Below are 56,809 nucleotides of genomic sequence, written 5' to 3'. Positions count from 1 at the left end.
ATCGCGGCGGAGCCGGTGGCTCCGGAGACGCGCGCGCGGCTGCTGCGACGGGAGGTCGCGCAGGTGGCGCTCGCGCAGGTGAAGGCTTTCGACGCCGCGTGGCAGCCGGCGCAGCGCGACTGCGCGGGCCTCATCCGCTACGCGTACCGCACGGCGTACCGGCGCGTGGCCTCCGAGCGCCTCGCCTCTCCGCTGTGGCGGGACACGCGCGGCGGTCCCTCCGACTTCGCGGACGCGGAGACGTTGATCAGCCGCAACTTCGCTCCGCTGGGCCGGGGCGAGGACGCGCGCGAGCAGCTCCGCACCGGAGACGTGGTGGCCTTCCGCCAGGAGCACGACGCAGGCCCCGTCTTCCACCTGATGCTCGTGGTGCGCCCGGAGGACCGGGCCCACGCACCCGCGCGCGTCGTCTACCACCCCGGTGAGGCTGGAGCGCGCGTGCGCACCGGCGTCCTGGACGCTCTCGCCACCGAGGCGCCGCTGGAGTGGCGCCCCGTGCCGGCCAACGCTTCCTTCCTCGGCTTCTTCCGCTTCAAGGAGTGGATGTCATGACGTCTCCCGTGAGCCCGCCGCCCCCCGCTGGAGGCGGAGGCAAGGGCCCCTCGTCCGCCGTGCGCATCGCGCTCATCGGCGCCATCGTCGTGGGTGTGGGCGTGGGGGCCTTCGTCATCGGCCGCAAGAGCAGCGGCGGCGGCGGCTCCGGCCCCGCCTTCTCCTCGGGTGGGCCCAAGGGCCCGCCGACCGCGGGCGCCACCGTGGAGGGCATGCCGGAGGTGTCCTCCGAGCCCACGAAGATGGAGGTGCCCGGCGCCGCGGCGCTGCCCGCCATCTGGGTGGACGTGCACTCGCCCGCGAAGGTGCGTGACGCGCTGGCGCGCAACGCGTGGCTGAAGTCGCAGTGGGAGAAGCCGCTGGGCCAGGGCTTCGCGAGCGGCTGGGCCGCGTTCCTGGGCTCCACCGGCACCGACCTCAAGGCGTCCTTCAAGGGCGCGGTGCTGGACGTCATCGTCGGGCAGGTGCTCGACACGCCGTTCCGCACGGTGTGGTTCAGTGGCGACGCGCGCGTGGGCACGCCCGCCATCCTCGTCCCCAAGGCGAACAAGACCGCGCGGGCGGCGTGGGACTCGCTGGACGCAGTGGCGAAGCGCGGGGAGATGGTCGCGGACAGCTGCCCCTCCGGCATGGAGAAGGCGCCCGACGGCGGCTTCCACCTGTCGCGCTGGCTCGTCGCCGAGCAGACGGTGTGGGCCGCGCGCTCGGAGGACCGGCTGGTGCTGTCGCGCCACCCGGTGGTGGTGCTCCAGGCGCTGTGCACGGCGCTGCCGGAGCTGGAGGGGGACAGCGGCGTGGACGTGGAGGTGGGCTTCGACGCGAACGCCTACGGCCGCGAGGCGCAGCTCTTCACCCACGTGCTGGGCCTGGGCGAGGACACGCGGCTCCAACTGGGCGTGGAGGGCGACCGGCTGGTGGCCAAGGGCATCGCCGGGAAGGTCAGCGGGACGTCGGTGTCCACCGGCAAGCCCCTCTCCGACGACCTGCTCAAGCTGGTGCCCGAGGACACGCCGGTGCTGTTCGCGTTCCGGCTCACGCTGCCGGAGTCGCTGGAGCCCGCGCAGCTCAAGGCCTTCTGGAAGGGCGAGAGCCGAGCCCCGATGCGCGAGCGCCAGGTGGCCCTGGCGTGGACGCCGCGCGGCAGCACGTCCATGGAGCCGGAGCTGGCCCTGCTGTGGGGCGATGAGAAGGACGCGGAGGGGCTGTCCGGGCTGTTCTCCGGCGGCGCGCGGACGCTGGTGAGCACCCCGCTGTGCAAGCACGTGGTGCTGGCCACGAGCCAGCAGGTGGTGGAGCGGCTCCAGAAGGCGTGCGAAGGCCGCGCGCCCAACATGCTCAACGCCGCGGGCCCGGTGGTCGCGGGGCTGCGCGCGCCCTCCACGGTGATGCTGGGCGTCAACCTGGGGCGGCTGCTCAGCGGGCTCGCCATGGACGGCTACACGTCCGAGGCGCGCGTGGACCGCTCGTCGCCTCTGCCCAAGGCGCTGCCCCCTGAAATCGAAGCGGCCCGCCGCGACCTGGAGGCCCTGCCGTACCTGGGCTTCCGTGGCAACGCGCAGGGCTACGTCATGGCGTCGGAAGGATTTGGGACATGAAGACCTCCGTTCGTTTCGCGGCCCTGGCCGCGCTCCTGCTGTCCGGCGTGGCGCTGGCCAAGCCGCTCTACATCACCGTCCCCCGCTCCTACGGCAGCAGCGAGCCGGTGGCCGTGGATGTCGCCTTCGAGGACAAGGGCCCCGTCGAACTGCGCGTGCTCCAGCCCGCGAACCTGGACGCGTTCATCCGCGCGCAGGGGGACCTGCGGCGCGCGTACGAGACGCCGCCCACGTTGCTCAACCCGGGCCGCGGCCTGAGCCGTGGCCTCAACGCGGTGCGCTCGCCGGGCATCGTGCTGATGGAGGCGCTGTCGCCCGACTTCCGTCAGGAGGTGGGCACGTCGCTGCCTCCGCCGCCGGGGGAGTCCTCGTCCAGCGAGCCGCTGGCGAAGGTGTCGGAGGGGCCGGAGAAGCTGGTGGGCACGCCGCCGGGCTTCACCGTGGTGCGCAGCCAGTGGCTCAACCTGGACCTGGGCGGCGCGAACCGGGACTTCAACGTGCCGGGCTTCGACACGGGCGACAGCGGCAGCGGCTTCCAGGAGCGCCGCGTGCTGCTCGCGCCGCTGCCCGCGGGTACCTACGTGCTCCAACTGGTGCAGGGCCGGGTGGAGGGGCAGGTGGTGCTCGTCGTCAGCGACGTCACCGTGCAGCTCAAGCAGACGGACGGCCAGGTGCTGGTGCGCGTGGCGGGGCGCGACCAGCAGCCGCGCGCGGGGGCACAGGTGCAGGTGTACCTGCCCACGGGCAAGGGCCCCACGGGCACCACGGACGACAAGGGCGAGGTGACGCTGGCGGTGACGGAGCCGCGCATCATCGCGACGGTGACGGCTGGCAAGGACACGGCCATCGTGGACACGGACTTCTACTCCGCGCTGGCGGTGGCGCCGGACGTGTTCATCTACAGCGACCGGCCCATCTACAAGCCGGGCAACGAGGTGAAGTTCCGCGGGCTCGTGCGCCAGCCGGACACGTTCCTCGCGCGGCTCTTCACGCCGAAGAAGCGCGACGTGCGCGTGAAGCTGGTGTCGCAGGAGGGCCGTGAAATCGTCACCCGCGCGGCGGTGGACGAGTTCGGCGCGTTCAACGGCACGCTGAAGGTGCCGGACGACCTGGGCACGGGCGTGCTGCGCATCGAGGCGGACCTGGACGAGCACCCCCACCAGGGCGAGGCGCGCGTGCAGGACTACGTGAAGCCCACGTTCTACCTGGAGGTGCAGCCCGCGTCGGAGACGGTGGTGCCCGGCCAGACGGTGAGCATGACGGTGCGCGCGCGCCGCTACGCGGGCGGCGTGCCCAAGGGCGCGAAGTACGAGGTGTTCCTCTACCGCAGCCTGCTGGACGCGCCCGCGTGGGTGGACGACTCCGGCCGCGGCGGCCAGGGCAGCGCGGTGACGTACGGCACCGCCTCCAGCAGCGAGGGCAAGCTGAGCGTGCCGGAGCGGCTGTACTCGTCCGTCGCGGAGCGCCAGGCCACGGACGACCCGTGGTCCTCCGCCAGCGAGTTCAACGCGGAGGGCGAGGCCCAGGTGGAGGTCGCGGTTCCCCCGCTCGGCGCGGGCGAGGACCGGCTGCCGTACCGCTACAGCCTCACCGTGCGCGCGCGGGATGATCAGGAGACGTTCGCCACCGGCACCGCCGCCTTCTTCCTGTCGAAGGTGGAGGTGCTGGGCGTGGCGCGGTTCTCGGACGCGGTGGTGCAGAAGGGCTCGGACGCGCAGCTGTCCGTGCGCGCCACCACGCTGTCCGGCAAGCCCTACGGCGTCACCACGGGCGAGGTGGACTTCACGCTGGTCCGCGCGGACGGCAGCGAGAAGGACCTGGGCAAGCAGCCCTTCACCACGCAGCAGGACGGCACGTCCCGCCTGAAGGTGCCCACCACGGACGTGGGCCGGGTGGTCGCGAGCGTGACGGTGAAGGACAAGAAGGGCGAGGCGTGGACGGGCGAGGAGTCGCTGCTCGTCATCGGCGGCGCGGACGAGCCCGTGGCGCAGGTGCCCAACCTCACGCTCGCGTCGCTGTCCGGCACGCTGGAGCCGGGGGACAGCGCGAAGCTGGTGGCGCTGATGCCGGACGCCTGGGGCCAGGGCGGCAAGGACGCGGGGCCCGTGTGGGTGACGCTGACGGGCGCGAACCTGTACGGCACCTCGGTGGTGCAGCTCAAGGGCCGCACGCTGGTGCATTCGTTCCCGGTGGAGAAGCGCTTCGGCAGCGCGGTGTACGCGTCCGTGGCGTACCCCACGGCGACGGGCCGCTGGGAGGAGCGCACGGTGGCGTTCCGCGTGGTGCCCAAGGAGCGCACGCTCACGGTGGCGCTGCAGCCGCGCCGCGCGGAGGCGATGCCGCTCACGGAGCAGGCCATCGACGTGCGCGTCACCGACAGCGACGGCAACGGCGTGTCCGCGCAGCTGTCCGTGGGCGTGGTGGACAAGGCCGTCTACGCCATCCAGTCCGAGTTCCGCCCCGGCGTGCTGGACTTCTTCTATCCGCCGGCGCGCGACAACGTGACGAACTTCTACTCGGCGGAGTTCCAGGGCTACGGCTACGGCGAGCAGTTGGCGCGCAAGATGGCGGGCCTTCCCGACCACGCGTTCGCGTCCATCAAGCCGCCCACCCGCAGCGCGAAGGACCTGGAGAAGGACACCGCGCACTGGGACCCTGCCGTGGTGACGGACCGGGATGGGCGCGCGACGGTGCGCTTCAAGCTGCCCTCCAACCAGACGCTGTGGGTGGTGACGGCGGTGGCGGCGGACACGTCCGGCCGCTTCGGTGAGGGCACGGCGGAGTTCGCCACGCGCGGTGGACTGAACGTCTACGCGGCGCTGCCGCAGTTCCTGCGCGAGGGCGACGAGGCGCTCGCGTCCGTGCGGCTGGCCGCGGGCACGAAGTCCAAGGGCAGCCAGGTGCTGGACGTGCGGTTGCAGCCGGGCGGCGCGCTCCAGGCGGAGGCGCTCCAGCGCAAGGTGGAGCTGGGCGAGGGCGGCGAGCAGGTGGTGCCGGTGACGCTGCGCGCGGGCAAGACGGGCCCGGCGGAGCTCGCGGTGGACGTGGTGGGCGGCAAGGACCCCTTGCGCGACCTGAAGCGCTTCGACGTGGCGCCGGCCGCGGTGGAGGACGCGGTGCAGGTGAGCGCGTGGGGCGGCGGCGCGCTGTCGCTGGAGGCCCCTGAGGCGTCCGCGTTGACGCGCGTGGAGCTGGTGCTCCAGCCGTCCACGGTGGACGCGGCGCTCACCAACGTGCGCGAGCTGCTCACGTATCCGTACGGGTGCCTGGAGCAGCTCGTCTCCACGACGGTGCCCAACGTGGCGGTGTACCAGGTGCTCCAGAAGGCGGGGGCGCTGGACAAGCTGGATCCGGACTCGCAGGCGCTCTTGGCGGAGGCGCGCAGCCGCTCCGTGCAGGGCACGGCCCGCATCCTGGGGCTCGCGGTAAAGGGCGGCGGCTTCACCTGGTTCGGCGGCTACAGCGAGCCCAGCCTGCCGCTCACGCTCATCGCGCTGGACGGCCTGGCGTACGCGTCCGAGGCGGGGCTGGTGGACCGCGACGACGCGCGCATCCAGGAGAGCGCGAAGTGGCTGGAGGCGCAGGAGGGCCTGTCGCCGGAGTACGACGCGACGCGCGCCTACGTGCTCGCGCGCCTTCAGGGGCCGCGTCAGGCGGCGCGGGTGCGCGCGCTGGTGGAGGCCGCGAAGCCGGGGGACTTGTATCCGCTGGCGCTCGCGGTGCTGGCCGCGGAGAAGGCGGGCGTGATGAAGGAGCCGGGCCTCCAGGGGCGCATCCAGGGGCTGGTGAAGGAGAGCGGCGAGGGCTTCGCGAAGCTCGCGGGGCTGCGGGGCGAGGCGGAGACGTCCGAGGCGTTCTACCGCTTCCCGCTGCGGCGCGTGGGCCTCACCGCCATCACCGCGCACGCGGCGTCGTTCGGGTCGCTGGACGTCACCCGCGCGCGCAAGCGCATCCTGGAGATGCTGAGCGAGCCGGGCCTGTCCACCTTCGACCGGAGCACGGCGCTGCTGCACTCGCTCTGGCTGGTGGAGCGCGACGCGAAGGCGTTCAAGGGCATGGCGCCGCCGGAGGTGAAGGGCGCTTCGGCGCCGGTGAAGTTCTCGGCGCGCGGCATGGGCCTGGTGGCCACGCTGCCGGCGGGGACGCGCACGGTGGACGTGGGCGGCTTCGACGGCGTGGCCACGCTGCGCGCCGCCGCGATGACGCCGCTCAAGAGCGTGCAGCCGCGCGTGAACGGGATGTCCGTGGAGCGCGCGTACTACGTGCTGCGCGAGGGCGGGAAGGTGAAGCTGGAGTCGGGCGCTTCCGTGAACCAGGGCGAGGAGGTCTACGTGGAGCTGACGCTGGACGCGCGCGGAGAGAACCGGGCGCGCTCGGCGTACTACGTGGTGGAGGACGCGGTGCCGGCGGGCTTCGTTCCGCTCCAGGAGGACAAGGTCTTCCGCGGTCCGCCGCACTCGCTGCCGCTGGCTCCGGAGGCGCTCAAGCGCCGGCAGTTGGACCCGTCCCAAGCGACGTTCTTCTTCGAGGAGCCGGCGTGGTGGAGCGACAGCCCGCGCACGGTGGGCTACGTGATGCGCGCGCAGTTCGCGGGCACGTTCGCGGCGCCGCCCGCGACCATCGAGGACATGTACTCGGCGCGCATCCGGGGCCGCACGGCCGCGGACGTGTTGAAGGTGGTGCCCTCGAAGACGTCCGTGAGTGACCTGTAGCCCATGGGGTGGGCCGTCGCCGTCGCCGTGCTGTTGTCGGCTTCGCCCACCTTCGTCACGCGGGGCGATGTGACGCCGGAGGCGGACCTGCGCCGTGAGGTCCAGGCCGCCTGGACGTCCCTGGAGACTCAGTACGCGGCGCAGGCGGGAGGCCTTCCGACGAGGGCCCCCGCCACCGTGACGATCCAGAAGGGCACGTCGCTGACTCCCGAGCGCAACGCGCAGGGCCGGCCCGGCGTGGTGGAGCTGCGGCAGAACACGCCCGGCGTGCTGGACGCGAGGACGCGCACGGCGCTGCGGCACGAGCTGGCGCACCAACTGCTGTGGTGGGCCTGTCCCGCGTCCAGCGAGGACCGCCTCTTCCACGAAGCCTTCGCGCTGACGGTGAGCGGAGAGCTGCCCGCGTGGCGCGACGGGCCGTACCTGTCGCTGTCGCGCGCGGCGAAGGAGGTGGCGAGCGCGCCAGCGGTGGACACGTCGCGAGCGAGGCGGGGACTGGCCCGCATCCTGGGAGAGCACACGGGGTTTCCCGCCGCGCTGACGCGCAGGCTGCGCCAGTGTCATGACGGAGCGCGGTGGGCAGCGCCCCTGACGGTGGAGGAGCTGGCGGACGTGGCGGTGCTCGCGCCCGCGCCGGCCACGGTGGTGGTGAGCCGGCACTCGGGAGAAGTGCTGTTCTCGGAGGGAGACGTGCGCCGCGCGGTGCCCTACGGCTCCGCGCTCAAGCCGTTCCTGTACGCGGCGGGGACGCCCGAAGGTGCGGGACGTGCTGCTGCGGAAGCCAACGCGCCTCCACTGCTCGCGCCGCGCAGGGGCGTGCAGGAGTGGGCTTGCGGCGCGGGGCTGCCTCCGAAGGTGGATGCACGGATGGCGCTCCTGCGCTCGTGCAACGGCTGGTTCCTGGACTGGGAGGCCACGGGCCTTGCTCCCAAGGCCTTCGGTGTCTGGGGCCCGGTGCTGTCCTCCGTGGGCCTCACCGGTCTGCCCTCGGACATGACGGAGGCCATCGGGCTCCGCTCCGCGCATGGCCTGTCTCCATGGGGCATGGCGCAGGCGTACCGCTTGCTCGCGGAGGCGCGGCCGGACGTGCTCGCGCTCCTCACCGGCAACGTGGATGAAGGCACGCTCAGCGGCCTCTCCACGTCCAAGGCCCTCAAGGGCGTCGCCACCAAGACGGGCACCGTGCGCGACGCCGCGAGCCGCCCCCAGTTCGGATGGATCGCCGCCGTGGACGCGGACCTCGTCGCCGTCATCGTGCGGCCCGGCAAGATGCCCCGGCACTTCGTGGATGAGCTCCCCGCGCTCCTCTCCCGCGTGCGCCGGCAGGCGGGACTGGACGCCGCGCGCGTGCAGGTGCTCGGCCTGTTGCCCTCTTCGATCGTGGAGGCCCGCTGCGCGGGCTCGGGCTTCTCCCTGGACGATGGCGTTCCTCGCGCCGCGCCACCGGACTTCTCGCGCCTGGACGCGCTCACCGCGAAAGGGCCCGCCGTCTGCCTGGGCAGCCCGTGGCGCGTGCGCTTCCCGGACGGCCCCGACGGTGGCCGCGATTACGCGGGCGTCTTCACCTGGTCGACGCCTCCGCCGTACCGCCCGCCCCCCGGCGTGCCCACCACGCCCAGCGCGCTCAAGGCCCGGCGCGGATCCGACTTCGTCTTCCGCACCACGCGCGTGCAGTACACCGCCGGCGTCGTCGCCGCCGAGGACGTCACGCTCCAGGGCGAAGCCCGCGTCGCCCTGGCCCGCGTCGCCGCGCACAACGAGCGCCACGCCGACACCCGCCACCCCGGCCGCGCCCTCTGCGACACCACCCACTGCCAGGCCTTCCGCGGCACCGTGCGCATCCGCCCGGAAGAGACCCGCGCCCTCCAACTCCCGCCCCTGAAGTGGGACGCCTGGCTCACCTTCTCGCAGGGCGGCGCCACCCCGTGGCGCGAAGCCCGTTCCCGCTCGGAGGTGGAGGCCCTGCTGGGCAGGAACCTCGTCTCCCTGCGCTTCGAATCCGGCCGCGTGCGCTACCTGCGCACCGAAGGCACCCCCGCCGCGCCCTACGAGGACGCGCGCTCCCTCCCGTGCGACACCCTGCGCGCCGGCCTGAAGCTCCCCTCCTGCCCCCAGCGCGCCTCCTTCGACGGCCCCCAGGTCCTCTTCGAAGGTCAGGGCCGGGGCCACGGCGAGGGCCTGGACGTCGAAGCCGCCAAGGCCAGTCCCGGCCTCTCCAGCGACGCGCTCCTGGAGCGTGCCTACGGCGCCCGGCCTCCCACCCCTTGAGTCCCCCAGCCGCAACCCCCACCCACACCCACCGGGTTTCCCTTTACCCACTCGGGAAACCACGAAAAACGTGCTGACACGGGCCTCGAATCACAGCTATTACGTAAGAATACCGTAGCGCTGTTTGGTTTGAGGGGCCCAATGGCGGAAGGGTTGAGCGAGGCGGAGGCCACGCGGCGCGCTTTGGAGGCGTTGCCGGAGGGCCTTCGGGTGCGCTGGGTCCAGGAGGGCCGCGGGGCCTGGGTGCTGGGCTGCCAGGACTCGAGGCCGAACCTGCACGCCCCCCGGGGCGAGGACGTGCTCATCCAGGGCGAGCTGTGGCTGCTGGGCGCGCGCTACGTGGAGGGCGCGGTGCCGCGAGGCGCCCTGCGGGTGTGGCTCCTGGAAGGCCCCGTGCGGCACGTGCTGGCCTCGCGCGTGGCGGTGGGCGGCGAGGACCTGACGCTGGGGCTGGGGCCTCCCGGGGCGCGGGTGCCTTCGGCGCGCGTGGTGTGTCAGCGCGTGGAGTGGCGGCCGTACTCGGTCGCGAACGCGGCGCCGCTGGCGGCGGCCTTCGTGGACCTGTGGCGGAGCCTGGGCCGGGGCTCGCGGCTGGAGCGGCTGGGGCTGGAGGTGGACGGCACGGTGGAGGGCCCCGCGCGCGTGTCCCCCTTCGTGGAGGTGGAGCCGGACCGCAAGGGCGGCCGCCGCTCCCCGACGCGCCACCCGCTGCCCCCCTTCGTGGCGGCCACGGCGGACGTGCTGCGCGACTGCCGCCTGTGGCTGCGTGCGACGGCGCACGCGCTGACCCGCGAGCCGCCCTTCCTTCGCGAGGTGTACCTGCCCTCCCCTTCGTCCGGAGACGGCGAGCCCCTGGCGCTCCAGGCCACGGCCGCGAGTGAATCCCTGAGCGCGTTGCTGGAGCGGCGGCTGCGCTGGGCGGAAGGGTGGCTGTCCCCGTCCGCGCTGCTGGAGCTGGAGGTGTCGCGCACGGTGCCCGAGGGCGTGGGCGCCGGGGCCTGCTGGCTCACCGCGCGCTTCGAGCAGGCGCAGACGGGCGGGACGTCCACCACCGTCACGCTGGTCGACACGCCCAGCTTCTCCTCGGAGGTGCTGGCGCTCTTGCGCGGCTGGGCCCAGGCCACGGCGCAGGGGCGCGGCGCCGTGGCGCGCGGCCTGTTGCCCGTGGAGTGACACGGCTTCATCCCGCGCGCCTCGTGCCCCGCGGGGTGGGGCGCTCGGCCAGGCGGCCCTGGCACCCCGCTTCCGCGTCCACACCTTGCTCCCGTCGAATTCATCCGCGGCAAAGCGGGGGAGGCAGGAGCCATGAGCAAGATGAACTGGAAGGCGCGTGCGGTGACGGCGGCGGTCGTGACGGGGCTGATGGGCTTCTCCGCCCACGCCGAGGATCAGTCCAAGCAGGAAAAGCAGGAGATGAAGCAGGGCAAGGCCGTGGGTGAGGCCGCCGCCAAGCGCGTGCAGTACGTGGGCAAGCTGGCCGTCTTCAACAACCGGCAGATCAAGCTGGCGCGGCTCGCGGAGCAGCAGGCGACGGATCCGCAGGTGAAGGAGTTCGCCACCAAGCTGCGCGAGGACCACGAGAACAGCCAGAGCCAGCTGCGCACCTGGGCCGAGCAGAAGAAGATGCAGATCAGTGCCCTCAGCGACAGCAACGTCACCTCCGAGGACCAGACGGGCGTGGGCGGCTCCGGCGTCCAGGAGGGCTACCAGGAGAAGATGAAGGGCACCGGCGAGAAGCTGGGCAAGGCCATCGACAAGTCGAACGAGGAGTACAACAAGCTCCAGGCGAAGCAGGGGCCTGAGTTCGACAAGGCCTTCCTGACGCGCATCGCGGAGGACCAGAAGAAGGGCAAGGACATCCTCGAAGAGGGCCGCAAGGAGTACAAGAACGACGCCGGCTTCCTGGCGCTCCTGAGCGACACCGAGCGCACCGTCCGCGGCAACGAGACGCAGGCGAAGGAGCTCGAGAAGGAGATGAAGAAGAAGTAGTGCCCGCGTGTGTAGCGCGGTGGGCGTCGGGCCGACGGGCCGGTTGACTCGGCCGGGTCCGGCGCCTATCCCCTCGCGGATGCGCACGGCACTCGCGGCGATGGGAGTGACATTCGGGGGGCTGCTGAGCGCGTGTCTCGCGACCGCGCCAGTGGCCTCCGCGGTGCCCTCCGAGGGAGTGACGCCCGCGGGCCCCTTCGTCGACGACGCGCGCCCCCTCTTCGAAGGCTGTGTCCCCGTCCCGGACAGCGCCACGTCCCGCACGTACCGCTGCGGCACGCTCTCCGTGTGGCTGCACGAACAGCCCGGATTGAGCGAGGCCCAGGCCGTGGACGCCGGCCGCACCCGCGTGCATGCCCGGCTGGGCCCGGGCCTCACTGAAGCCCGGGGCGAGCTGCCGCTCGGCGGACAGCCGCACCCGTCCCTGCGCTTCGAGCAGTGCTCCGGTGAGAACACCTGCACGGTGGGCGGCTACGTCACGGCGGTGACACCCTCCGCGGGCCACGTGCGGCAGCTGGGCTGCGTGGTGCGCGGCGACCTCCGCGCGGGACTGGGCCGGTGCCTGGAGCTGTTCGCGTACCTGGCCACGCGGGGCAATCCGGAGGGCGACACGCTGTCACCTTCCGCGCTCGTCACACCGCCCCGGCTGCCGTGGCGGGTGCTGTTCGTGCCGGAGGGCTGTGAGGTCGCGGACTCGACGACGCGCGCGGGGAGGATCCGCTGCGCCGCGTCCACCTTCTCCTGGAGCCTCTTCCGTCCGGTGGCGCCGGGCTCGGGGCAGGTGGAGCGCTGGCGCGACCGGAGCTCGGAGGAGCTGCGCGACGCGCTCCCGGGAGCCCGCCCGGTGGAGGTGCGCGACTGCTACGTGGAGGGCCAGGCCACGCGCTGCGTCCGCTTCACCGCGCCCGCCCCGGAGGGTGGAGGTGACGTCCAGGTCTGGACCGGCGGCGTGGACCACCAGGGCTGGGGCCTGTTCGCGGCGTGCAGTCTCCCGACGAGTACGGCCTCCCTCTTTCCAACCGCCTGCAATGGCGTGTTCGCTCCGCGCTGAAGGGTCGTGGCGTTCGTGTTCCTCCTGGAAGGCGTGTCCAAGCGCTTCGGTGCCGCGCAGGCCCTGCACCCGCTGGACTTGAATCTACCCAAGGGCGCCACCACGGTGCTCATCGGCCCCAGCGGCTGCGGGAAGTCCACGCTGCTGCGGCTGCTCAACGGCCTGCTCCGGCCCGACACCGGCCGCGTGCGCTTCGACGGACAGCCCCTGCCGGAGGACGCGGACGCGCTGCTCGCCGTGCGCCAGCGCGTGGGCTACGCGCTCCAGGGCGGAGGCCTGTTCCCGCACCTCACCGGCGCCCGGAACGTCACGCTGATGGCGCGGCACCTGCGCTGGCCGGAGGCGCGGATCCGCGAGCGGCTGGCACAGTTGATGGACCTGACGCGCTTCCCGGCGGATGCACTGGAGCGCTTCCCGGGAGAACTCTCCGGAGGCCAGCGGCAGCGCGTGGCGCTGATGCGCGCGCTGATGCTGGACCCGGACGTGCTGCTGCTGGATGAACCCCTGGGCGCGTTGGATCCGCTGGTGCGCCATGACCTCCAGACGGACCTGCGCGGCATCTTCGAGCGGCTGGGCAAGACGGTGGTGCTCGTCACGCACGACCTGGCGGAGGCCGCCTTCCTGGGCGACGGCATCGTGCTGATGCGCGAGGGCCAGGTGGTGCAGCAGGGCACGCTGGACGACCTGGAGTCGCGGCCCGCGGATCCGTTCGTCACGCGGTTCATCCAGGCGCAGCGCCCGTTGCCCCTGCGGAGGCCAGGATGATGCGCGCGCTGTCGCTGGCGTGGCTGCTGTGGCTCGCTGTCGCGTGCACGAGCACCGAAGGAGGCAGCGGGCCCCAGGTGCGCGTGGGGTCCAAGAAGTTCACCGAGTCCGTCATCCTCGGGGAGATGGTGACGCAGGTGGCGAAGGACGCGGGCGCGCGGGCGTCGCACCGGCGCGAGCTGGGCGGCACCACGGTGCTGTGGGAGGCGCTGCGCCGGGGCGAGCTGGATGTCTATCCCGAGTACACCGGCACGCTGCGCCAGGAGTTGCTCGTGGGCCGCGCGCTGCCGGACGACGACGCGCTGAGGAAGGCGCTCGCGGACGAAGGCCTGCGGATGAGCGCGCCGCTGGGCTTCAACAACACCTACGCGCTGGGCATGAAGGAAGCGGAGGCCCAGCGGCTGGGCATCCGCCGCATCTCCGACTTGAAGGCGCACCCGGAGCTGCGCGTGGGCTTCAGCAACGAGTTCATGCAGCGGGGCGACGGCTGGCCCGCGCTGCGCGACGCGTACGGCCTGCCCCAGCGCGACGTGCGCGGCCTGGACCACGACCTGGCGTACCGGGGCATGGAGAGCGGGGCCATCCAGCTCACGGACCTGTACTCCACGGACGCGGAGATCGCCGCCTACGGCTTGCGCGTGCTGGAGGACGACCGGCACCACTTCCCCGCGTACGACGCCGTGCTCCTCTACCGCGCGGACCTGGAGACCCGTGCGCCCCAAGTGGCCCAGGCGCTGCGCCGGCTGGAGGGCTCGCTGACGGAGGCGAAGATGGTCCAGCTCAACGCCCGCGCGCGGCTGGAGCATGTGCCGGAGGCCCAGGTGGCGGCGGACTTCCTCCAGGCTTCATTCGGCCTGACGACGGAGGTGCGCACGGACGGGCGGGGGGCACGCATCTGGCAGCGCACGCGCGAGCACCTGTTCCTCGTGGGGCTGTCGCTGATGGCGGCCATCGCGCTCGCCATCCCGCTGGGTGTGGTGGCCGCTCGACGTCCGCGCCTGGGGCAGGGCGTGCTGGGCCTCTCCAGCGTCATCCAGACGGTGCCGTCGCTGGCGCTGCTGGTGTTCATGATTCCGCTGCTGGGTATCGGCTCGAAGCCGGCCATCGCGGCGCTGTTCCTCTACAGCCTGCTGCCCATCGTGCGGAACACGGCGGCGGGGCTCCAGGGCATCCCGTGGGAGGTGCGCGAGTCCGCGGAGGCGCTGGGCCTGCCGTCCGGCGCGAGGCTCTGGCGCATCGAGCTGCCCATGGCGGCGGCCTCCATCCTCGCGGGTATCCAGACGGCGGCGGTCATCAACGTGGGCACCGCCACGCTGGGCGCGCTGGTGGGCGCGGGCGGCTACGGCCAGCCCATCCTCACCGGCATCCGCCTGGACGACGTGGGGCTCATCTTGGAAGGCGCGGTGCCCGCGGCGGTGCTCGCGCTCGCGGTCAGCGGCCTCTTCGAGGCGGTGGCGCGCGTGCTGGTGCCTCGCGGGCTGCGCGGCTGAGCGCTACACCGGCTCCACGTGGGAGGCCGGCTCGGCGGCGGGCTCCAGGCGCGGTGCGTCCTCCGCGAGCCCCGCCGCGCACAGCCGCACCACGCACATCCACACGCAGTCCGCGAGCAGCAGGTGCACCAGCTGCATCGTCACGGGCGCCAGCAGCACCAGGTTGATGATGCCCGCGCACAGCTGCGCGACGTACACGCCGGTGAGCCACGCCGAGGCGCGCCGCACGTCCGGCGAGGGCCGCAGCCGCGCCACCTGACGGCCGCCGAACACCAGCAGCGCGCCCATGGCCACCGCGATGGCCGGGTGGAACACGCGCAGGCGCAACAGCACGTGCGCCGTCTCGGACAGGTCCTGCTCGAAGCCGTGCGTGAGGCTGGTGGCGGGGAAGAGCGTGTCGCCCAGCGCGGCCACCGCGCCGCTGATGCCCAGCACCAGCATGCCGACGATGCTCCCGCCCAAGAGCGCGCCCACCACGCCCTGGCCCTGGAGCACCATGCGCGCGCGGCCCTTGGAGGCCCACACCACCAGCGTCTGCGCGCCCACCAGGAGGAAGGTGTTGGTCAGGTGCACGCCCATCCACACCGCGCGGCCCAGGCGCGCGTCCTGCGCCACGTACTTGAGCAGCACGATGCCCGCGCCCACCAGGCCTTCGGTGAGCATGAACACCAGCGCCCAGAACGCCGCCTTGCGGCCCGGGTGGCCCTTGGGGAACTCGCGGCGGCCCCAGACGTAGAGGGCGACGGCGAGCAGCGTGGCCAGGCCGCTCGTCACACGGTGGGTGTACTCGATGAGGGTCTGGAGGGAGGGCGCGCGGGGCAGCACCTCGCCGTTGCAGACGGGCCAGTGGTCACCGCAGCCCGCGCCGGAGCCGGTGGCGCGCACGAACGCGCCCCAGAGGATGACGCCCAGGCTATAGAGGAGCACGCCCTGGCTGAACCACTGGAAGCGGCGGGTCGCGGCGGTGGGAAGGGTCATCGTTCCCTCCCACTACCGCATCCGTTCACAGGGAACCACCGAGCGCCTGTGTCCGGCTGCCCACCGCGCGCCAATGGCTCAACACCTGCGCTTATGGGGCCACCCACGACAGTCCCCAACCCCGGGGGAAGTTGTTAGCGTCACCTCGTGCCCCGAGACCGCGAAGCGCCCCCTGCCTCCTCGCCCCCTCACGATGCGGCCGAGCGCCTGCGTCGGCTGGAGGCGGCCATCGAGGAGGGACGTGCGCGCAAGGACGCGGCCCTGGAGGGGTGGGTGCGCAGGATGGGCCGCCTGCCCACCGAGAAGGAGCGCGACCGCTGGGAGCGGGAGTGGGAGCGCGGCGCGGAGCGGGAACGCCAGCGGTGGGAGAAGCAGTGGGAGCGCGAGTCGAAGGACGCCCTGCGCCGCGCGGAGCGGCAGGCCAAGCGCGACGCGTACATCGCGCAGCAGCAGGCGCACCGGGACGCGAAGCGCGCGGAGAAGGCGGCGCGGGAGGAGGCCGCGCGCAACCCGGTGGTGGGCGTGGGGCAGCTCGTCGTCGCGCTGGCGTGCGTGGCCACGGTGGTGCGATTGCCGCAGCAGTACTGGTGGCTGGTGTTCGTGGCGCTCGCGTTCTTCAAGGGCGCCGCGAAGCACCTGCGCCCGAGCAACAACCCCTTGCTGACGCGCGTGGAGGAGCCGCCCACGCCGGTGCCGCCCCAGCAGGTGAAGGCCCCGGAGGTGCCGGTGGATCCGCGCCTGACGCGCGTGGACGCTGTCTGCGAGAAGCTGCTCGCGGAGCTGCGGGCGGGGAGGGGCGTGTTGCAGGAGATGGTGCGCTCGCCGGATCGCACCGTGCAGGACCTGCGCAAGAGCTGCCACGAGCTCGTCCGCCGCGAGCGCGAGCTGCGCACGGTGGCGCCGCCGGAGGACGTGCAGCGGCTGGCGGACGAGCGCAAGAAGCTGGAGACGCGCTGGGCCTCGGAGGAGGACGTGGTGGTGCGCGACCGGCTGCGCGCGGCGTTGCAGGTGCTGGATGAGCAGGTGCGCCAGCGCGCGGAGTTGACGAAGGCGGCGGACCGGCTGGAGGCCGAGTTCACGCGGCTCGCGTACACGCTGGAGAACCTCTACGCCCAGGTGCTGCGGGTGCGCTCGGCGGACGCGGCGGACGCGGACGTGGCCGGCGCGGGCCTGCGCCACAGCGTGGAGCAGCTGGGCGCGGAGGTGGACGCCGTGACATCCGCGCTGGAAGAGGTGCACGGCGCGCCCGTGGATGGCCGGGTGCGCACGCGCTGACTATTCGCCCGCGTGCTTCGACGGCGGCGGTGCGCCGGACGCGCCGGTGATGCGGACGGTCTTGGCGTTGACGAACTCGCGGATGCCCAGGTCGGCCAGCTCGCGGCCGTGGCCGGAGTGCTTCACGCCGCCGAAGGGCAGGCGCGCGTCGGACGCGACGAGCGCGTTGACGAACACCATGCCGGCCTCGATGCCGTCGATGAGCCGGCGCTGTTCGTTCGCGTCCTGGGTCCACACGCTGGCGCCCAGGCCGAAGGGCGTCGCGTTGGCCAGCTCGATGGCGTGCTCCAGGTCGCGGGCGCGCAGCAGCGTGGCCACGGGACCGAAGAGCTCGTCATGGAAGGCGGGGGCCTTGGGTGGCGGATCCGCCAGGACGGTGGGCGGGTAGAAGTTGCCGGGGCCGCCCTGGGGCTTGCCGCCCAGCAGGAGCCGGGTGCCGGCCTTCACGCTCTCCTGCACCTGGGCATGCAGCCCTTCGAGGATGCCGGGCGTGGCGAGGGGGCCCACGTCGGTCTTTGGATCCATGGGGTCGCCGACCACCATGGTCTTCATGCGTTCGACGAAGCGGCGTTCGAACTCCTGGGCGATGGGCTCGGCGACGATGAAGCGCTTGGCGGCGATGCAGGACTGGCCGTTGTTGATGAGGCGCGCGGACACGGCGGTGTGCACGGCCTTGTCCAGGTCCGCGCTGGGCATGACGATGAACGGATCGCTGCCGCCCAGCTCCAGGACGACCTTCTTGATGGCACGGCCCGCGGCGGCGCCGACCGCGCGTCCGGCGCCCTCGCTGCCGGTGAGGGTGACGGCCTTCACGCGAGGGTCTTCGATGACGCGGTTCACCTCCGACGTCTCGATGAACAGCGATTGGAAGGCGCCTTCCGGGAAGCCGGCGGTGCGGAAGATTTCTTCGAGTGCGATGGCGCACTGGGGCACGTTGCTGGCGTGTTTGAGGAGGCCCACGTTGCCGGCCATGAGGGCGGGGGCGGCGAAGCGCACGACCTGCCAGAAGGGGAAGTTCCACGGCATGATGGCGAGCACGGGGCCCAGGGGCTGGTAGCGCACGAAGGCGGTGTCGCCGTCCACGTCGATGGGCGTGTCGCGCAGGAGCTTCTCGGCGCGGGTGACGTAGTAGCGGCACGCGGTGGCGGACTTGATGGACTCCGCCTTGGCGGCCTCCAGCGGCTTGCCCATCTCCTCCGTCATCATGCGGCCGAAGCGGTCGGCCTCGACCTCGAGGATTTCAGCGGCGCGGCGCATCCAGCGGGCGCGGTCAGCGAAGGACGTCTCGCGGTAGGAGCGGAACGTGTCCGCGGCCCGTTGCAGCTTGCGCTCCAGCTCCGCGGACGAGAGCACGTCGAACGTGCGCAGCGTCTTGCCGGTGGTGGGGCTGATGGTGGCGATGGCCATGTGCGGGTGCCTCCAGTGCGAACGTCACCGGGTGATAACAGGCCACACTCCCGTGACAATGCCTCCGGAGTACGAGCGTCCAGGGGCGTACGCCAGCAAGTGGACGTTGTTCGTGCCCGGGGGCAGGAGCTCACGAAGCGGAGACGGGAGCACGAGTCCATACCGCTGCTCGAACGCATCCAGAACCGCGTTGCTCAGCAACGGTCCACCCTCGGTCGTCCGCATGCGCTGAACCATATGTCTCGTGCGGAGAATACGAACATCCCCCGTGACCGAACCATGACCGAACCACCGAGTGCCCAAGGCCAACGCATCCTCGGCCCCGTGGTCCCATGGTGTCCGACGCACAGGGAGGTCGTGCATGGGAATGGCCGTAGGCGGCAGGGGCGGAGTGAGGGCCGACATCAACGTCACGCCGCTGGTCGACGTGGTGCTGGTGCTGCTGATCATCTTCATGGTCGTGACGCCGCTGTCCCAGGAGGGCAAGGACGTCACCCTGCCCACCGCCGCGCAGGGCGAGCAGCCCCAGAAGCCCGAACCCCTGGTCTTCTCCCTCACCGCCGACAAGGTGCTGTACGTCGGCGACGAAGCCATCCCGGACGCCGCCCGCTTCCAGGAGCGCATCCAGCAGGAACTGCGCGCCCACCGTGACCGCAAGCTGCTCTTCAAGGCCGATGCGTCACTGACGTGCGGCGACGTGCTCGGCGTCCTGCGGCAGTCAGAGAACGCGGGCGCCGAGTTCGTGTCCCTGGGTGTCTCCGTGAAGAAGCCCTGAGGAGGACCGCCATGCACGCAAGACGCCCCGTCGTGGTGAAGCCCCAGCCCGGTCTCCAGTCCGAACCCAACGTCACGCCGCTCGTGGACGTGGTCCTCGTCCTGCTGATCATCTTCATGGTCGTGATGCCGCTGATGCGTGGCGAGTTCGCGCTCCAGCTCCCCTCTGCCGGGGACCCGGGCGCCTACGCCATGTCCCCCGAGGACCTGCCCCCAGGCCTCATCCGGCTCACGGCGGAGGGCGCGCTCCTCATCGACGGCGACCCGGTGAGCGAAGCGGACTACATCCCGCGCCTGCGGGCCTTCCTGGCGGCCCGCCCCAAGGGCCAGCGCGGCCTGTACTTCCAGCCTGACGCCCGTGCCCCCTACACCCGGCTCATCGCCGCCCTCGACGGCGCGAAGCTCGCGGGCGCGGAGAGCCTGGGCCTGACCTTCACGAAACCCTGAGCACCTGGAGCCTGTCCGACACTCGCCGCGAAAAGCCCGTGGCCAGCCCGCACCCGCTGTCTTAAGTCACGGCCATGTCACGAGGGCCATGGCGGTGGGTGTCGGGTTGGGATGCGATGGTGACGCGGCCCCTGGGGCTGCTCCTGCTCGTGGTCGCGTGCGTCCTGGGCTTCGTCGTCCTGTCCGACGAGGTGCATGAAGGCGACACGCAGGACATCGACGAGCGCATCGTGCGCTCCCTGCGCCGTGAAGAAGACCCCGCGCGCCCCCGGGGCCCGTGGTGGCTCTCGGAGACCGCTCGCGACGTGACGTCCCTGGGCGGCTTCCCCGTCCTGGCGATCCTCACCGCGGCCGTGTGCGGCTTCCTCGTGGTGGCCCGCCGCTACCGCACCAGCCTCTTCGTGCTGTCCTCCATCGTCGGCGGGTGGATCCTCAACGCGCTGCTCAAGAACCTGTTCCACCGCCCGCGCCCCTCGGTGGTGCCCCACCTCACCGAGACCATGTCCACCAGCTTCCCCAGCGGCCACGCCATGCTGTCCGCCATCACCTACCTCACGCTGGGCGCGCTCCTGGCCCAGTTCGCGGAACACCGCCGCGTGAAGGTCTACCTCCTCACCGTGGCCCTGGTGCTCTCCGTCCTCGTGGGCTGCACCCGCGTCTACCTGGGCGTGCACTACCCCACGGACGTGCTCGGCGGCTGGGTGGCCGGGCTCGCATGGGCCCTGTTCGTCACCGTCGCCGCCCGCACCGTGCGCCGCCGCAGCCCCGCCCTTCAAGAAGAGGCCCAGCGCCCCGTGGAATGAGCCTTGCGCCCACGGCCTCCACGCGTGATGAAGGGGCCACCACTCCTGACTCCCCGTGCCCCTCCTCTCCTTGAACCTCCGCCCCTTCCAGCCGCCCGAGAGGCGCGGATGATTCAGGCGTGGCTCTGGAAGCTGGGCCTGGGACGCGGCCGGGTGCACGTCTTCTACGACGAGGCCTACCGGCTGCCCCTCTCCGGCATCGAGTCCTCCGTGGGCATCGAGCCGCGCGGCACCGACTTCACCACCTGGTACCTGCTGGAGTCCGGCGTGGTGCGCGCCGCGGACGTGCGCCACCCCGTGCCCGTGTCCTACGCGCAGCTCGCGCGCGTGCACGACGCCCGCTACCTGGAGTCCCTCGCCGACCCCTCGATGCTCGCGCGCATCTACGCCACCGACCCGTCCGAGGTCCCCGTGGACGCGCTCCTGGACAGCGTGCGGCTCGTGTGCGGCGGCACGCTGGGCGCGGCCCGGCTGGCGCTCGCGCGGCAGACGCCCGTGGTCAACATGGCCGGCGGCTTCCACCACGCGCGCCCGGACAAGGGCGGCGGCTTCTGCACCGTCAATGACATCGCCGTGGCCGTGGCGGACCTGCGCGCCTCCGGCTTCGAGGGCTCCGTGGCCGTGCTGGACCTGGACGCGCACCCGCCGGACGGCACCGCCGCGTGCCTCGCCGGACAGCCGAAGACGTGGATCGGCTCCGTGTCCGGCAGCGACTGGGGCGTGCTGCCCCCCGGCGTGGATGAGACCCGCGTGCCGGACGGCTGCGACGACGTCACCTACGTGCAGAAGGTGAAGGACCTGCTCGCGCGGATGCCCGCCTCCGACATCACCTTCGTCATCGCGGGCGGGGACGTGCTGGCCGGGGACCGCTTCGGGCGCGTGGGCATCACGCTCCAGGGCGCGCGCAAGCGCGACGTGGCCATCGCCGCGGCGCTGCGGGGCCGGGCCAGCGTGTGGCTGCCCGGGGGCGGCTACCACGCGGAGTCCTGGAAGCTGTTCGCGGGCACCGTGCTGGTGCTCGCGGGCCTGGGCCACCAGCGCATCACCGCGCGCTACGACCCGTTGAGCGCGCGCTTCCAGCGCATCGCGCACCTGTTGGATCCGGAGAACGGCAACACCGGCGGCAAGGCGCCGCACTGGGAGCCCTTCTCGCTGGAGGACCTGGAGGGCCCGCTGCGGCTGGGGCCGGAGGTCCAGCCGCGCGTGCTGGGCCACTACACCGCGCAGGGCATCGAGTACGCGCTCTTCCGCTACGGCCTGCTGTCGTACGTGGAGCGCCTGGGCTACAGCCGCCTGCGCGTGCAGGTGGCCTCCACCGGCGGCACCGGCGACCGCATCATGGTGCTGGGCCACGCGGGAGGCCGCGAGCACCTGCTGTCGGACTCGGTGGTGGAGAAGAAGGAGCTGCAGGGCGAGACCTTCCTCTTCGCCAACTGGCTGTCCCTACGCCACCCGCGCGCGCGCTTCAGCGACAAGCGCCCGCAACTGCCCGGCCAGGAGGTGCCCGGCCTGGGCCTGTCGCGCGAGACGACGGAGGTGCTGCTCGCCATGGCCCAGCGCCTGGGCCTGGCGGGCGTGGCCTTCCGGCCCATGTGGTACCACCTGGCCGTCGTCGCGCGCGGCCGCTTCCACTTCGCCACCCCGGAGCGCCAGGGCCGCTTCGAGGCGCTGATGCGCGACCTGTCCTCGCTGTCGCTCGTGGAGGCCACGCGCGCCGTGGCCGAAGGGCGCGTGCGCCTCAATGGCCAGCCGTACCCGTGGGAGCCGGACGACATGGTCTGCCGCCTGTCCCCCGTCTCCCTGGACGCGGAGGCCGTGGAGAAGGAGCGCGAGCGCTGCCACTTCACCGTGGAGCCCGCGCCGGAGCCCACGGCCGCTCCGCCGGTGAAGCCCGAGCCCCTCTGACGCCGCGGCGCCAGAGCCCGGTGGACGCCGGGCCCGTGGTAGTCAGGACGCGTGGACCTGGACGCGCAACGCCGTGAACAACACAAGCTGCGGCTGTCGTGGATGCCGTGGCTCTACTTCAGCCTCAAGCCCCGCCACCGCGAGTGGGCGGAGGCCTGGCAGCGCGAGGTGCAGGACCGCCTGCGCGCGCTGGAGACGGTGGATATCGCAGAAGGATGTTTCATCGCGCCGGAGGCGCGCATCTTCGCGGAGCCCGGCCGCACCGTGCGCATCGGGCCGGCGTGCAGCATCGGCGCGGACGCCTTCGTGCACGGGCCGGTGGTGCTGGGGCCGCGCGTCAGCCTCAACGCGCGCGTCAGCCTGGACGGCGGCGCGTGCGGCATCCGCATCGGGGAGGGCAGCCGCATCGCCACCGGCGCCACGCTCTACGCCTTCGACCACGGGCTCGCGCCGGACCGCCCCGTGCGCGAGCAGCCCGTCACCTCGAAGGGCATCGTGATCGGCCAGGACGTCTGGGTGGGCGCCAACGCGGGCATCACGGACGGTGTCACCGTGGGCGACCACGCAGTGATTGGCATGGGCGCCGTCGTCACCCGCGACGTGCCTCCGTGGGCCATCGTCGGTGGCGTGCCTGCACGCTTGCTCGGGGATCGCCGTCAACGCCCCCGTTCCGGAATTCCCGGGGGCTGGGAGCCTCCAGACTCCGAGGGAAACCCTTGAGTCCCGGGTGGGTCCATTGACTTTGAAACATTCGAGCGCCTTATGCTTCGGGCCGCGGTGAGACGGAAAGAGGGGTCGGGCTCGGACGCGCCGGGCGGTTTTCCCTCCAATCCAGATTTCATTCCGTTTCATCCGTGATGAAGGAGGCCGCGGTGGCGCAGGAGCAACGCGAAACGGGGGGCGCCGCTGCTCTGGGGCGGTCATCCGGGACGAGCGACCTCGTGGACACGCGTCGTTTCCAGCGCGCCGGATCGCTGTTGCGCGAGGCGCTCTTCGAACTGGACGCGGCGGGCCGCCTCGTCCTGGCGACCCCCGCCTGGGAGCGCCTGGTCGGAGCGCCCGTGCACGCGTGGCTCGGCCGCTCGCTGGTGGAGTTGTTCCACCCGGAGGACCGGGACCAGGCGCGGGTGCTGCTGCGCACGGCGCTGTCGCGCACGGACGTGCCCTCGCGGCTGGAGCTGCGGCTGTCGTCGGGCGGCACGCAGCCGCGCTGGGTGGAGATGTCCGCGACGGGGGACCCGGAGCACCTGGGCGGCGTGCTGGGCACGCTGGTGGACGTCACCCCGCGCCGCCTGGCGGAGGAGGCCGCCGCCACGCGCGAGCGCTACCTGGGCGCGATGGTGGAGGTGCAGCGCCAGCTGCTCGCGCCCGAGGCCTCCGTGGATGTGTACAACTCCATCCTGGAGCCGCTGGGCCGCGTCGCGGGCGCCAGCCGCGCCTACGTCTTCGAGTTCCACCGCGACGCCTCTGGCCGGATGCTCCAGTCCCAGCGCGCGGAGTGGTGCGCGGCCGGCATCTCGCGCGAGCTGGACAACCCGGACACGCAGGCGTGGCCCATCGACCAGGCCTTCACGCTCCCCCAACTGGAGCAGCTCCACCGGGGCGAGGCCGTGCAGGGCTCGCCGGAGGACTTCGGCGCGGACAACGCGCCGGTGCTCCTGGCGCAGGGCATCCGTTCGCTGCTGGTGCTGCCCCTGGTGGTGCACGGCGAGCCGTTCGGCTTCATCGGCTTCGACAACTGCGATGACGCGCGGCCCTGGTCGCACGTGGAGGTGAAGCTGCTGTCCGGCGCGGCCGGCGCGCTGTCGCTGGCGCTGGAGCAGCACACCACGGACGCGCTGCGCGTGCGCACGGAGACGGCGCTGCGCCGCACGGAGGCCGGCTTCCACCTGCTCATCGAAGGGTTCCCGGACCCCGTGGTGGTGCACACCACGGACGGCATGCTCCTGTCGGTGAACCCGGCCATGGCCAACTACCTGGGCTACCAGGACCCGGCGGAGCTCCTGGGCCGGCACCTCCTGGGGCTGGTGCGGCGCGAGGACCAGGAGGTCGCGCGCCGCCACCTGGAGGAGGCGCAGGACGGGGCGCTGGCCGCCCGCTCGCACGAGGTGCCGCTGGTGCGCCGCGACGGGCAGGTGGTGAGCGCGGACCTGGTGACGCTGGGCGTGCTCTTCGACGGCGTGCCCGCGCGCGTGACGGTGGCGCGCGACTTCACCGAGCGCAAGCACATGCAGGCGCAGCTCATGCTGGGGGACCGGCTGGCCTCCATGGGCATGCTGGCCGCGGGCATCGCGCACGAACTGAACAACCCGCTGTCCTACGTGCTCTCCAACCTGGAGTTCCTGCACCGCGCGCTGGGCCCCATGCCCCGGCCCCTGGGCGCCGAGGAGCTGCTGGAGTACCAGCAGGTGCTGGACGACGCGCGCGAGGGCTCCGAGCGGATGCGCCAGATCGTCCGCCAGCTCAAGGTCTTCTCCCGCGTGGACGACGCGCACGAGGAGGCGGTGGACCTGCACCGCGTGCTGGACTCCGTGGCGCAGATGGCGGCCAGTGAAATCCGGCCGCGCGCCCGGCTGGTGAAGCAGTACGGCAACGTGCCGACGGTGCGCGCCAACGAGGGCAAGCTGTTCCAGGTGTTCCTCAACCTGGTCATCAACGCCGCGCACGCGATTCCAGAGGGCTTCACGGACGAGCACGAGATCCGCCTCATCACCCGCGTGGACGAAGACGGCCGGGTGCTGGTGGAGGTTCGCGACACGGGCCGGGGCATCGCGCCGGAGCTCTTGCGCCGCATCTTCGACCCCTTCTTCACCACCAAGGCGCCGGGCCAGGGCACCGGCCTGGGCCTGTCCATCTGCGACACCATCGTGCGCGCGCTGGGCGGCACCATCACCGCGGAGTCCACGCCGGGCAACGGCGCCACCTTCCGCGTCACCCTGCACGTCGCCGCGCGGCCCGCACACGTGGCCTGAGTCAGGCCCGCATTCCGCGTCCATGCGGCGGAGCGGGCCGCCCGTCCGCTGCCGCGAAATGGACTGAATCCGCCGCGCTCCGGTGTTCGAGTGTGGAGCGTCGGACGGCCCGCCCTCGCGTGCGCTGCCCCCCAGGGGGCGAAGGCGTCACGCTTCGGCCTCGCCGCCGCCGGGGGCCTCCTCTTCCTGGAGGCCGTGGAGGATGCCATGCGCACGCTGAATGCCCGCCTCGCTCCCGTGCTCGGGTTGCTGCTGGGCTGCGTGCTGGCGCTGGGGCCGGGCGCCTCCCGCGCGCAGGAGGGAGCGCCGCCGGCTCCCGTGGAGGCTCCGGCGAACACGAACGCGTGCGCGGGCTCGTCGAACTTCCTCATCGGCGCGGCGCGCTCGGACATCACCGGCCCCGCGGCGGAGGTGGGGATGATGGGCTACGGACAGGTGGGCCAGAAGACGGAGGGCATCCACCTGCGGCTGTTCTCGCGGGCGTTCGTCATCGCCTCGCCGTGCAACGGCCGCCGCGTGGCCTTCGTCAGCGCGGACCTGGGCATGGTGTTCCAGGCGGTGAAGCAGCAGGTGGTGGAGCGGCTGCGCTCGAAGCTGGGCGACACCTTCTCCGACGACAACGTGCTGCTCAGCGCCACGCACACGCACTCCGGGCCGGGCGGCTTCAGCCACTACACGTTCTACAACCTGACCACCTTCGGCTTCGTGCCCCAGAACTTCGAGGCCATCGTCTCCGGCATCACGGACTCCATCCTCCGCGCCAACGCGCGCCTGGCGGAAGGGTCGCTGCGGCTGTCCTCCGGCGACCTGCACGGCGCCAGCATCAACCGCTCACCGGAGGCCTACCTGCGCAACCCGGAGGCCGAGCGCACCCGCTATCCCGACAACGTGGACACGCGCATGACGCTGCTCCGGATGACGGGGGCGGACGGGCGCGAGCTGGGGCTCATCAATTGGTTCGCCGTGCACGCCACGTCCTTCGGCAACACGAACACGTACATCAGCGGCGACAACAAGGGGATGGCGGCGCACACGTTCGAAGTGGAGAAGGGGGGACGGACGCCCGGCGGCCCGGACACCTTCGTCGCGGCGTTCGCCAACTCGAATGAAGGCGACGTCACGCCCAACATCCTGGGCGGCACGAACGGCGGCGGCGCGAACGACTTCGAGGACGCGGCCCTCTCCGCGAAGAAGCAGTCCGACTTCGCCGAGCACCTGTGGTCCACCGCCGGGATGCCGGTGATGGGCGGCGTGGACTACCGGCACACCTACGTGAAGATGGACGCGGTGGACGTCGCGCCCTCGTTCGCGGACGGCGGCGCGCACCGCACCTGCCCCGCGGCCATCGGCCTGTCCATGATCGCCGGCGCGGAGGACGGGCCCGGCTTCGGCGCGGAAGGGGCCACGTGCGAGTCCGTGCACGACGTGTGGAGCCAGTTCACCTGCGCCGCCGTCACCACGCCCTGCCAGGGGGAGAAGCCCATCATCCTGGAGATGGGCACCATGAAGCCCTACCCGTGGTCCCCGGAGGTGCTGCCGCTCCAGGTGGTGACGGTGGGGCCGCTGGCGCTGGTGGCGGTGCCCTTCGAGATGACCACCATGGCGGGCCGCCGGCTGCGCGACACGGTGCGCGCGCAGCTCCAGGGCGCGGGCGTGACGGACGTGGTCATCGCGGGGCCGGCCAACGCCTACTCGGGCTACGTGGCCACGCGCGAGGAGTACGCGCGCCAGGATTACGAAGGCGCGTCCACGCACTTCGGCCCGTGGACGCTGGCGGCGTTGCAGCAGTCCTTCTCGGGGCTCGCGGCCTCCTTGCGCGAAGGGGCGGCCGTGGCGCCCGGCCCCACGCCGCGCGACCTGCGCAAGGCGGTGGTGGGGCTTCAGCCCGGCGTGGTGTTCGACGACAAGCTGCTCTGGGTGGACTTCGGCGCCGTCGCGGAGGAGGCAAAGGCGGCCTACGCGCGAGGCGACACGGCGAGCGTCACCTTCTGGGGCGGCCATCCGCGCAATGACCTGAAGCGGGGCGGCACCTTCCTGCGCGTGCAGCGGCGGGAGGCGGATGGCACGTGGCGGGACGTGGCGAACGACGGGGACGGCGCCGCGCTGTACCACTGGCAGCGCGAGTACTGCGTGCCCACGCTCGCGTGCTCACAGGTGCGCATCACCTGGCCCATTCCCAAGGACACGCAGCCGGGCACGTACCGGCTGGTGCACGAGGGGAACTGGAAGTCCGGCTGGGACGGGCGCATCCACCCGTACTCGGGGAGCTCGCGCCCGTTCACCGTGAAGTAGCGCGCCCCTCAGTCGCAGGAGCCGTCCGGGTTGCAGCGCTTCTCGCACTTCTTGCAGGACTCGCCGCCCTTGCCGCACTGGTTCTTGTTGGGGGCGGGGATGCAGCTGTTGCCGTCGCAGCAGCCCTTGCAGGTGGTCGGGTCGCACTTGCAGAAGCCGTTGATGCACGCGAGCCCCGGTCCGCACGCGCCTCCCAGACCGCAGAAGCACTTGCCGCCGCTGCAGCGGTTGGCGTTGATGTCGCAGGCCGGGCCGGTGCCGCAGCCGCAGGTGCCGCGGTCGGTGCAGGTGTCCGCGCGGACCGTATCGCAGACCTCGCACGCGACGCCGCCCACGCCACAGGTGCGGAAGGTGCGGGACGTGCACACGCCATCGCGGCAGCAGCCGTCCGGACAGTCCACGCAGAAGGTGCCGCCGGTCGAGCCGGTCAGCCGCACGGTGACCTCCACCTCGTAGCCGTCGCGCACGGTGGCGGTGGCCTCGCCGGTGGCGACCGTGGCGTCGCCGCGCAGGCCGTCCACGCGGACGGTGGCCTGGGTGCCGTTGGTCGCGCCGTCCAGGAGCACGCGGAACGTCTCACCGTTCACGAGCGCGCGGCTGGAGTCCTCGGGCAAGAGCGACGTGGGCACGGTGGCGCCGTCCGCGGTGGCGGCGACGCGCAGCCGGGTGAGGTTGAGCGAGGGCTCGAACTCGGCGGTGACGAAGAGCGCGGTGCCGGACGCGGCGGCGGGGTCACGGCAGGCGGCCAGGGACGCCAGCGCGAGCAGGCCGCTGCACAGGAGGAGCCGGGCGAGGGTCCGGCCGGGGGTTGCTCCCACGGAAGTCATGATGGTGTGGGAGGGTAATGGTTCCTCCGTCGTGAAGTGGAAGTCATGTGGGACGCGAGGGTGATGGCGTTGGACATCGGACGCTCACGTCCGGTGTGTCACCGGCCGTGTTTCTCGCATGGCACCCGGGGCAGGAAGGCCGCAGCATGCGGATGCGCGCACGACCCGAGGGAGGCGGCAACGGCATGGTGGTCATCGTCATGGGCGTTTCAGGCACCGGGAAGTCCACGGTGGGCCGGGCGCTCGCGGACCGGTTTGGGTGGACCTTCGTGGACGCGGACGACCTGCACTCGGTGGAGAACCGCCGGAAGATGGCCGAGGGCACGCCGCTGACGGACGTGGACCGGCAGCCCTGGCTGGAGCTGCTGCGCGCGAGGATGGAGAAGGCGTTGGATGCGGACGAGGACCTGGTGCTGGCCTTCTCCGGCCTCAAGGCCTTCTACCGCGCCAGGCTCACCGTGGACCCCGCGCGCGAGCGCTGGGTGTACCTGCACGCGCCCGCGTCCGTCATCCGCGAGCGGCTCCAGAAGCGCCTGGGGCACTTCATGCCGGCGGCGCTGCTCGACAGCCAGTTGGAGACGCTGGAGGTCCCCGGCGACGCGTTCACCGTGGACGTGACGCCGCCGCCCGGCGAAATCGTCGAGCGCATCGTGACGGGGCTGGCGTTGGAGCCCAGATAGGGCGCTTGGCCTGCAGAGTGACTCGTCCAACGAATGTCAGAGGGAGTGACCAGAATGGCCGCCCGCTTACGCTTGACCACATCCCGGCCGTAGAGGGTGCCGATTATCGTTTCTGACGTTATATTGCTCGCGACTATGTCGACTTCCGCAGCACTCCCTCCCGTTTTCTCTCTGCCCACTGGAAGTGGGCTGCTCTCGTTGTTGCTCGAGAAGGTTTTTTCGCTCGTGGCGGGGGACCGGATATCGGCACAAGATCGGGCACTCATCGAGCATGTTCGGGAACTGAGCGGTACCTTTGGCGCTTATGTCCTCGAAGCCCAAGATCGCGATGACCTGATTGTCAGGCTTGATCAAGTCGTCGGGGATCCCCAATTCTATTTGGCGCAGATGCTCCTGATGCAGGAGGTCGAAGCCCCAGGGACGCTGTCCAGGCGAGTTGATGGACTCGCCTTGGAGAGCGGCGACGTGGTTCCCCAGTCGATGGTGAATGCTATGGGGGCCTCGTCGAAGCCTTACTTGCGCGACCTCTATCGACGCCTCCCTGAAATCATGAGGTGCTTCGGTCTGTTCCTGCGACAGACACCGCACGTGACTGAGACTGCGGCCGCTGTGCTTCAAAATGAAGATTGGGACCCTCTCGCGTTTCTCAGTGCACCTGATGTATCCGTGCCTGCGGCAGAGGCGCTTCTTGCGTGGATGAGACTGGGTGTCCTTCAGTTGGCTTCTATTGCGCTGCTTTCCCATCAGGTTGTTGCTGAGCCTTGGCTCAAGATTGCCATTGCCGAGCTACTAGCGACTTCGAGCAAACGCAGCTTGGCCCTCCTGGCAGCCTTGTCTAAAGCCGAGGTTTCAGTGGACCTCCTACCTGCGGACGAGCGGCTGAGTCCCGCCGCACTTGATCGACAAGTGGAGGCCGTGCAGGCGGCCTATGCGCGATTCAACATGGCTGCGGAGCAATCGGGTGAACCGGTATTCCCCTCCGCCTCCTAAACCGCAGTTGCGCGATCGTGGCGTGGTGATGGTCGAGGTGGGGGGGAAGTCTCGTCCCGCCATCGTCGTCCGCCGTTTTCCTGAAGAACAACGTGTGGTCGTGCTGTATGGCACGGGAACCAAGCGCGTTGAGTTGGCCGGGATCGAAGTGCCGAGTAATTCAGCGGCGGGCAAAGCGCTTCGGCTAACCAAGGACACGTTCTTCTACGCCACGAGTTTGCGCAGCGTCCGTTTGGGCCATGTCACAGCGACAGCAGGGCTTTGCCCGCCCGAACTCTTCTTGCAAGTGCGTTATTTGGTCGAGGGCGCATTGGCGATTCTTTCCTCGTCCGCTCAAGAGAAAGACTTGTCGGAGGACGCCCGGCCTCGTCCGGTTCAGGCTCCTGAGTAGGCCTGAACACCAAGTGGATGGCGCCTCAGCGCACGGGCTCGACGGTGGCGCCCAGGCGCTCCAACAACTCGCGGTACCAGGTGAAGGCGCGCTCGGTGTGGCCCTTGAGCTCCTTCGTGCCCCACAGCAGCGTGAGCGTGCGCCGCGTGGTGCCGTCCGTCTTGGTGCGCTGGGCGTCCTTCACCGCGTTGGCGCACGGGCCCTGCGCGTCGAAGAGGCACAGCAGGCCCTCCAGGTCGATGGCCTGCCCGGAGGCGTTGAAGACGTAGCGGTCGCCCTGGATGGCGGTGGAGACGCGGAACGGCGCCTGGGCCTTGTCCAGGTCCACCACGCTGATGGGCAGGCCGCTGTGCAGCGATACGGCGTTGCAGGCGTCCACCGCGGCGTTGATGGTGCCCAGACTTCCGTCGCCGGAGGCCCGCACCAGGTACTCGGACGCGGGCTTGCCCCGGCCCGTGGGCTTGTAGCCGCCGTGGCGGAGCAGGTCGCGCACGGCGCCCCGGACGGCGTCGTCGCTCTGGAGAGGCGCGGTGGCGCCGGGCTTCAGCAGGGCCTGCAGCCAGTCGGGCGCGGGCAGGTCCCCCAGGGGGGCGGGCCAGGAGGAGGTGAAGGCGACGAGGTCGAGGAGGGGATGGTTGTCGACGGTCAGCACGGCGGCACTCTATGCCACGCGCTGGTAGGGTAGGGATGGCTGCTGTCCCCTTCGTTCCCCTCCTGGAGCCTTGCGCATGCCCACGCTCATCCCGAAGCCCATCCGCGTGACGGCGGTGGGCAACAAGCCGAAGCTCATCGACGAGTACGTGGGCCGGGTGAACTCCAAGACGTCCAACATCAGCGTGGCCCACATGCGCAGCCCCGGTGGGTGGGAGGAGCCGGGCCAGACGCCCGAGTTCCGTGAAATCACCCTGGTGCTCGCGGGCACGCTGCGGGTGGAGCACAAGGGCGGGGTGATGGACGTCCACGCCGGCCAGACGGTGGTGTGCGAACCCGGCGAGTGGGTCCGCTACAGCACCCCCGACGAGGAGGGCGCGGAGTACGTGGCCATCTGCACCCCGGCGTTCTCCCCGGGCACGGTGCACCGGGACGCCTGAGCCTCGCGTTTCAAGCCGGGCGGAATCCCGGGCGGGGGCCTGCCCGCCCGGCCGCGTGGAAGGACCTGGAGCCGTTGGGGGTTCGGAAGCATCCCTCCGGCGGGCGGCTCATGGCATAAGGGCGCGCCGCCTGATTTCCCGGGCCTTTTCGGTACGCACATGATCCGTCTCGACAACATCGGCAAGCAACACGGTCAGCAGATCCTCTTCATCGAGGCGTCGGCCGCGCTCCACAAGGGCGAAAAGGTGGGCCTGGTGGGCCCGAACGGAGCGGGCAAGACGACGCTGTTCCGGATGATGACCGGCCAGGAGTACCCGGATGAGGGACAGGTCTCCATCGACCGCGGCGTCACCATTGGCTACTTCAGCCAGGACGTCGGTGAGATGAACGGCCGCAGCGCGGTGACCGAGGTCATGGACGGCGCGGGCCCGGTGAGCAAGGTCGCGGCGGAGATGAAGGACCTGGAAGCCGCCATGGGGGACCCGGACCAGGCGGACAACATGGAGAAGCTCGTCGAGCGCTACGGCGTCGCGCAGGGCCGCTTCGAGGAACTGGGCGGCTACGCGCTGGAGGGCCGCGCGCGCGAAATCCTCGCGGGCCTGGGCTTCAGCGAAGAGATGATGGACGGCGACGTGGGCAAGCTGTCCGGCGGTTGGAAGATGCGCGTGGCCCTGGCCCGTATCCTCCTGATGCGGCCGGACGCCATGTTCCTGGACGAGCCCTCCAACCACCTGGATATCGAGTCACTCATCTGGCTGGAGAGCTTCCTCAAGGGGTACGAGGGCGCCCTGCTGATGACGTCGCACGATCGCGAGTTCATGAACCGCATCGTGACGAAGGTGGTCGAAATCGACGGCGGTTCGCTGACGACGTACTCGGGCAACTACGACTTCTACGAGGGCCAGCGCGCGCAGAACGAGGCGCAGCAGCAGGCGCAGTACGAGCGCCAGCAGGCGATGCTCGCGAAGGAGATCAAGTTCATCGAGCGGTTCAAGGCCCGCGCGTCGCATGCGGCGCAGGTGCAGAGCCGGGTGAAGAAGCTGGAGAAGATCGAGAAGGTGGAGCCGCCGAAGCGCCGCTCCACGGTGCTCTTCGAGTTCCAGCCTCCGCCGCGTTCAGGTGACGACGTGGTGAACCTGAAGAGCGTGAGCAAGGGCTACGGCAAGCGGACCATCTACGACGGCCTGGACTTCCTGGTGCGCCGCGCGGAGCGCTGGTGCGTGATGGGCGTGAACGGCGCGGGCAAGTCCACGTTGCTGAAGCTGGTGACGGGGACGACGCAGCCGGACGAGGGCTCGGTGGCGCTGGGTGGCAGCGTGAAGATGGGTTACTTCGCGCAGCACGCGATGGACCTGCTGGACGGAGAGAAGACGGTCTTCGAGCAGCTGTCGGACGCGTTCCCGAGGGCGGGGCAGGGCTCGCTGAGGGCGCTGGCGGGCTGCTTCGGCTTCAGCGGCGACGAGGTGGAGAAGAAGTGCCGGGTGCTGTCGGGAGGAGAGAAGGCGCGTCTGGTGATGGCGCAGATGCTCTACGACCCGCCGAACTTCCTGGTGCTGGACGAGCCCACGAACCACCTGGACATGGGCACGAAGGAGATGCTGATCACGGCGCTGTCGCGCTACGAGGGCACGATGCTGTTCGTGTCCCACGACCGGCACTTCCTGGCAGCGCTCTCCAACCGCGTGCTGGAGCTGACGCCGGACGGCATCCACAAGTACGGCGGCGGCTACACCGAGTACGTCGCGCGCACCGGCCAGGAAGCCCCGGGCCTGCGCAGCTGAGATGTACCGGACGCCCAGGGCGTAGAGACGCTCTGGGCGACCCCGCTGGGCCAACTGTCCGTTCTTCGCGTACCGCGTGTCATTTCAGGACGTGGTGGAGAACTCCGGTCACCGGACGGTGCGGGTCATCCTGGATGAAGGCTTCCAGCCCAAGCTGCTCTCCATCGACGTGCCCCCGCAGGTCCGGCTCGAAGAGGTGACGCGCTTCCTCATTGAGCAGGATGTCCAGTGGGAGCACGCGGACCCGACCTGCGCCGACCTGCATCCGAACGAGAAGTGTGCTGAGCGCCAGGATCAGCGCGCTCGTTTGCAGGCGCAGGCGTGATGAAGCGCATCCGCTCCTTGAGGCTCAGCGCGAGCAGCACGCGTTCCCGGGGTGTCATCGCGGCCAGTCGCTCGAACTGAGCTCTCCGCGCCGCGTCCGCGCTCTTGCTGGGGCGCTGTCGGAGCTCATCGTGCCTCCCCTCCTATTCGAACAGCTTGCTCGCGAGCCGGGCCAGGCGCTGGGCCTTGCCTCGGTAGGGCGGGAAGAAGAGGTTCGTGAAGGCCGTGCGGCCCTGCCGCACCACCGCGCGCTCGTGGCTGAAGGCCTTGAAGCCCGCTTCACCGTGGTACGCGCCCAGGCCGCTCTGTCCCACACCGCCAAACGGCAGATGCGGGTTCACGTTGTGCAACACCACGTTGTTCACCACCGTGCCGCCCGCGCTCGTCTCCTTCAGCAGGCGCTCCACCGTGGCCTCTTCGTGGCTGAAGACATACATGGCCAGTGGCTTGCCCCCCGCGCGCACCTGCGTCACCACTTCATCCAGGGATTCGAAGCGCAGCACCGGCAAGAGCGGGCCGAAGATCTCCTCGTCCATCACCGCCGACTCCGGCGTCACGTCCGCCAGCACCGTCGGCGCGATGTAGCGCGTCTCCGCGTGCACGCCGCCTCCCGCCACCACCCGCGCGCCTCCCGCCACGGATTCATCCAGCAGCCGGCACACGCGCTTGTACGCGCCGTCATCCACCATCCGGCAGAAATCCGGCGTCGCGCGCCGCGCCTCCTCCGTCTTCCCGTAGAAGCGCTCCAGCGCGGACTTCATCCCCGTCAGCAGCGCCTCCTCCTTCGATGCGTGCACCCAGACATGGTCCGGCGCGATGCACGTCTGGCCTGCATTGAGGAACTTGCCCCAGACAATCCGCTCCGCCGCCGCGTCCACGTCCGCGGACGCATCCACGATGACCGGCGACTTGCCGCCCAGCTCCAGCGTCACCCCCGCCAGGTGCCTCGCCGCCGCCTCCATCACCCTGCGCCCCACGCGCGGCCCGCCCGTGAAGAAGAAGTGGTCGAACGGCAGCCGCAGCAGCGCCTCGCCCACGTCCGCGCCGCCCTCCACCAGCGCCACCTCATCCTGCGGAAACACGTCCCGCAGCAGCTGCGCCAGGAAGCGCGCCGTGCCGGGCGTCTTCTCGCTGGGCTTGCACAGGACGGCGTTGCCCGCCGCCACCGCCGCCACCAGCGGCGACACCAGCAGGTGGAACGGGTAGTTCCACGGCGCCAGGATGAGCACCACGCCCTTGGGCTCCGGGTGCACCTCGCTCTTCGTGCCCGTGAGCAAGAGCGGCGCGCCCACCTTGCGCGGCTTCATCCACGCCTTCAGGTGCTTCTGCACGTGCGCCAGCTCCAGCAGCACCGGCAGGATCTCCGTCGCCTCCACCTCCGCGGGCGGCTTGCGGAAGTCCTCGTGCAGCGCGTCCGCCAGCTCCTCACGCCGCTCCAGCAGCAGCGCCTTGAGCTTCTCCAGCCGCGCGAGGCGCTCCTTCGGCCCTGTCTTCGCCAGCTCCCAGCGGCGCGCCTGGAGGCGGTCGAACACCGCCTGCAGGTCTCCCGGGACCAGGGCCTCCTCCACTGACACCACGCGCATGCCGGTTCCTCTCTCCCGCCCCGGGACCTACTCCAGCATCCGGGTCGCCTTGGAAGCCCATTCCTGGGTCTTTCCCCGATACGGCGGGAAGAACACCGCGGCCAGCGACTTCATCCACTGAACCATCACGGCCCGCTCATGGCTGAACGTCTTGAAGCCGTAGTGCCCGTGGTAGTTCCCCAACCCGCTCATCCCCACCCCGCCAAACGGCAGGTTCGGGTTCGCCACGTGGATGAGCACGTTGTTCACCACCACCCCGCCGGACGTCGTGTGCTGGAGCACCTCCTCCACCATCTTGGAGTCCTGCGAGAACACGTACAGCGCCAGCGGCTTCCCGCCTTCGTTGATGTGCGCGTAGACCTCCTCGCGCCGCTCGTACGTCAGCACCGGCAACACCGGCCCGAAGATTTCCGCCTCCATGATGGGCATCCGCGTCGTCACCCCGGACAACACCGTGGGGGCCACGTACCGTGACGGCGCGTCCGCCGTGCCGCCCGCCTCCACCTTCGCTCCCGCTGCGACCGTGCGGTCGAGCACCTCCTTGAGCCGCCTCCAGGCCGCCGGGTCCACCACCCGGGCGAAGTCCGGGCTCGCCTGACGCTCGGCCTCCGTCGCGCCGTAGAAGCGCGTCAGCACCGCCTTGAACGCCTCCAGGAACGCCTGCTGCTTCGACGCCGGCACGTAGATGTAGTCCGGCGCCACGCACGTCTGGCCCGCGTTGACGAACTTGCCCCACGCCAGCGCCTCCGCCGCCGCCTTCAGGTTCGCCGATTCGTCGATGATGACCGGCGACTTGCCGCCCAGCTCCAGCGTCACGCTGGACAGGAACTTCGTCGCCGCCGCCATCACCTTGCGGCCGATGTTCGGGTTGCCCGTGAAGAAGAAGTGGTCGAACGGGTGCTGGAGCAGCGCCTCCGCCACCTCCGCGCCACCCTCGAACACCGCGACCTCGTTCTCCGGGTACACGTCCCGCACCAGCTTCGCCAGGAAGCGCGACGTGTGCGGCGTCTTCTCACTGGGCTTGAGCATCACCGCGTTGCCCGCGGCGATGGCCGCGATGAGCGGCGCCGCCAGCAGTTGGAACGGGTAGTTCCACGGCGAGAGGATGACCACCACGCCCTTCGCCTCGAAGCGCACGTGGCTGGACGCGCCCTTGAGCGTCAGCGGCGTCGCCACCCGCTTGGGCTTCATCCACGACTTCAGGTGCTTCACCGTGTGGTTCAGCTCCTCCAGCGTCGGGTGGATCTCCGTCAGCTCCACCTCCATCGCCGGCTTGCGGAAGTCCTGGTGGACGGCCTCCGCCAACTGCTCGCGCCGCGCGATGATGGCCTCGCGCAGCTTGCGCAGCCGGGCGATGCGCTCCGCCGCCGTGCTGCGCGACAGGTTCCAGCGGTTCGCGCGCTGCGACTCGAACACCGCGCGGATGCGGTCCACTTCAACCGAGGCCTGGGGAAGGAGGGACGCGACGGCTTCCAGCATGACAGAGCTCCGTTTCAGGAAATGCGCAAAGGGTCAGCGGGCTTCGAGCCCGCGAAGGAGGGTGGTGATGGCCGCCGTCAGCTCGGCGGAGAAGTCCACGCGCAGGGGCGCCATGTGCGGCAGCGTCAGCACCTCGCGCGCCACGGGCGCGATGTCCGCCATCTGCCGCAGGCCCGTCATCAACGCGTGCACGTGGCGGATGAGCTGGACCGCGGACTCCGGCGTGAGGAAGGACAGCCGCGCCTGGAGCAGCGCCGCCGTCGTCCCCATGGACACGAGCACGCGCTCCTTGAAGGCCTGCGCCTGCGCCACCGTGACGTTCTGCTCCAGCACCGTCTGCGCCAGCGCCAGGAGCCGCGTGAAGGTCTCTTCACCCTCCAGCGACCCGGCCACCGTGCGCGCCAACTGGTGGCCCGTCCACGTGCCGCCTTCCGCCAGGAGCCCGTTCAGCTTCGCGAACCACGCGGTGAGCAGGTCGTCCAGGAGCGCCAGGAACAGCGCCTCCTTCGTCGGGAAGTAGAGGAACACCGTCCCCTTCGCCAGGCCCGTGCGCGCCGCGACGTCCGCCATCTTCACCTCGGCGAACGACGTGGCCTCGAACAGCGCCCGCGCCGCGTCCAGCAGCTCCCGCCGTCGCGCTTCCTTGTCCTCGTCCCGCCGCGCCCGCAGCGGCATGACCCGCTTCTCGGCCAGTGCTCCCACCATGACCCGGAGTTAAATGACCGCCGGTCATCGGGTCAAGCCAGTGCCTGGGTCTCCTTCCACCGCAAGACGTTCCCGAGGGGTAGGGGATGGTGTCGTGTAATCCCATGTGCGACGCTGGGTGACATGATGAGGCCCATCGACGCGGAGCTGCTGTCGGGGAGCGCGCTGTACCAGGAGGTGGTGCTGCGCAAGCTGGCCCACGCGCGCGAGTCGGTGTGGATGGCCACCGCCAACGTGAAGGCCATGTACGTGGAGCGCTCGAAGGGGGCGTTCGTGCCGCTCCTGGAGGTGTTGGACGGGCTGGCCGCCCGGGGCGTGGCGCTGCGGCTGTTGCACGCGGAGCTGCCCAGCCGGCCGTTCCGGGCCGCGTTCGACGCCCGCTCCCGGCTGGTGAAGGGTGGGCTGGAACTGAAGGTGTGCCCGCGCGTCCACTTCAAGGCGGTGGTGGTGGACGGCGCCTGGGTCTACCTGGGGAGTGCCAACCTCACCGGTGCGGGCCTGGGGGCCAAGGGCGACGATGTCCGCAACTTCGAGCTGGGTTTCGTGACGGAGGACTTCGACACCATCGACCGGACGACGGCCCTCTTCGAGGCCGTGTGGAGCGGCGCCGAGTGCCGGGGATGCCGGCTTCGCGCGGTGTGTCCTGACCCCATCTTGCCCTCCGGCGGCGGACAGGCGAAGAAACGGGGACGGGACGCGGTGCGTTTGGGGAAGTCCCGCCGGCTGCGACGTCCACGGGAGGACTCGACATGACGCTGCACTTCGCGCCGCGCGACGCGCCCTGGGGGACCAAAGCGGGGTGACGCCTCCAACCTCCAGCGCGTGGGACGACGCGAACGCGGATGTCCAGGCCCGCCGTCGGGTCCGGCGGCGCACGTATTGGTGGTGCGCTCTGCTCATCGCGCTGGGCTCGCTCATGCACCCGCTCATCCTGGGCGGCTTCCGCGCGGACTTCCTCGCGGCGCACTGGGTCTGGGCCGGGGCGTTCCTCGCACTGGGTGCCGCGGTCGGCGCGGGGTGGCTGCGTGCGCCCTTCAGCGGCATCGCGGCGGGCACCGTCAGCCTGACGGCGCTCACCGTGAGCATCCAGCTCACCGGAGGCCTGGAGAGCCCGCTGTTCCCCGCCTTCTACACGGTGCCCCTCCTGGTCGCCGTCTTCGTCCCGGGCCAGCGCCTGCCGGTGTGGTCCGCCATTGGTGGCACGCTGGTGGCGGTGGGGCTGATGACGTGGCTGTCGCATGTGCCCTGGCCGGTGTTCGTCAGCCAGTGCCTCAGCCTCGTCTTCGTGTTCGCGGTGTCCGCGCACGGCGCGGAGGCCTTCCGCAAGCTGCGCGCGGCCGAGCGTAACGCGCACCTGGAGCGCGTGGAGGCCCTGCGCCAACTGGCGGAGAGCGAGTCGCGCCGTGTGCGCGTGGAGCGCCAGCGCGCGGAGGTGGAGCGGTTGGTGGTGGTAGGGCAGCTGGCCGCGGGCGTGGCCCATGAGGTGAACAACCCGCTCGCGTACGTGAAGTCGAACCTGCACTACCTCCAGGAGGAATGGGCGCGCGGCGCGCCCGAGGACCTGGAGGACATGCGGCGCGTGCTGGACGAGACGCAGCAGGGCGTGCTGCGCATCCAGCAGATCGTCACCGACCTGCGCCTGTTCTCGCGCGAGGCCCCGGACGAGCTGGAGTCGTGTGACGTCGCGCAGGCGCTGGCAGAGGCGCAGCGGCTGGCCTCGGTGCGCCTGCGCAGCCTGGGCGTGGTGGACCGAGACGTCGCACAGGGGCTGTCCCCCGCGCGCGTCACGGCCCGCCACCTGGTGCAGGTGCTGGTGAACCTGCTGCTCAACTCCGCGGACGCGCTGGAGGCCGCGCGCTCCAGCAAGCCCGCGCACGTGACGCTGCGCGCGCGCATGGAGGACGGCCGCGTGCGGGTGGAGGTGGAGGACAACGGGCCCGGCATCCCCGAGGCCGCGCTGCCGCGCCTCTTCGAGCCCTTCTTCACCACGAAGCCGCCCGGCAAGGGCACCGGCCTGGGCCTGGCGCTCTGCCGCGACTACGTGGCGCGCGCGGGCGGCACCCTGGACGCGGAGAACCGCGCCGAAGGCGGTGCTCGCTTCATCCTCCGGCTGCCCGTCGCCGGTACCGCATCCCCCCCTGTGCACCGCGAAGCGCCAGCGCCCGTGGACGCGAACGCGGAGCCCGCGGCCGAGTAGCCCCTTTTCAGTGCTTCATCGCTCCAGCGCGTGCGCCACCTGACCCAACAGGCGCAGGCGCGGAGAGTCCAGCTTGCGCACGGTGCGCATCAGGCGCCGCACCTCCGGACGCTCGCGGTACTCCGGCGGATCCTCCGCGAGCTGCGGCGCGCCGTCCTCCGTCACCGCCGCCGTCGCGCTCAACCCGAGCAGCACATCCGAGGAGCAGCTGAGCACGAGGCACAGCTTCCGCAACGTCCGCACGCTGGGCAGCATGTGCCCGCGCTCCAAACGGCCGTACACCTCGGTGGCGATGCCGACGCGCTCGGCGACATCGGCCTGCGTCAGCTCCAGCCGCTGCCGGGCCACTCGCACCGCGTTTCCAATGAGGGTTGCCAGTCGCTGTTCCATGGCGTGCAAAACCTGTCGAAAGAGGAGCTTCTCCCCCCGCTTTTCAGACGGAGAGGTACCGGGGAGAAGTCGCTGCCTTGCGTGACCTCGTGAGACACAGATTACGAGTGGGGTCTGACATCCCCGGGCGTGCGGACAGGGCCCGCAAACCCTCGACAATCCGCCGTTTCCGCCGTTCCGGCGCGCGCGTTTGGCAAGGCTTCCCGGGTGTTTTTTCTTCGCGCGTCACGCGCGCCGAACCGGGGTGGTAGGCGCGCGCGCTCGCGCCCCTCCCACGACGTCACGGGAAGGGCTTGAGAGGTCGCCCGACGTGCCAGGTTGCTTCGTGCGATTCGCGACGGCTTCCAAGGGTCCGGGGAGACCGCGCGCTTCCGGCGGGACATGCCGGAAGCGGGGCTCGACACCCGGGTTGCTTCCGTGCGGCTTCAGGATTCGGACGGCAGCGCGGCGCGGGCTTCGGAGTACTCACGCACCATGCGCTCGACGACGGTCGCGGCGGGCAGCACGTCCTTCACGAAGGCCACGCCCTGGCCCGCGCTCCAGGTGTCCTTCCACGCCTTGCCCTGGCCCGCGCGGAAGCGCTCCAGCGCGCTCTTGATGAAGTTGCCGTGCACACCGGTGACTTCCTTCGTGTACTCCAGGTCCTCGGGCCCCGAGTCCACCAGCGCCTGCTTGTAGTCGGGCGCGGCGCCGGCCTCCTCCGTGGCCAGGAAGCGCGTGCCCACGTACGCGCCATCCATCCCCAGCGCGAGCGTGGCGGCCAGGTGGCGCCCCGTGGACAGCGCGCCCGCGAGCACCACCGGCACGCCCAGCTCCGCCTTGAGCCACGGGCCCAGCACCATGGGGCTCAGGTTGCCCGCGTGGCCTCCCGCGCCGCTGCCCACCGCGACGAGCGCGTCCACGCCGGCCTTCACGGCCTTCTCCGCGTGGCGCAGCGAAATCACGTCGCTCCACACCTTGCCGCCGTACGCGTGCACGCGCTCCACGATGGGCGTGGGGTCGCCCAGGCTGGTGATGACCAGCGGCACCTTGCGCTCCACCGTCGCGGCCACGTCCTCCTCCAGGCGCTCGGCCCACTTGAGGATGAGGTTCACGCCGAAGGGCACGTCCTTGGGGAACGTGCTCAGGAAGTCCCGGTACGCCTGCGCGGTGCGGTAGTTGAGCGACGGCACCGCGCCAATGGCGCCCGCGCGCCCGGCGGCCTCCAGGAGCGCCGCGTTGGACACCAGGAACATGGGGGCGGCGATGATGGGATAGCGGATGCCCAACATCTGGGTCACCGCGGTGTCGATGCGCGAAGGGGCCATGTGACGCATTGGAGCATGCGTGCACGCGAGCGCGAGGCCGAAAAATCGGCCTGGGCGGCGTTGTCAATCACAGCGTGTCCCGGCGGGGGAAAACCCCTGGTGTTTCCGTGGTTTACGTAGCACGTAGGGCTGACATAAGGTGCCTGCCCCGGCGGCGAGCCGGGAAACCGGGGAGTCCCTTCGGTGAAGCGAACCGGGGAGCGCCGCCGAGCGCCTTCGCGGGGAGGCCAGAGCCAGTCGTGAGTGACGAGCGTCCGGACGCGCTGCTCAAGAGCGCACTCGAAAAGATCGTCTACTTCGAGGCCCGTGCGCAGCAGTTGCATGGCGAGCTGGCGTCCGCGCGCGACGAGCTTTCGCACCTGAAGGAGGACCTGGCGGCGGGGCACCAGCGTGAGCTGGACCTGCGCCGGGAGGTGGCGTCGCTGGAGGTGAAGAGCGCCCGCGCCCAGGCCGCGCACGAGGAGCTGTCGCGGCTCAATCAAGCGCTGCGGCTGGAGCGCGACCAGTTGATGGCGAAGCTGCTGGACGCGAGCCGGATCCACTCGTCCGGCCAGTCGCGCGCGATGGCGGAGGACGACGCCGACGAGCTGGGGTTCGACCTGGCGTCGTTCATCTCCCAGCTGCGCAGCGAGGTGATCCTCCGCGGGGATGTGCCGGCGGTGCGCGCGCCGTTCAACGGGCCCGCGGTGCCGCTGAAGGCCTCCGACCCGAGCGTGCCCTGGACGGAGCGTCCCTCGCCGGCCATTCCGCCCCGAGCCCCCGTGGCCGCGGTGGATTCGGGGCTGTCGCCGGTGGCGCGCGAGGCGCAGCGGCTGCAGAGCGAAGGCCGGCTGAGGGTGAGCCCGGAGCAGATGGCGGAGCTGTCCGGGCATTCGGGCAGTACCACGGACGAGACGCTGTTCGGGTTCTCCGTGCGGGAGCTGTCAGCGGCGGACGCGGCGGCGCGGGTGCGGGCGGCGGAGCGGCTGAAGGCGCTGGCGCATCCGGCGGCGGCCCCCGCGCTGGCGGCGGCGCTGCACGCGGAGACGGACGCGACCGCGCAGGTGGCGCTGGTGCAGGCGTTCGCGGGGCTGTGCCGGGAGGAGGGCGCGTCGGTGGTGTCGCCGCTCCTGTCGTCGCCGGTGCCGGAGGTGCGCATCGCGGCGTTGAAGGCGCTGCTGGTGCTGGCGCCGAAGGACGCGGCGCCGCACCTGGCGCAGGCGATGAAGGACTCGGACCGGTCGGTGCGCCGGCGCGCGTCGCTGCTGGCCCTGGGGTTGGAGGGGGAGACGGCGCGGCGGCTGGGTGAGGACGCCATCCACGACACGGATCCGGAGGTCCGCGCGCTGGCGGCGCTGGCGCTGGGCGCGGGCCGGGGCGAGAACGCCCGGACGCTGCTGCTGGGCGCGCTGGACGACGGCGAGGCGCGCGTGCGCAAGGCGGCGGCGCAGAGCCTGTCGCGCATCCTGGGCCACGACGTGTCCGCGGTGGTCGCGCTGGATGATGCGCACCGGCGCCGGGAGATCCGCCGGCTGGCGACGCTGCCCGTGAAGCCCGTGCGCGCGACGCTGGACGCGAAGCCCGTGTCCGTGTCCGTGGCCCCCGTGGTCGCGGAGGTGGCGCAGCCGGTGGCGGTGCAGGCCGCGCAGCCGGTGGCCGCGAATGTCGCGCCGCAGGTGAGCGCGCAGCCCCTGCCTTCGATTCCCGAGCACACCGCCGTGCCGGTGTCGCTCGCTGACATCGCCGCGAACACCTCGCAGTGGACCGCCACGCCCGTGGCCGCCCCCGCGCTCGCGGTCGCCACCGTGGGCGCGGCCCGCTCCGCACCCGCCGTGATGCACGGTGCGGCTCCGGCTCCCGCGCGGGTCGCGAACGGCGGGCCCGTATCCTTCGCTTCGGGCCCTGCCGCGCCGCCCTCGCGCCCGGTGGCCTCCGTTCCCCCCGCGCCCGTGCCGCCGCATGCCGCGCCCGTGCCGCCGCATGCCGCGCCCGTGCCGCCGCATGCCGCGCCCGTGTCGCAGGCCGCGCCCGCGCAGCCCGCCGTGCGGCGGACGCCCGTGCAGGCCGCGCTGGTCGCCATGGGCGCGCCTCCTCCCGCCCGGGCTCCGGCGCCCTCCGCCCAGCCGCCGGTTCCTCCCAAGCGCGGGCCCTCTCCCGTGGAGGCGCTGTGTGGGGCGATGTTGCAGGAGGTGCGGGTCGCTGTCCGAGGACGCTCGCTCGCCGAGCTGACGTCCGGGCTGTCCGCTCCGGCGGAGCTCGCCCAGGAGGCTGTTGCCCTGCTGGTGGCCCGAGGGGCCATCGTGCGAAGGGGGCACAAATACTTCGCCGCTTGAGGCAAGGTGCTGCATCCCGCCCAGGCCTCACACGTCATCCGAAGGGTCGTTCATGGAAGCGCCGACGTACAGCTCGAAGCAGGTAGCCGAGATGCTCGGCGTGACTGCGAAGTCCATCCCCACGGACCTGCGCAAGGACGCCTACGGCCCGGAAGACGTGTGGGAGCTGCGCACGACGCTCAACAAGTTCCCGCCCACCGCGGGCCTGCGCAAACAGCTCTTCCTCAACTTCAAGGGCGGCACCGGCAAGACGTCCCTGTCCACGTCCTACGCGTGGCGCCTGGCGGAGCTGGGCTACGCGGTCCTCCTCATCGACCTGGACAGCCAGGGCCACGCCACCAAGTGCCTGGGCTACGAGGGCGAGGACTTCGAGAAGACGCTCCTGGACGTGCTCGTCCGCAAGACGCCGCTCGCGCAGGTGGTGCAGAAGTCCACCCTGCCCAACCTGGACTTCATCCCGTCCAACCTGAGCATGTCCACGGTGGACCTGGCGCTGATGCCCATGGCCGGCCGTGAGTTCAAGCTGCGCAACGCGCTCAAGGACGTGGAGGCGCAGTACGACTTCATCGTCTTCGACGCGCCTCCGTCCTTCGGCCTGCTCAACCTCAACGCGCTGATGGCCGCGAACGACCTGTTCGTGCCGGTGCTCGCGGACTTCCTGTCCTTCCACGGCCTCAAGCTGCTGTTCGAAACGGTGCAGAGCCTGGAGGAGGACCTGAACCACGTGCTGGACCACGTGTTCATCGTGGTGAACTCCTTCAACGCCACCTTCAAGCTGGCGAAGGAGGCGCTGGAGGCGCTCCAGACGCACTACCCCGAGTACCTGCTGCCCACCATCATCCGGCAGTGCACCAAGTTCGCGCAGGCCTCCAGCGAGGGCCGCCCGGTGTTCGTGGCGGACCCCACGTCCAAGGGCGCCAACGACATCCAGGCCATGCTGGACAACGTGCTGCCGCGCCTGGTGGCCGCGCACGCCGCGGCGGTGAAGGCCGGCACCGCGACGAAAGCCGGCTGAGAGTTCCCATGAAGAAAGCCTTCGAACAGAACGTGTCCCGCGCGAAGCCGCGCCTCCGTCTGGGGGCGCTGACGGGTGCCCTCGACCCGGCCGACCCCACGGGGACCGCCGCCACGCCGGAGCCCACCGCTCCGGAAGCGCCCGCGCCCGTCGCCGAATCGCCGGACCTGTCCTCCGAGGTGCGCTCGCGCATCGAGCGCCGCGCCGGCCCGCGCCCCACCGCCGCCGAGGCGATGGAGGCCGCGCTGAACGCCCCGCCCCGGCACGCCGCGCCGCCCCCCGCCGCGCAGGGGCTGCCGGCGGTGACGGCGCCCTCGTTCTCGCCGGTGTCGCACGCGCTGTCCGCGCTGGTGTCCCCGGAGGCCGCCCGCGTGGAGGAGGAGGCTCCGCCCGAGCCGTGGATGGATGCGGACTCTCAGGCGACCGCGTCCGATTGGAACGTGGCGCAGGAGAGCGCGCCCGAGGAGTCCGTCTGGGACGCGGACGCCGTGCCGCCGGTGTCGCACCGCGAGGTGGCGGAGGCCGTCGCCGCGTCCGCGTGGAACGTGTCCGTCGCGCAGCAGCGCGAGTCCGTGGTCGAGGCCTTCGGCCGCGAGCCCCTGGGCGCCGAGCCGACCCCCACGCACGTGGAGCCGCCCCCGCCCGCCGCCGCGCACTGGGATGCGCTGACGGCGCGTCCGGCGGCCGCGACGCACGTGGACGCGATGCGCGTGGCGCCCCTGGCCCACTCCGCGACGCACGCGGAAGCCGCCGCGCCCGTCACGTTCGCGTCTCCGCCCCCGCCCCCGGCGATGGCGCAGGCGGAAGCCCCCCGGGGAATGCCGGCCACCTTCGCGGGCCCGCCTCCCGGAGTACAGTTCGATGGACGGATGGGCGTTCAGGCCCTCCGCATGCCTTCCGAGGCCGAGCCCATGACGACGTACGCTGCCGTCCAGGCCTCCACCGTCACCACCACCGAGACGGTGGCCCGACAGGAAGCCGCGCCCGCCCCCGTCGAGGTGCAGACGCCCGCGCCTCCCCGCGAGGACGACTCCGAATCCCGCCGCGAGAAGCTCAAGGCCCGCCTCAAGGCCGTGCGCGAGAACCCGCGCCCGGAGCCGCTGCCCGCCACCGTCGCGGAAGCCGGCCAGCGCGCCGTGGAGCGCATCACCCACCTCCAGGCGGAGCTCACCAAGGTCAAGGCCGCCAACCTCACGCTCACCCAGGACCTGGAAGTGGCCCGCCGCCAGGCGGAGAAGGCCACCGAGGAGGCCCGCCTGCGCATGGACGAGGCCCGCCGCCTGTCCGCGGAGATGGAAGGCCGCGTGAAGCTGCTGGCCGACCTGGAGCGCGAGCTGGCCTCCCTGGAAGGCGAGCGCGACGAAGCGCTCCTGTCCCTCCAGGAGTCCCGCCAGGCCCTCCAGGCCGCCGCGAAGGAGCACGAAGCGCTGGAGCAGGTCGTCACCAAGGGCAAGCTGGCCCTGGCCGACAGCCTGGCGGAAGAGGAGCGCCTCGCCGTGGAGCTGGAGGGCGCCAAGGACGAGTCCGCCTCCCTGCGCCGCGCCGTGGAGACGCTCCAGGGCGAGCGCGACGTGCTGGCCCAGCAGGTCGCGTCCCTCACCGCCGAGCGCGCCGAGCTGCTGGAGGCGCGCAAGGCCCTGGAGTCCGTGCACCGCGCCCTGAGTCAGGCCACGGTGCGCTGAAGGCTACTTCGCGTCCTTCGCCACGCCCGTGGACTTCTTCACGGGCCCCACGACGGCGAAGGCCGCGGGCAGGGCCGGCCGCTGGAGCGACGCGACGTCCATCCGCGCGAGCGGATCCGCGTTGCTCCGCCGCGCCTCGACGAGCTGGGCAATCTGCTTCTTGCGGTCGCTCACGCTGGGGTGGTTCGCCAGGATTCCGCCGCCCCCGGTCGTCTGGCCGAGCAGCCGCGAATACTCGCCTGGGTCGTAGCCCGCGGACAGCAGCAGCTCCACCGCGAGCGCGTCCGCCGCCAGCTCCTCGTCCTTGCGGTGGCCCTTGCCGGCGAGCTCCACGGTCCCTTCGACCATCTTCGCCATCAGCCCCGTGTCCGAGTCCAGGTCCAGGCGGCCGTCCGACCGGCTCGCGCCCACCACCTTCGAGGCCACCGTCGACACGACCGCGCCCGCCACCGCGGCGCCCTTGCACGTGCTCACCTTCACGTCGACGTACTGCCGCAGCGCGTGCTTGAGCACGACGTGGGCAATCTCATGCGCCAGCACGCCCGCGAGCTGCGCCTCGTTGTCCACGCCCTGGAGCAGCCGGCGCGTGACGAACACGTAGCCACCGGGCGCGGACAGGGCGTTGAAGTTCTCCGCGTCCTTGAGCACGCCGAACGTCCAGCTCAGCTCTGGCCGGGGGGACTGCATCGCCAGGTTGCGGCCCACCGTGTTGACGTAGGTGTTCAGCTTCTCCTCCGCCGCGCCTGACAGCATCAACCCGCTGCCCTGGCGGGCCCAGTGGATGGCCAGCGCGCTGCCCAGCGCGTACTCCTCCTGGATGGCCGGCGCCACCTTCAGCTTGTCGCAGGACCCCACCTGCTCCGCCGCGGCCGCCACCCGGTTCGCGTCCTCGCCCAGGTTCGCGGCCCTCAGGCCCTTCGCCACCTGCGTGCAGGACGTGAGGCTCAGCCCCAGGCCCACCGCCGCCAGCATCCCCATGCGCGAGCGCATCACTTCACCGCCTTCTTGGCCTGAGGCTGGGGGCCCAGCTTCGTGTTGGGCGCCACCACCGGGAACAGCCCGGCCTGCTTCACGTGCGCATCGATCTCCGCGGGCGTGACCTTGAGGGCCAGGCCCTCCAGCTTCTGGATCTGCGCCACCGCGTCCGCGTAGTCGCCGCCCTTCTCCTTGCCGTACTTCTCCGCGCCCGGGCTCAGCGCCTTCACCGCCGCGCCGCTGGACACGAAGGCGGACGGGTCGATGCCGCGCGTCTTGCCGTCCTTGGACACCAGCTCCATGTCGGGCGGCTTCGTGGACAGGTTCGTCTGGAACACGTAGCCGGCCTTGCCTCCGGGCTCCGTCACCTGGTGCCACTGCGCGTTCTTCGGGTCCGCGCCCCGCCACGTCACCTGCTGCCCGGGCTGGAGCACGGCCACCACGTCCGCCGTGGGCACCGCGCTCTTGAGCACGCGGGTGTTGCGCGCCTTCACGTAGAGCTTCTCGTCCTTCTTCACCGCCCACGCGGCCGTCGCCGGCAGCCCCAGCGCCAGCAGCACGACGCCCCAGGTCCATCGTCTCATCGTCATCCTCCCCAACCTGATACGCCGTCACTTCTCCAGATTCGCGACGCCATCGAACTTCTCCGGGGGCGTCTCCAGATACTCGCGGCACCGCTCCAGCAGCTTCGCCGTGGGCCCATCCTCCGGCACCTTCGCGGCCTCCGCCTCCAGCACCGCCGCGGCCTCCGCGAAGCGGGCCTCCCGGTACAGCGCCAGCGCCTCGTGGTAGCGCGCCACCGTGTGCCGGGTGGCCGCGTCCAGCTGGCCCTTGAGCGCGAGCAGCTCATACACCGTGACGGCCTCCGTCTTGCCCGCCACCCGCACCCGGTCCAGCTCGCGCACCTCGATGTGCTCCTTCGCCAGTTCGTACGTGCGCGGGCCAATCATGATGACCGACCCGTAGGCCTTGTTCGCGCCCTCCAGGCGCGCGGCCAGGTTCATGCCGTCGCCAATGGCCGTGTAGCTGAAGAGCTGGTCGCTGCCGAAGTTGCCCACGAAGTTCACCGCGCTGTTCACGCCGATGCGCGTGTACACGTCCGGGAAGCCCTTCTCGCGGAAGTCCACGCGCAGCGCGTCCACCGCCGCCTTCGCCGCCAGGGCGCCCCGGCACGCGCGCACGGCGTGGTCCTCCTGGGCCATGGGCGCGCCGAAGAGGCACACCACCGCGTCGCCAATGTACTTGTCCAGGCACCCGCCCTCGCGCAGCAGCGCCCCGCTCACCGCCGTGAGGTACGTGTTGAGGATGCGCACCAGTTGGCGCGGGTCCTCCTTGAAGCGCTCGCTGAAGGTGGAGAAGCCGCGGATGTCGCTGAAGAACGCGGAGATCTCCTTGTTCTCCCCATCCAGGCGCGGCAGCTGCCGCGAGCGGATCATCTGCTCCACCAGCTTCGGCTCCATGAAGCGGTGGAACGCCTGCCGGATGAACTGCGTCTCGCGGTTGGCCACCAGGTGGTTGAACGCCAGCGCCGCCACGCTCGCGCCCACGCCCGCCAGCGCGGGCATCGCCATCAGCACGTGCGTGTGCGCTGACTTGAGCATCAGGCCCGTGAGCACGTGCAGCACCAGTACCAGCGCCACCGGCCAGGCCACCTCCAGCGGCGTCCAGCGCGCCGTCATCAGCAGCACCGCGGACACCAGCGCCACGAAGAACGTCAGGCCCAGGTCCACGCCCGGGGGCGCGCGGGTGATGAACGTCCCCGACAAGAGCGTGTCCACCACCGTGGCCTGCTTCACCAGGCCGGGCTCGGTGGGGGAGAAGGGCGTGGCCTTGATGTCATTGAGGCCCACCGCCGTCCCGCCAATGACGACGACCTTGTCCTGGAAGAGGGCTGGGTCCAGCTCCAGGGCTTCTCCCCTGGAGCGGTGGATCCAATCGTTCAGCACGGCGAAGAGGGTCACCGTCCTGAAGCGCTGTTCCAACGAACCGCCGTAGTCCAGCGCGGCGCTGCCGTCCGCGTTCACGCGCCACGTGCGCTCGCCCAGGCGGAGGGTGCGGCCAGAGAACGTGACCTCCTTCGCGCCCAGCAGGTCCGCCATCATGCGCACTGGCAGCGTCACGTAGGTGTTGGCGCCGTCCGTGTACGCGAAGCGCGTGCGGCGCATGGCGCCATCCCCGTCCGCCTCCATGTCCACCAGCCCGACCCCGTTCACCGCGCCCACCAGCGCGGGCGCCGGAGGCACCGGGGAGCGGGGCTCCGGTGGCGGCTTCGATGGCATCTCCCCCAACCTGGGCAACGCCTTCCCATCCACCCGGCGCACGGGGAAGGCGAGCGCCCGCGCCAGGACCTCGGGCGTCAGCACGGGCGTGGCCGGGGTGGGTGCGTCCTCGAACTCCTCCGGGAAGGAGCCGTCCTCTGGCGGGCTGGCGGCGGGCGCGGCCTCGGGAGCGGTCAGTGGCACGGGGGCCTGGAGGTCCACGCGGGCGACCCGCTTCGCCGACTCGCTGGTGGACATTCCCACGTAGAAGGGGAGGCCGGTCTCACGCAGCACCTGCGCGAAGCCCAGGTCGGTGGACTCGTCGGCCGTCCGCTCGTCCATCACCGCGTCGAACAGCACGGCCCTGGCTCCCTGGGCCTGCAACTCCTGCGCGATGCGCGCCCACAGCGTGCGCGTGTACGGCCAGTTGCCGAAGTTGAGCCGGAGCTGCGAGTCCTGGCTGATCTCATCCAGGGTGCGCTGGTCGATGGCCACCACGACCACCTGCCTGGACTTTTCCCGGCCACCGGTGAACCGGACCAGGGCCTGGTCGTAGGCGATGTGCTCCGTGCCCTCGAGGACCTTCGCCTCCTCGCACGCCCACGCGGCGAGTGTGGCCGCCAGCGCGATTCCCAGCATCACGCGGCCGTGATGGCGCCAGCGCTCCTGGATCAGCTTCCACGTCTCACCCGCCACGGCCCCTCCCCACGAGGTCCACGGCGAGACGCTACTCCGGGCAATGCCCCCTCGGCACGTGCGGGGACGGACGGAATTGGACCTTCATCCATGAGGGTCCGGAGAGTCCCGTGAAGCAGGAGTCCCAGCGAGCCGTTGCCGCCCCTGGAGGCCTGCGGGCGACGCCTGCACGTCTGTTGCCGTTGGGTGAAGGCCCCCAACCTTCATGCCCATGGGGACCCGAGGCGGTGAAGCCCACCGCCCGCGCTCAATGCCTGTCCCTGCCCCAGTAAGGAGTCACCTCGTGGCCTTGGACCTGTTCAAAGAAAAAGGCACTCCCGTCGAGCGCCAGTCCTTCACCTGGAAGGACATGGTGCGGCGGCCCTACAGCAAGATGGACGACGACGCCTTCACCCGGACGCGCGTCATCCTGATGAACGGCATTGAAGCGGATGCCCTGCGCATGAAGCACATCTTCGCGCGGCTCAACCTGGAGCTGCGCCCGCACCTGGCGCTGGTGCGCCGCGCGGAGCACCACCAGCAGACGCTGGTGAACTGGCTCACGCCGCCGGACCAGAAGGTCATCGAGACCACGCTCGGCTTCGAGCAGCTCGCCATCGAGGTGACGGCCAGCGTGGCCATCCACGAGCCCGACCCCTATCTGGCCCAGACGTACCGGTTCGGGATGCTGGAGGACTTCGACCACCTGTACCGCTACTCCGCGCTCTATGACCGGCTGGAGGGCCAGGACCCCAACAACATCACCCAGTCCTATACGGACATCATCCCGGGCCGCCCCACGGCCGTGGAGCACCGCCATCCGCTGGATGACCTGCGCCGCCCCTACGACCGCAAGACCGCGGATCCGCTGTCCAAGCTGCACGCGATGACCATCACCGCGTCCGAGTTCCAGACGCACGACTACTACATGACCGTGGGCCCCACGTTCACGGACCCCGTCGCGCGGCAGCTCTACGCGGAGATCGCCTCCATCGAGGAGCAGCACGTCACCCAGTACGGCTCGCTGATGGACCCGGCCGAGTCCCTGCTGGAGAAGTGGATGCTCCACGAGGCCATGGAGGTCTACAACTACTACTCGTGCCTCGCGTACGAGACGAACCCGCGCATCAAGGAGGTGTGGCAGCGGTTCGTGGACTACGAGCTGGGACACCTCCACTACGTGATGGACCTGTTCAAGAACCTGGAGAAGCGCGACCCCGCGGAGGTGCTGCCGCGCGCGCTCCCGGAGCCCATCGCGTTCAAGGAGCACCGTGAGTTCGTGCGCAAGGTCCTCTCGCAGGAGGTGGACATGCGCTCGGACGGCACCGAGTACGTGGACAAGTCCCAGCTGCCGCCGGACCACCGAACGCTCGCGTACCAGGCGCAGCTGAACTCGGAAGGGTCGCCCTCGGAGACGGCGGCGGCTGGATACAAATGGAGGCCGGGCACGGAGCTCGCCGCGAAGGCGGAGCGCATGGGCTCGGTGCTGGAGGGGAGGAGGCTGCAATGAGCAAGGACACCATCGCCGACGTGGGCATGAACCGCACCGGCATCAAGACGTCTCCCGTGGACAGCAAGGACATCATCGCGGAAGCGGAGCGCGCGCAGCCCAGCAGCCCGGGCGACGCTCGGGCCATCGCGGAGGTGCGCAAGCAGTACATGCGCGAATCCGGTGACGGCCTGGGCCGCGTCCCGCCGCCCTCCAGCCTCAAGGGCATGGCGAAGACCGCGGTGGACATGCTCAAGGGCGGCAAGCCCACCGTGCTCATCGACAAGCTGGGCGAGCGGCTCGCCTTCGAGCGCAGCGGCGTCCGGCTCTACGAGGGCGCGCTCTCCAAGCTGGACGTCTTCGGCAGCTGGGAGGGAGGGCCTTCGCGGGAGCTGCTCACGAAGATCCTCGACGACGAGCTCAGCCACTTCGCCCTCCTGACGGAGGCCATGGAGAAGCTGGGCGCGGACCCCACGGCGGTGACGCCGTCGGCGGACCTCACCGCGGTCATCTCCATGGGCGTGCCCGCGGCCATCTCCGACGCGCGCACCAACCTGCGCCAGGCCATGCAGGCGCTGCTGGTCGCGGAGCTGACGGACAACGCGAGCTGGGAGCTGCTCATCGACCTGGCGCGCGGCCTGGGCCATGACTCGCTCGCGGACCGCTTCCAGCTGGCGCTGGACGCGGAGGCCGAGCACCTGGCGCTCGTGAAAGGCTGGCTGGCGGCGGGCGTGGCCACGGAGGCACGCGCGCCCATGGAGTCCGCGTCCGTCCCCGCGCAGCCCTGAGGACGGCCGGGCAGGCAGGCGGACGTGGCAAGCCGTTGTGCGAGGACACAGCTTGTGGGCTCGCACGACGGCTTCGTCATGTCTGGAGGCAACGATATGCAGCTCAGCGAGCTGGGTGGCTCCGAGGGCCTGGAACACAACGCCACGCTCAACCGTGAATCGCTGGTGGCGCTGGGCGCCTTCGGCGCGCTCACCGCGGGCGCGGTCTTCGTCAGCGCGCGGAGCACCCGCGAGGCCGTGGAGAGCCGCTGGTACAGACAATTGAAGAAGCCGCCCTTCCAGCCGCCGCGCCAGGCCTTCGGGCCGGTGTGGACGGCGCTCTACGGGCTCATCGCCGTCTCCGGCTGGCGCATCTGGGGCTCACCCGCGGGCGCCGAGCGCTCGCGCGCGCTGGGCCTGTGGTTCATTCAGCTGGGGCTCAACGCCGCGTGGTCCCACCTGTTCTTCCGCAAGCGCCAGCTCAAGGCCGCGGCCGTGGAGAACTGGGCGCTGTTGGGCAGCATCGCGGCGTATACCGCCGCCGCCAGCCGGGTGGACCGCAAGGCGCCGTGGTTCATGGCGCCGTACCTGGGCTGGGTGTCCTTCGCCAACGTGCTGTCGACCGACATCGCCCGGCGCAATGCCTGACGCCGGGCGTCTGTCCTCGCGCGCTAGTTGCGCATGCGCGAGGGGGGAGCCGCGTTGTTGAACGACAGCACCGCGGCGAAGTAGCGCGCCTGGTTCTCCGAGGTGCAGCGCACCTCCTGGATGCGTCCACCGACCTTCACCCGGACCACCCACCCGTCGTTGTCCTGGCTGATGGGGGACTCGCTCTTCATCGTCATGTTCTCCATGGCTCTTCACCCTCCCTTGCGCCCGGGTAGAGCAGGGGGCGTGCCAGGGCTGGGAAGCGTGGGATTCCAGCCCTTTGCATGGTGCGTTTGTCGGGGGCGGGGAGGCGGAGGTGAAGTTCTTTCAGGCGGGGCGCCATCGCGGCTTCAGTGGAGGTGGCGATCGGGCCACACCTGCGGGAGGACGGGCCGCACGGCGGCGAGTGTCGGCAGCGCGACGTAGAAGGTGGACCCCCGGCCCGCCATGCTCTCCACCCAGATGCGGCCGCCGTGGCGCTCCACGATGTCGCGGCTGATGTAGAGGCCCAGGCCCAGCCCGCCGTAGGAGCGCGTGGAGGCGTTGCGCGCGCGGAAGTAACGGTCGAAGAGCTGCTGCTGCTGGTCCTCCGGGATGCCGATGCCCGGGTCCGTCACGGACAGCACCGCGACGTCTTCCGTCAACGACAGCCGCACGCGGATGGTGCCGCCGTCCGGGCTGTACTTGAGCGCGTTCTCCAGCAGGTTGGAGACGACCTGCTCCAGGCGGAACGTGTCGCCGTGGACGGAGATGGGCTCCCGGGGGCGTTCGAAGTCGAAGGTGTGGTTGCCCTTCTGGCCTTCCATGCCGGCGAGCGTGTGCTCCACCAGCAGGTCGAAGCGGGTGGCCTCCGGGTGCAGGGCCAGCCGGCCGGCCTCGATGCGCGAGGCATCCAGCAGGTCGTTGATGAGGCCGGTGAGGCGCGTGAGCTGGTGCCTCGCGTGGCGCAGCACGCCGGGGTCCAGGTTCTCGCCGCGCTCCAGGCGGCGCTCCAGCGTGGCCAGGCGCAGGCTCAGGGGCGTCAGCGGCGTCTTCAGTTCATGGCTCGCGATGGAGAGGAAGTCGTCGCGCACGCGGATGGCCTCCTGGGCCTCGCGGTACAGGTGCGCGCGCTCCTCCTCCGCGCGTCGGCGCTCGGTGATGTCCTCGACGAGGACGCCTACGCCCAGCACTCGGCCGTCGGGGGTGCGCACGGGATAGAAGCTGCCCTGGAAGTAGCGCCGGGGGCCGGGGACGCCCAGGTCCTGGTCGGAGACGGACTCCTGTTTCACCAGCGGCTCACCGGTGCGCAGCACGTAGCGGGGCCCCTGCTCCGCGATGGCGCCCGGCTCGCCGAGCACCTCCGGCAGCGTCCGGCCCGGATGTTTCTCCGCCGGGACGCCATTGATGCGCGCGAGCGTCTCGTTGACGCGCACGTAGCGCAGGTTCGTGTCCAGGAAGCCGATGCCCACCGGCGCGCTGCGCACGAGCAGGTCCAGCTGGGCCAGGTTCTCCTCGCGCTCGGCCTCCACGCGGCGGCGCTCGGTGATGTCCTCCACGATGCCGACGCCGCCCTCCACGGTGCCATCCTCCGCGTAGCAGGGGGCGAAGCGGATGCGCACCGGTATCTCCTTGCCGGTGGTGAGCGCGCGGTAGACGCCTTCGTAGTCGCAGGGGCGGCCGGCCAGTGACTCGCGCACGCAGGTCATGATGCCCTCGTCGCGCAGCGTGAGCAGTTGCAGGCCCACCAGGTTGCGCTTCGACGTGCCGATGAAGCTCGCGAAGAGGTCGTTGCACGCGGTGATGACGGGGTTGCGGTCGAAGTGGAAGATGCCCAGGGGCGCGTTCTCCACGAGCAGCCGGTAGAGCCGGTCCACCGTCTGCTGATGCGAGGCCACGCCGGAGCCACTGGAGATGTGCTCCACCGGCTCCTCCAGCGAGTCGATGACCTCATGCAGCCGGCGCAGCGTGAAGACGATGCGCTCATCTCCGTCCAGGCCGGCGGCGCCCACGGTGACCTCCACCTGGAGCTCCACGCCGTCGCGCCGCCGGGCGAAGACGCGCGTGGGCCGCCCGCCGAGCGCCTTGCGGCGAGACAGCAGGTAGCGCGGCAGGCTGAGGCCGTGGAAGTGGTGCAGGCGGGGCGGGAAGAGGTCGGTGACGGGCCTGCCCACGAGCTGCTCGCGGTCCCAGCCCAGCAGCCGCTCCGTCGCCGCGTTGACGTGCAGGATGCGCTCATCCGAGCCGCACGCGATGAAGGGGTCCACCGCTGCGTCCAAGACGGCTTCCAGCTCCCGTGCGGCTCCTCCGGCCATGCTTCGCTCCTGGTGGGAACCGGCACGCGTTCTGTGCGCCGCGTGGCGGCCCTGCCGGGCGGTGGGGGCTCCCCGGCGTTGGCGGGCGCGCGTCTTGGCGCCCGTGCGCGTTCCCTTTGACTACAGGTACACACTGTGAGCCGAAGCGGCGCGATGAAGCCGGAAGGCCGGGCGCTGACAGCACCCCTGGAGGCCGGGCGGGCAGGCGGGTACAGGAGGGGCATGCGCGAACTCCGAACCGCCGCCGTGCTGCTCGCCGCGATGTTGGGAATGGGCTGTGCTGGCAACCGGGGCGCGCCTCCGGTGGCGCCGGGCCCGCTCGTCTACAGGAGCGAGGCGGTGGGCGCTCCAAAGCCCGAGGCGCTGCTCGTGGCCCTGCACTTCTCGGGTTCCACGCCCGCGTTCTGGGACGTGCCCATCCAGTCGCTGGGCATCCCGGTGCGCACGCTGCTGCCCCAGGGCCCGAGGCCCCGCCGTGACGGCTTCACGTGGTTCCAGGCCGACCACGAGGAGAAGACGTGGGAGGGGAAGACGGAGGACGTGGAGCGCATGGCGGAGCGGCTCGCGGAGTTGATCCGCGAGGTCCGGGCGGAGCATCCGGAGATCCACCGCGTCGTGGTGACGGGGTTCTCCTACGGAGGAGACCTGGCGTGGATGCTGGCCATCCGGCACCCGGAACTGGTGGACGCGGCGATGCCCATGGGGACGCGCCTGCTGGGCGACCCGGGGCAGGAGCAGCCCGTGGCTCGGAGGGTGCGGGTGCTTCAGGGAGAGCAGGACGCCATCATCCCCGTGCAGCACACGCGCGAGCGGGTCGCGGAGCTGAAGGGCCGGGGCGTCCCCATCGACCTGAGGACCTATCCGGACCTGGGCCACGACGTGTCACCCGCGTTGCTCGAGGACTGGCGCGAGTTCCTGCGCCAGTCATTGCAGGGCCCAATCGACTGACGGCTTGGGCTGCGTGCGACCGCGCGTCGCAACGCGCCCGCGTAAGGCCTTCCTCGCCGGATGCGGCGGCCTGGCACCAACGCTCGGGCGGCGTGGAGCCATGCTTCGCCGCGTGAATGCGCACAGGCCTCCGCCAGATGCAGCGGCTTAGCGCCGACGCTTGGGCTGCGTGCGGCCTCTCTTCGCCGCTTGCTTGCGCACGGGCTTCCGCTTGGGGGCGGCGGGCTGCGCGTTCAGCGTGAGCGTCTCCAGCTTCTCGCGCAGGGTGCGCGTCTCCTGCTTGAGCGCGTCCAGTTCCTCGCGCAGCGACGCGACCTCACGGGCCTGGGGTGCGCCCTCGCGCAGGGCGCGCACGGCCTCGCGGGCATAGCGGCGGGTGCGTGGGTCGCTGAAGGTCGTGCCCTCCAGCGCGGGCAACAGGCGACGGTCGCCCAGCGTGGAGGCCGCGTCGCAGACCGCTAGCTGCACGCGGAACTGCGGGTCGCGCAAGAGCTGCGCGAACAGGTCCACCGCTTCGCGCTTGCGGTTCGCCACCTCCGCCAGCTTCGCCACCGTGCTCACGGCCGTGCGGCGCAGGAACGCGGGCTGGCCGTACGCCGTTCGTGCCACGGCCATCGGAAACGCGGCGGGGTCCTGCGTCTCCGCGAGCCCGTCCATCGCGCCCGCGCCGATGACGTCCTGGAACGACGGCCTCGCGGTGGCGGCCTCCAGCAGGGGCAGCGCAT

General features: G+C 71.3%; 47 protein-coding genes (2 of these 47 running past the window's edge). 32 read left to right on the top strand and 15 right to left on the bottom strand.

The window, feature by feature from the left end:
• From JYJ93_RS00485 to JYJ93_RS00445, 9 genes are all read left to right on the top strand, one after another.
• Positions 1 to 552, top strand: the 3' portion of a protein-coding gene (locus tag JYJ93_RS00485) for a DUF1175 family protein (RefSeq protein WP_206785745.1). Its footprint begins 81 nt before the window's first position; the window shows 552 of its 633 coding nt (coding positions 82-633); its start codon lies beyond the left edge, outside the window; its stop codon occupies positions 550 to 552.
• Positions 549 to 2,147, top strand: coding sequence for a hypothetical protein (locus JYJ93_RS00480; protein WP_206785744.1), 1,599 nt, complete (start codon positions 549 to 551; stop codon positions 2,145 to 2,147). Before JYJ93_RS00485 ends, JYJ93_RS00480 begins: the two co-directional genes overlap by 4 nt.
• Positions 2,144 to 6,859 carry an MG2 domain-containing protein gene (locus JYJ93_RS00475; protein WP_206785743.1) on the top strand — a complete coding sequence of 1,572 codons (4,716 nt, stop codon included), beginning with the start codon at positions 2,144 to 2,146 and terminating at the stop codon, positions 6,857 to 6,859. Before JYJ93_RS00480 ends, JYJ93_RS00475 begins: the two co-directional genes overlap by 4 nt.
• 3 nt (positions 6,860 to 6,862) lie before the next feature.
• Positions 6,863 to 9,127: a hypothetical protein gene (locus tag JYJ93_RS00470; protein WP_206785741.1), complete on the top strand. Its 2,265-nt coding sequence runs from the start codon at positions 6,863 to 6,865 to the stop codon at positions 9,125 to 9,127.
• A 141-nt stretch (positions 9,128 to 9,268) separates the two neighbouring features.
• A complete protein-coding gene (locus JYJ93_RS00465; RefSeq protein ID WP_206785739.1) occupies positions 9,269 to 10,300 on the top strand; it encodes a hypothetical protein in 1,032 nt (343 codons plus the stop codon).
• Positions 10,301 to 10,432: 132 nt separating this feature from the next.
• Positions 10,433 to 11,116, top strand: a complete 684-nt coding sequence (locus JYJ93_RS00460) for a DUF4142 domain-containing protein (protein WP_206785738.1) — start codon at positions 10,433 to 10,435, stop codon at positions 11,114 to 11,116.
• Between the two features lie 79 nt (positions 11,117 to 11,195).
• Positions 11,196 to 12,167, top strand: a complete 972-nt coding sequence (locus JYJ93_RS00455) for a hypothetical protein (protein ID WP_206785737.1) — start codon at positions 11,196 to 11,198, stop codon at positions 12,165 to 12,167.
• 15 nt (positions 12,168 to 12,182) lie between these two features.
• Positions 12,183 to 12,932 (top strand): ATP-binding cassette domain-containing protein, encoded by a 750-nt coding sequence (locus JYJ93_RS00450; protein WP_206786088.1) that lies wholly within the window; start codon positions 12,183 to 12,185, stop codon positions 12,930 to 12,932.
• Positions 12,932 to 14,422: a glycine betaine ABC transporter substrate-binding protein gene (locus JYJ93_RS00445; protein WP_206786087.1), complete on the top strand. Its 1,491-nt coding sequence runs from the start codon at positions 12,932 to 12,934 to the stop codon at positions 14,420 to 14,422. Before JYJ93_RS00450 ends, JYJ93_RS00445 begins: the two co-directional genes overlap by 1 nt.
• A 3-nt stretch (positions 14,423 to 14,425) precedes the next feature.
• Here the strand turns inward: JYJ93_RS00445 and JYJ93_RS00440 are convergent, their stop codons facing one another.
• Positions 14,426 to 15,400: a COX15/CtaA family protein gene (locus JYJ93_RS00440; RefSeq protein ID WP_206785736.1), complete on the bottom strand. Its 975-nt coding sequence runs from the start codon at positions 15,398 to 15,400 to the stop codon at positions 14,426 to 14,428.
• A 147-nt stretch (positions 15,401 to 15,547) separates the two neighbouring features.
• Between JYJ93_RS00440 and JYJ93_RS00435 the strand changes: the two genes are divergently transcribed.
• Positions 15,548 to 16,675, top strand: coding sequence for a hypothetical protein (locus JYJ93_RS00435; RefSeq protein WP_206785735.1), 1,128 nt, complete (start codon positions 15,548 to 15,550; stop codon positions 16,673 to 16,675).
• On the opposite strand, the gene JYJ93_RS00430 is transcribed toward JYJ93_RS00435, so the two are convergent.
• On the bottom strand, positions 16,676 to 18,082 hold the full coding sequence (locus tag JYJ93_RS00430; RefSeq protein ID WP_206785734.1) for an NAD-dependent succinate-semialdehyde dehydrogenase: 1,407 nt from the start codon (positions 18,080 to 18,082) through the stop codon (positions 16,676 to 16,678).
• Positions 18,083 to 18,443: 361 nt separating this feature from the next.
• Here JYJ93_RS00430 and JYJ93_RS00425 point away from each other — a divergent pair, with 361 nt between their 5' ends.
• The 7 genes from JYJ93_RS00425 to JYJ93_RS00395 all read left to right on the top strand — a co-directional run bounded on the left by JYJ93_RS00425 (position 18,444) and on the right by JYJ93_RS00395 (position 27,275).
• Entirely contained in the window at positions 18,444 to 18,857 is a 414-nt protein-coding gene (locus JYJ93_RS00425; protein ID WP_206785733.1) for a biopolymer transporter ExbD, read from the top strand.
• An 11-nt stretch (positions 18,858 to 18,868) separates the two neighbouring features.
• The gene (locus JYJ93_RS00420; RefSeq protein ID WP_206785732.1) at positions 18,869 to 19,303 is read left to right on the top strand and encodes a biopolymer transporter ExbD; all 435 of its coding nucleotides are present in this window, start codon (positions 18,869 to 18,871) and stop codon (positions 19,301 to 19,303) included.
• A gap of 74 nt (positions 19,304 to 19,377) precedes the next feature.
• Complete coding sequence (locus tag JYJ93_RS00415; protein ID WP_206785731.1) at positions 19,378 to 20,106, top strand: phosphatase PAP2 family protein; 729 nt, start codon at positions 19,378 to 19,380, stop codon at positions 20,104 to 20,106.
• Between the two features lie 108 nt (positions 20,107 to 20,214).
• On the top strand, positions 20,215 to 22,011 hold the full coding sequence (locus JYJ93_RS00410) for a histone deacetylase (RefSeq protein ID WP_206785729.1): 1,797 nt from the start codon (positions 20,215 to 20,217) through the stop codon (positions 22,009 to 22,011).
• 51 nt (positions 22,012 to 22,062) lie between these two features.
• On the top strand, positions 22,063 to 22,731 hold the full coding sequence (locus tag JYJ93_RS00405) for an acyltransferase (RefSeq protein WP_206785728.1): 669 nt from the start codon (positions 22,063 to 22,065) through the stop codon (positions 22,729 to 22,731).
• A gap of 221 nt (positions 22,732 to 22,952) precedes the next feature.
• Positions 22,953 to 24,983, top strand: coding sequence for an ATP-binding protein (locus JYJ93_RS00400; RefSeq protein ID WP_269012942.1), 2,031 nt, complete (start codon positions 22,953 to 22,955; stop codon positions 24,981 to 24,983).
• A 207-nt stretch (positions 24,984 to 25,190) separates the two neighbouring features.
• Complete coding sequence (locus tag JYJ93_RS00395; protein ID WP_206785726.1) at positions 25,191 to 27,275, top strand: neutral/alkaline ceramidase; 2,085 nt, start codon at positions 25,191 to 25,193, stop codon at positions 27,273 to 27,275.
• Positions 27,276 to 27,283: 8 nt separating this feature from the next.
• On the opposite strand, the gene JYJ93_RS00390 is transcribed toward JYJ93_RS00395, so the two are convergent.
• The gene (locus tag JYJ93_RS00390) at positions 27,284 to 28,093 is read right to left on the bottom strand and encodes a hypothetical protein (protein ID WP_269012943.1); all 810 of its coding nucleotides are present in this window, start codon (positions 28,091 to 28,093) and stop codon (positions 27,284 to 27,286) included.
• A 194-nt stretch (positions 28,094 to 28,287) separates the two neighbouring features.
• Here JYJ93_RS00390 and JYJ93_RS00385 point away from each other — a divergent pair, with 194 nt between their 5' ends.
• The 3 genes from JYJ93_RS00385 to JYJ93_RS00375 all read left to right on the top strand — a co-directional run bounded on the left by JYJ93_RS00385 (position 28,288) and on the right by JYJ93_RS00375 (position 30,163).
• Positions 28,288 to 28,782, top strand: a complete 495-nt coding sequence (locus tag JYJ93_RS00385; protein ID WP_206786085.1) for a gluconokinase — start codon at positions 28,288 to 28,290, stop codon at positions 28,780 to 28,782.
• Positions 28,783 to 28,980: 198 nt separating this feature from the next.
• On the top strand, positions 28,981 to 29,772 hold the full coding sequence (locus tag JYJ93_RS00380) for a hypothetical protein (protein WP_206785725.1): 792 nt from the start codon (positions 28,981 to 28,983) through the stop codon (positions 29,770 to 29,772).
• 22 nt (positions 29,773 to 29,794) lie between these two features.
• On the top strand, positions 29,795 to 30,163 hold the full coding sequence (locus JYJ93_RS00375) for a hypothetical protein (RefSeq protein ID WP_206785724.1): 369 nt from the start codon (positions 29,795 to 29,797) through the stop codon (positions 30,161 to 30,163).
• A gap of 25 nt (positions 30,164 to 30,188) precedes the next feature.
• Here JYJ93_RS00375 and JYJ93_RS00370 read toward each other — a convergent pair whose 3' ends face one another.
• Positions 30,189 to 30,815, bottom strand: coding sequence for a phenylalanine--tRNA ligase beta subunit-related protein (locus JYJ93_RS00370; protein ID WP_206785723.1), 627 nt, complete (start codon positions 30,813 to 30,815; stop codon positions 30,189 to 30,191).
• 76 nt (positions 30,816 to 30,891) lie between these two features.
• Between JYJ93_RS00370 and JYJ93_RS00365 the strand changes: the two genes are divergently transcribed.
• The 3 genes from JYJ93_RS00365 (at position 30,892) to JYJ93_RS00355 (ending at position 33,361) form a co-directional block, all read left to right on the top strand.
• A complete protein-coding gene (locus tag JYJ93_RS00365; protein ID WP_171413103.1) occupies positions 30,892 to 31,254 on the top strand; it encodes a cupin domain-containing protein in 363 nt (120 codons plus the stop codon).
• A 159-nt stretch (positions 31,255 to 31,413) separates the two neighbouring features.
• Positions 31,414 to 33,036, top strand: coding sequence for an ABC-F family ATP-binding cassette domain-containing protein (locus JYJ93_RS00360; RefSeq protein WP_206785722.1), 1,623 nt, complete (start codon positions 31,414 to 31,416; stop codon positions 33,034 to 33,036).
• A gap of 76 nt (positions 33,037 to 33,112) precedes the next feature.
• Positions 33,113 to 33,361: a hypothetical protein gene (locus JYJ93_RS00355; RefSeq protein WP_206785720.1), complete on the top strand. Its 249-nt coding sequence runs from the start codon at positions 33,113 to 33,115 to the stop codon at positions 33,359 to 33,361.
• Between the two features lie 142 nt (positions 33,362 to 33,503).
• Here JYJ93_RS00355 and JYJ93_RS00350 read toward each other — a convergent pair whose 3' ends face one another.
• Genes JYJ93_RS00350 through JYJ93_RS00340 form a run of 3 tightly spaced genes read right to left on the bottom strand, consistent with a single transcriptional unit; the run spans position 33,504 to position 37,127 of the window.
• Positions 33,504 to 34,943 (bottom strand): aldehyde dehydrogenase family protein, encoded by a 1,440-nt coding sequence (locus JYJ93_RS00350; protein ID WP_206785719.1) that lies wholly within the window; start codon positions 34,941 to 34,943, stop codon positions 33,504 to 33,506.
• A 27-nt stretch (positions 34,944 to 34,970) separates the two neighbouring features.
• The gene (locus tag JYJ93_RS00345; protein ID WP_206785718.1) at positions 34,971 to 36,422 is read right to left on the bottom strand and encodes an aldehyde dehydrogenase family protein; all 1,452 of its coding nucleotides are present in this window, start codon (positions 36,420 to 36,422) and stop codon (positions 34,971 to 34,973) included.
• 33 nt (positions 36,423 to 36,455) lie between these two features.
• Positions 36,456 to 37,127: a TetR family transcriptional regulator gene (locus JYJ93_RS00340; protein WP_206785717.1), complete on the bottom strand. Its 672-nt coding sequence runs from the start codon at positions 37,125 to 37,127 to the stop codon at positions 36,456 to 36,458.
• Positions 37,128 to 37,253: 126 nt separating this feature from the next.
• On the opposite strand from JYJ93_RS00340, the gene JYJ93_RS00335 reads away from it, so the two are divergent.
• Both JYJ93_RS00335 and JYJ93_RS00330 read left to right on the top strand, forming a co-directional pair.
• Complete coding sequence (locus JYJ93_RS00335; protein ID WP_043322562.1) at positions 37,254 to 37,880, top strand: phospholipase D-like domain-containing protein; 627 nt, start codon at positions 37,254 to 37,256, stop codon at positions 37,878 to 37,880.
• Between the two features lie 46 nt (positions 37,881 to 37,926).
• Complete coding sequence (locus tag JYJ93_RS00330) at positions 37,927 to 39,324, top strand: HAMP domain-containing sensor histidine kinase (RefSeq protein ID WP_269012944.1); 1,398 nt, start codon at positions 37,927 to 37,929, stop codon at positions 39,322 to 39,324.
• Positions 39,325 to 39,339: 15 nt separating this feature from the next.
• On the opposite strand, the gene JYJ93_RS00325 is transcribed toward JYJ93_RS00330, so the two are convergent.
• Positions 39,340 to 39,714, bottom strand: coding sequence for a helix-turn-helix transcriptional regulator (locus JYJ93_RS00325; RefSeq protein ID WP_014393392.1), 375 nt, complete (start codon positions 39,712 to 39,714; stop codon positions 39,340 to 39,342).
• Positions 39,715 to 40,139: 425 nt separating this feature from the next.
• A complete protein-coding gene (locus tag JYJ93_RS00320; RefSeq protein WP_242543548.1) occupies positions 40,140 to 41,021 on the bottom strand; it encodes a nitronate monooxygenase in 882 nt (293 codons plus the stop codon).
• Positions 41,022 to 41,260: 239 nt separating this feature from the next.
• Here JYJ93_RS00320 and JYJ93_RS00315 point away from each other — a divergent pair, with 239 nt between their 5' ends.
• Genes JYJ93_RS00315 through JYJ93_RS39730 form a run of 3 tightly spaced genes read left to right on the top strand, consistent with a single transcriptional unit; the run spans position 41,261 to position 46,030 of the window.
• Positions 41,261 to 43,333: a HEAT repeat domain-containing protein gene (locus JYJ93_RS00315; RefSeq protein WP_206785715.1), complete on the top strand. Its 2,073-nt coding sequence runs from the start codon at positions 41,261 to 41,263 to the stop codon at positions 43,331 to 43,333.
• Between the two features lie 52 nt (positions 43,334 to 43,385).
• On the top strand, positions 43,386 to 44,348 hold the full coding sequence (locus JYJ93_RS00310) for an AAA family ATPase (RefSeq protein WP_206785714.1): 963 nt from the start codon (positions 43,386 to 43,388) through the stop codon (positions 44,346 to 44,348).
• A gap of 8 nt (positions 44,349 to 44,356) precedes the next feature.
• Positions 44,357 to 46,030: an extensin-like protein gene (locus JYJ93_RS39730; RefSeq protein WP_242543547.1), complete on the top strand. Its 1,674-nt coding sequence runs from the start codon at positions 44,357 to 44,359 to the stop codon at positions 46,028 to 46,030.
• Between the two features lie 3 nt (positions 46,031 to 46,033).
• Here JYJ93_RS39730 and JYJ93_RS00300 read toward each other — a convergent pair whose 3' ends face one another.
• From JYJ93_RS00300 to JYJ93_RS00290, 3 genes are read right to left on the bottom strand one after another with little or no spacing between them, the layout of a single operon-like run.
• Complete coding sequence (locus JYJ93_RS00300) at positions 46,034 to 47,020, bottom strand: M48 family metallopeptidase (protein WP_242543546.1); 987 nt, start codon at positions 47,018 to 47,020, stop codon at positions 46,034 to 46,036.
• Positions 47,020 to 47,589, bottom strand: a complete 570-nt coding sequence (locus tag JYJ93_RS00295) for an SH3 domain-containing protein (RefSeq protein WP_206785713.1) — start codon at positions 47,587 to 47,589, stop codon at positions 47,020 to 47,022. The genes JYJ93_RS00300 and JYJ93_RS00295 overlap by 1 nt, the downstream gene beginning before the upstream one ends.
• A 27-nt stretch (positions 47,590 to 47,616) precedes the next feature.
• On the bottom strand, positions 47,617 to 49,959 hold the full coding sequence (locus JYJ93_RS00290; RefSeq protein WP_206785710.1) for an adenylate/guanylate cyclase domain-containing protein: 2,343 nt from the start codon (positions 49,957 to 49,959) through the stop codon (positions 47,617 to 47,619).
• A gap of 283 nt (positions 49,960 to 50,242) precedes the next feature.
• Between JYJ93_RS00290 and JYJ93_RS00285 the strand changes: the two genes are divergently transcribed.
• The 3 genes from JYJ93_RS00285 (at position 50,243) to JYJ93_RS00275 (ending at position 52,842) form a co-directional block, all read left to right on the top strand.
• Positions 50,243 to 51,448, top strand: a complete 1,206-nt coding sequence (locus JYJ93_RS00285) for a hypothetical protein (RefSeq protein ID WP_206785708.1) — start codon at positions 50,243 to 50,245, stop codon at positions 51,446 to 51,448.
• Complete coding sequence (locus JYJ93_RS00280; protein WP_206785706.1) at positions 51,445 to 52,215, top strand: ferritin-like domain-containing protein; 771 nt, start codon at positions 51,445 to 51,447, stop codon at positions 52,213 to 52,215. Before JYJ93_RS00285 ends, JYJ93_RS00280 begins: the two co-directional genes overlap by 4 nt.
• A 96-nt stretch (positions 52,216 to 52,311) precedes the next feature.
• Positions 52,312 to 52,842, top strand: coding sequence for a TspO/MBR family protein (locus JYJ93_RS00275; RefSeq protein ID WP_206785704.1), 531 nt, complete (start codon positions 52,312 to 52,314; stop codon positions 52,840 to 52,842).
• Positions 52,843 to 52,865: 23 nt separating this feature from the next.
• Here the strand turns inward: JYJ93_RS00275 and JYJ93_RS00270 are convergent, their stop codons facing one another.
• Together JYJ93_RS00270 and JYJ93_RS00265 are read right to left on the bottom strand one after the other, a co-directional pair.
• The gene (locus tag JYJ93_RS00270; protein WP_206785702.1) at positions 52,866 to 53,048 is read right to left on the bottom strand and encodes a hypothetical protein; all 183 of its coding nucleotides are present in this window, start codon (positions 53,046 to 53,048) and stop codon (positions 52,866 to 52,868) included.
• Positions 53,049 to 53,192: 144 nt separating this feature from the next.
• Positions 53,193 to 55,136 carry a PAS domain S-box protein gene (locus JYJ93_RS00265; RefSeq protein WP_206785700.1) on the bottom strand — a complete coding sequence of 648 codons (1,944 nt, stop codon included), beginning with the start codon at positions 55,134 to 55,136 and terminating at the stop codon, positions 53,193 to 53,195.
• Positions 55,137 to 55,358: 222 nt separating this feature from the next.
• On the opposite strand from JYJ93_RS00265, the gene JYJ93_RS00260 reads away from it, so the two are divergent.
• Complete coding sequence (locus tag JYJ93_RS00260) at positions 55,359 to 56,084, top strand: dienelactone hydrolase family protein (protein ID WP_206785698.1); 726 nt, start codon at positions 55,359 to 55,361, stop codon at positions 56,082 to 56,084.
• Between the two features lie 147 nt (positions 56,085 to 56,231).
• On the opposite strand, the gene JYJ93_RS00255 is transcribed toward JYJ93_RS00260, so the two are convergent.
• On the bottom strand, positions 56,232 to 56,809 hold the 3' end of the coding sequence (locus JYJ93_RS00255; protein WP_206785696.1) for a M1 family aminopeptidase. The gene runs 2,029 nt beyond the window's last position; only the last 578 of its 2,607 coding nucleotides appear in the window; its start codon lies off the right edge, out of view; it ends in the stop codon at positions 56,232 to 56,234.

This window comes from Corallococcus sp. NCSPR001, from assembly GCF_017309135.1.
In the GTDB taxonomy this organism is placed as follows: Bacteria; Myxococcota; Myxococcia; order Myxococcales; family Myxococcaceae; genus Corallococcus.
Note: the sequence above shows the minus strand (reverse complement) of the source record. Positions and strands in the feature narration are given on the sequence as shown.

Excerpts from the sequence above, each read along its gene's own strand:
- JYJ93_RS00480 (WP_206785744.1), top strand. The coding sequence starts at position 549 with ATGACGTCTCCCGTGAGCCCGCCGCCCCCCGCTGGAGGCGGAGGCAAG.
- JYJ93_RS00475 (WP_206785743.1), top strand. The coding sequence starts at position 2,144 with ATGAAGACCTCCGTTCGTTTCGCGGCCCTGGCCGCGCTCCTGCTGTCC.
- JYJ93_RS00470 (WP_206785741.1), top strand. The coding sequence starts at position 6,863 with ATGGGGTGGGCCGTCGCCGTCGCCGTGCTGTTGTCGGCTTCGCCCACC.
- JYJ93_RS00465 (WP_206785739.1), top strand. The coding sequence starts at position 9,269 with ATGGCGGAAGGGTTGAGCGAGGCGGAGGCCACGCGGCGCGCTTTGGAG.
- JYJ93_RS00460 (WP_206785738.1), top strand. The coding sequence starts at position 10,433 with ATGAGCAAGATGAACTGGAAGGCGCGTGCGGTGACGGCGGCGGTCGTG.
- JYJ93_RS00455 (WP_206785737.1), top strand. The coding sequence starts at position 11,196 with ATGCGCACGGCACTCGCGGCGATGGGAGTGACATTCGGGGGGCTGCTG.
- JYJ93_RS00445 (WP_206786087.1), top strand. The coding sequence starts at position 12,932 with ATGCGCGCGCTGTCGCTGGCGTGGCTGCTGTGGCTCGCTGTCGCGTGC.
- JYJ93_RS00440 (WP_206785736.1), bottom strand. The coding sequence starts at position 15,400 with ATGACCCTTCCCACCGCCGCGACCCGCCGCTTCCAGTGGTTCAGCCAG.
- JYJ93_RS00430 (WP_206785734.1), bottom strand. The coding sequence starts at position 18,082 with ATGGCCATCGCCACCATCAGCCCCACCACCGGCAAGACGCTGCGCACG.
- JYJ93_RS00425 (WP_206785733.1), top strand. The coding sequence starts at position 18,444 with ATGGGAATGGCCGTAGGCGGCAGGGGCGGAGTGAGGGCCGACATCAAC.
- JYJ93_RS00420 (WP_206785732.1), top strand. The coding sequence starts at position 18,869 with ATGCACGCAAGACGCCCCGTCGTGGTGAAGCCCCAGCCCGGTCTCCAG.
- JYJ93_RS00415 (WP_206785731.1), top strand. The coding sequence starts at position 19,378 with ATGTCACGAGGGCCATGGCGGTGGGTGTCGGGTTGGGATGCGATGGTG.
- JYJ93_RS00410 (WP_206785729.1), top strand. The coding sequence starts at position 20,215 with ATGATTCAGGCGTGGCTCTGGAAGCTGGGCCTGGGACGCGGCCGGGTG.
- JYJ93_RS00395 (WP_206785726.1), top strand. The coding sequence starts at position 25,191 with ATGCGCACGCTGAATGCCCGCCTCGCTCCCGTGCTCGGGTTGCTGCTG.
- JYJ93_RS00385 (WP_206786085.1), top strand. The coding sequence starts at position 28,288 with ATGGTGGTCATCGTCATGGGCGTTTCAGGCACCGGGAAGTCCACGGTG.
- JYJ93_RS00365 (WP_171413103.1), top strand. The coding sequence starts at position 30,892 with ATGCCCACGCTCATCCCGAAGCCCATCCGCGTGACGGCGGTGGGCAAC.
- JYJ93_RS00360 (WP_206785722.1), top strand. The coding sequence starts at position 31,414 with ATGATCCGTCTCGACAACATCGGCAAGCAACACGGTCAGCAGATCCTC.
- JYJ93_RS00350 (WP_206785719.1), bottom strand. The coding sequence starts at position 34,943 with ATGCGCGTGGTGTCAGTGGAGGAGGCCCTGGTCCCGGGAGACCTGCAG.
- JYJ93_RS00345 (WP_206785718.1), bottom strand. The coding sequence starts at position 36,422 with ATGCTGGAAGCCGTCGCGTCCCTCCTTCCCCAGGCCTCGGTTGAAGTG.
- JYJ93_RS00340 (WP_206785717.1), bottom strand. The coding sequence starts at position 37,127 with ATGGTGGGAGCACTGGCCGAGAAGCGGGTCATGCCGCTGCGGGCGCGG.
- JYJ93_RS00335 (WP_043322562.1), top strand. The coding sequence starts at position 37,254 with ATGAGGCCCATCGACGCGGAGCTGCTGTCGGGGAGCGCGCTGTACCAG.
- JYJ93_RS00325 (WP_014393392.1), bottom strand. The coding sequence starts at position 39,714 with ATGGAACAGCGACTGGCAACCCTCATTGGAAACGCGGTGCGAGTGGCC.
- JYJ93_RS00320 (WP_242543548.1), bottom strand. The coding sequence starts at position 41,021 with ATGGCCCCTTCGCGCATCGACACCGCGGTGACCCAGATGTTGGGCATC.
- JYJ93_RS00310 (WP_206785714.1), top strand. The coding sequence starts at position 43,386 with ATGGAAGCGCCGACGTACAGCTCGAAGCAGGTAGCCGAGATGCTCGGC.
- JYJ93_RS39730 (WP_242543547.1), top strand. The coding sequence starts at position 44,357 with ATGAAGAAAGCCTTCGAACAGAACGTGTCCCGCGCGAAGCCGCGCCTC.
- JYJ93_RS00300 (WP_242543546.1), bottom strand. The coding sequence starts at position 47,020 with ATGCGCTCGCGCATGGGGATGCTGGCGGCGGTGGGCCTGGGGCTGAGC.
- JYJ93_RS00295 (WP_206785713.1), bottom strand. The coding sequence starts at position 47,589 with ATGAGACGATGGACCTGGGGCGTCGTGCTGCTGGCGCTGGGGCTGCCG.
- JYJ93_RS00280 (WP_206785706.1), top strand. The coding sequence starts at position 51,445 with ATGAGCAAGGACACCATCGCCGACGTGGGCATGAACCGCACCGGCATC.
- JYJ93_RS00275 (WP_206785704.1), top strand. The coding sequence starts at position 52,312 with ATGCAGCTCAGCGAGCTGGGTGGCTCCGAGGGCCTGGAACACAACGCC.
- JYJ93_RS00270 (WP_206785702.1), bottom strand. The coding sequence starts at position 53,048 with ATGGAGAACATGACGATGAAGAGCGAGTCCCCCATCAGCCAGGACAAC.
- JYJ93_RS00265 (WP_206785700.1), bottom strand. The coding sequence starts at position 55,136 with ATGGCCGGAGGAGCCGCACGGGAGCTGGAAGCCGTCTTGGACGCAGCG.
- JYJ93_RS00260 (WP_206785698.1), top strand. The coding sequence starts at position 55,359 with ATGCGCGAACTCCGAACCGCCGCCGTGCTGCTCGCCGCGATGTTGGGA.